Raw genomic sequence first — 57,671 nt, 5'->3', positions numbered from 1 at the left:
TAACCTTCTGCTAACTGGCTGCGGCAACTATTGCCGGTGCAAAGCACCAGTATGTTCTTTTTGGTCATTATATTTTTTTAATATCATTATTTAGCAGCAGCCCGAACCCGGCGCTGCTACAGCCAAATTTTGTAGTTGTATTACCGGTTTAACTTCTGTAGCTGGTGTGCAGCATTCTTCACTATTGTTATTAACTCCGCAACTGCCGCCTCTTTCAATTGCTTTGCATTGTACAGCATCATCACGTAAATCTACTACCAGGTTTTCACCGTTTACCTTCAGTGTTTTAGGCAGCATTTGCCTGGTGTAAAACTGCGAATCGCCAAATTCGATCTTTACAATTCCATCAGGATGCAAAGGCAATACGTTTTCAACCAGGTTTATAATAGATAAAGCTTTGTCAACTTGCATAGCCCTGTCTTGCTGCTCGTTTTCAGGAACCCAAAGCTGAACAATGATCTCTGTCCAGGCGTTTACAACCCCACCGCAATCAACCGATGTAATTGTTGCCTGTTTAATTTCGGTAATGTGGTAAGCCGCATTCACCAACTGGTTTTCGGCATACCTAAAGTGCAGGAACAAGCCGGGATATGCCTGCAATTGTTGTTTAAATAACCCCCATTTTAAGTTTTCCATAACTAAATTGTTTAAACGTATTATTGCAATATTACGATTTATTACCTCAAAAAATTAGCAGCACTTTGCTTTCAAATTAAACGTCTTAAAAAAAACGTTCAGTTGTTCCTGTAATTCATTCCATATTACGGGGTTAATACAATAGCACACACTCACTCCTTCAATAGTGCCTTGAATTAGTCCGGCGTTTTTTAATTCTTTTAAATGTTGCGATATGGTTGGCTGCGCTAAACCAAGTTCCTCTACCAGGTCGCCACAAATGCAAGCATTAGCTTTAATAATTTGCTGAAGAATTGCAATACGTGCGGGGTGAGCAATAGCTTTCAGCATAACAGCTAACTTATTTTGCTCTTCGGTGAATATCTCTGTTTTTGTTAAGCCCATAATACTATATTGCAATATTACGATAATAATTTATATATAAATGATTTTTTATTGTTGACTATTAATTGCCTGCATGCGTAACTCCAATCAATCGGCAATTATAACCGGAAGCGGTAAAAAGATACTAAATGTACTGCCTTTCCCAATTTCACTTTCAACAATAATACTGCCGTTTGCGGCATCTATTATTTTTTTGGCCAGGTATAAACCAATGCCTTGTCCTTCCAGTTGTTTATTTAACCTGCCATACATACCAAAAATAACGTCTACCTGGTTTTGGGCTATCCCAATACCATTGTCGTTTACAGAAATAACAATATGTTCAGCATTGCTGACAACAGCTATATGGATGAGCGGATTGTTTCCGTTGGTAAATTTAATAGCGTTGGCTACCAGGTTATACAGAATGCTCCTGAGGTTTTTCTTAGAAAACAGTACTTTTTTAATTTCCAGGTTTTTGGTGATTACTGCGCCGGTTTGGTTAATCCTTGTTTCAAGGCTCCATTCAATGTTGGCAATAATCTCTTCCACATCCACCATTTCCATGCTCAGCATATCACCTTCAATTTTGGCGATCACGGAAATATTGTTGATGAGTGCCCTGAATTTTTTAACCGATGAGTTAATGATAATGATAAACTTAGATAAGTTAGGATCGGTTACTTTAATAAGGTTCATGATGTCAATGCTGGCTTCAATATTGCCCAAAGGTGCCAGCAGGTCATGCGAGGCCGTATGAACAAAGTTATCCAGGTCACCATTAATACGTTCCAGGCTTTTATTTTTCCGGTTAAGTTCTACCTGGGTGGCTTTCAATTCCGTAATATCATTAAAGGTCACAATAGCACCGTTTCTTTTTTGGTCTATCAATTGCACATAAGGCATCGTCATAATATGGTACCATTTACCGTTATTGGTTTGTATCTCCTTGGTTATAACAATGCCTTTTGCCAATACTTGTTTAATATCCTCAATTATGGTCTCAAATTTTATATTAGTAGATATATTACTGAGCGGGCGCCCAATGTCGGTTTCCAGCAGGTTAATTTGATTTACAGTTCCCGGCGAAAATTTCATGAGCAGCAAATCATTGTTGATAAATAACTGCCCGTTTACATTGCTTCGGAAATAATTGTTCAGGTCATCATTAATCTCCAGTAATTCTTTGTTTTTTAACTGGTAGTCGGTATTAATAGTATGCAACTCTTCGTTTACCGATTGCATTTCTTCGTTCGTGCTTTGCATTTCCTCGTTAGCGGAAATCAGTTCCTCGTTGAACGACTGTATATTTTCATTGGAGGCATCCAGCCTTGCATAAGCGGAATGTAGTTTCACCTGTAACTCTTTGAGTTCTTCCTCCAGGTTCTGTGTGTATTGGTCGTGATATATTTTTTCATTAAAAACGTCAGCGTTAACTATAGGCCCATCCTGCTTCGCGTCCTTACAAATGGTTACCATTAATAATTTCTGCTCGTTTTTACCAATCTTCAGCGGACTAATAACCAGGGTAAGTTGTACTACTTCGCCATCGTGCTTAATATTTATACCGCTTAATGTGCCCGGCTCTCCTGTTTTATCCACCTTCTTTTTTAAAGCACTAAAAGATACCGCGAGCGGTTTGGGCAATAGTTCCGAAAGGTTTAAATTAAAATGCTGGTTGAGAAGATATTTGGTGTTACCATAGGATTTAACTACCGAATTATTTTCATCGATGCATACAGCCAGGTAATTTTGCTGTGCGGCGAGTTGCATATTCATCGCTTCCGAAACCGAATTGCTTGTACTTAAAATATTTACCTCCCTTTGAATAGCCGGTGTACGTTTGATGTCCAACAGTTCGGGAAGTGTGAACGCTTCAAAGCTTACTTCCCGTCTTGCTTTTAAGTTTTTATAGATCTTCCATTTTTTATTGACCGTTTCCAGGTTCTTTATAATGGGCATTGGATTTTCACTGGAACCCAAAAACAGGTAGCCATCCATTTTTAGCCCGAAGAGCATCATGGAAAAGATCTTTTTCTGTAGGACGGGGGCCATATAAATAAGCAGGTTACGGCAACTAATAAAATTCATATTACAATAAGGTGGATTTTTTACCAGATCGTGCTGGGCAAAAATAACCATATTACGTATTACGGGTTTTACGCGGAAGCAATCGCCTTCCTTTAAAAAATATTTTTCCAGCCGCTCTTCAGATACATGCTTTGCAATATCTTTATTGTAAACCCCTTTAAAGGCATGCTCCATGGCAACACTGTCAATATCAGTAGCAAAAATCTTCACTACCATATCCTTATATTTCCCTTTTAGCTGTTCTGCAACTAAAATAGCCATAGAATACGCTTCCTCGCCTGTGGCACAGCCGGCCACCCACATTTTCAATTCTTGGCCCGTTTCAACCTTTTCAAGTATAACCGGTAGTATTTTTTTCTGGATAAATGAAAAAGCTTCCTTATCTCTGAAAAACGAAGTTACACTAATCAGAAAATCACTGGCCAACGCTGCTACCTCTTCGGTGTTCGACCTTAAAAAATCCAGATATTTTTCCAGCGATAAAAAGTTTCCCTGGCTGGCCCGTCTTTTGGTTCTTCTGAGTATGGTTGGTAATTTATAATCCGAAAAATCGTGTGGTGAAAGATCTTTGATCAATTCAACTATAGCCTTAATGTATTTTTCATCGTCAGGCTGGTTGTTGAGTACCTCCAGTCCATGCTTTACATAATCCTCTATCGCATCGGGCATGTCGGAGGGTTCTAATACAAAATCAATCAACCCTGTTGCTATAGCGTGTGAAGGCATGCTGCTATAATCTGTCGTTTCCGGGTTACGTGCCATTACCATACCTCCGGCCTTTTTTATATTTTTCATACCCTCGGTACCATCAGAGCCTAAACCCGACAGGATAACGCCAATGGCTTTATTGCCACAGTCGTTGGCCAGTGAATTGAAAAAAGTGTTGATAGTTAAGTGTGGGCCTTTCACCTTTTCTTTATTGCTCAGGCGTAAACAGCCATCAGAAATAATCATAAACTTATCATTAGGTATTAAATACACCTGATTGCTTTTTATCTGAACCCCGTCCTGTGCTTCCATAACAGCCAGTTTACTATGCTTATCCAAAAGTTCTACCATACGGCTTTTAAAACCGGATGACAGATGCTGGATAATTACATAGGCTACACCATCTAACGGGGTATGGTCAAAAAAGGAATTGATCTCTTCCATCCCTCCTGCCGAAGCTCCGATTGCAATAATGTAATGAGGGAAAATGTTATGCATATTAAGGATTTAACAAAGTTTAAAAAAAGCAATATCGATCCTGAAAAAGAGAAAAGGAGCATATCAAATGTACAAATATTAAACAGTAATATTTTTTTAATCAATAGTTTAACGGTGAATTAACACACCCGACCTTAATAAATTCAAAACATCGGGATTTTGCTGGCAACTGAAACTTCTGCAGCCATACTGCCTGGTAAAACCAGCTTTTGTGTACCGGCCGTTAGCTGCTATATTATGCAAAAGCTCAGATATGATATAACGCATTAAATAGCCTGATGCGGGTCACTAATATCATGCTTGAAATTAGCCAGCTTTACAGCATGAAAAAGTTCCTTGTTCCTACAGATTTTTCAGCCAATTCAACTCATGCCGCTAATTATGCGTACCAGTTAGCCCAACAATTACAGGCCGACCTGGTACTTTGCAACGCGGTAATTATACCGGCGCTAACACCCCAGGCGGGTTTAGTATTGTGGCCCATGCAAGAAACCGAATTACTGCTCAGCGATAGTCAGGAAGAATTAAAACGATTAAAAGCAAGCATACAGCAGCATGACCATACCGATAAATTTAGGCCGGATATTACTTTTATTGAGGAAGCCGGTGTGTTAACCGATACCATTGACCGAATTATTAGCACCCAATATATTGACCTGATAATTATGGGTACACATGGCAGCAGCAGCCTGAGTTCATTTCTATTAGGCAACCATTGCAGTAAAATGATTGACAACTCGTTAAATTCATTGCTTTTTATACCACCTGCTGCCGGTTTCAAAACTATTAAAAAAATAGCGTTCGCTATCGATCTGGAAAATGCCGATAATGATCTGCACGAACTATTTCAATTGGTACCGCTGGCCAAAGCATTAAATGCGGAGATCCTGATCGTTCATATTCAAGCCGATAAGAACACATCAACTCATTTTGAACAAAGGATAGATCAATTTCTCATGGAGGTTTCAAACAAGGCCAACTATCCCCACATCTATTACAGAAACATTAAAAGTAGCCAAACAGAAAAAGGGCTGCTATGGTTGTGTGAAAACGGGCAGGTGGATATGCTGGCCATGCTGCATCGTCAGCACAGTTTTTTCGATTCGCTGTTTAACGGAAGCCATACAAAACGCATGGTTAGCCGTATAGCAATCCCGCTACTGGTCATCTCGGCATAATTGGGTATCAGTATCATAACTCAAGCTGTTAGGCATTATCATTTTTGAATGTTATTTAATAGCATTACCTGTTAACTAAACGATAGTAAATGCAAAAGTTGAATCAATTAGTACCTACCTATAAAATATTGGCACGGGCAATTACCGTTATTGGTGCCATTTTTTGGGTATTGGCTTTAACGGTGAATGCAAAGGCCGGTATTATACACAGGGATACCTCGGTATCGGCAAGCCTGAGAACTCAGCTGGCAAGCCTTGGTCATTTGAACTATCCGCGGTCTGTTGAAAGGTTTTATCAGCAAACACAACACAAACTGGCCTGGATAGCTCCCGATACCGTAATAACCCATGCCTGGGATGCCATGCTTTTGCTGGATTGCGCTTTACAATATGGGTTAAGTCCTTTGGATTATCATTATAAAGAAATATTATATGAGCAATTAAATGCCATGATGGCCCCCCGCGAAAAGATCAGTAACCAGCAAAAAGCCTTATACGATGTTTTACTGACCGACGCAATGATCTCCATGGTAAACAACCTGCATTTTGGAAAGTTAAACCCGGTTTACACAGCACAACTGCTGGACGAGGGAAACGCCGGCAATTGCAAGGCAGTTGAGGTATTGATTGGTAGTTTGAAACAAAAAGATTTTATACACGCTATTGAAATTACCCAGCCGGCATCTAAAGCATATCGTAGCTTACAGGGCCATTTGCGCCTGGTGGTTGGTTTAAATGCCAATTGTTACGAAGTACCGCCCGGGGATATCAAGCTCATGTCTATTAACATGGAACGCTTACGGTGGATAGTTGGTAACGACAGTGTTTATATCAGTATCAACATACCAACCTATACTTTAAATTTTCACCAAACAGATACAGCTTACCAATTCAAAGTAATAGTTGGCAAACCGGCTACCCCTACGCCATTGGTTCAAAGCAAGATTACGGCAATTGATAAAAGCAGAAGCAGCATCCGTTTTAAACTATCCGATAACGCTATAAGTATGGCCGGTACCTCCGATAAATCATCTATGATGAAAAAAACAAGAGCGTTTAGTGAAGGGGATATACAAGTTACCGAAAGCCCCCGTTTAGCGGCTTTAATGCTCAAGAACAACCTGGTTAACCTAACTGCTATTAACCAGGCCAAGCATCGCGGCAATAACGCAGGTAAATTATTTACACTAAAAAAACCTATGCCCGTTAGGGTTACTTACCTTACCTGCGAGGTGGGCCTGTGGTCACTGATTAGGTATAAGGATGTTTACCATCTCGATGAATTATTGGAAAAGGCCTTTTACGAAACACCGCAAATAATTGCCCGCAGATCAAAATAAATATTACGGCAAAATATTCCGCACAAAGTAAATATATAAAAATCATTCCTATCATCCACCATAGCAACCCATGAAAAGTACTTTCCATTATGCTACTGTTACAGATGCCATTAATATACTCAAACAGCAAGGCTTTACTACAGATTTTAATTTGGCTGAAAACCATATTAAATGCGATGCAGCGGCTTATTCGGCTGAAGAATTTGAAATACTGGATGTGTACCGGTATGAGGGCAATTCCGACCCTGCAGATGAAGCTACTGTTTATGCAATAGTTTCAACTGAGGGGGTAAAAGGAATACTGGTAACCGGTTATGGAGACAATTCGGATAGTATTTCGGCGCAACTTCTGGCAAAGCTGCACTATTAATCAACTGAAATGTACCCAGCGGCTTTTAGCTGCATTTTTCGGTTATAAAGTTGGTGAGCTGCTCTTCGAGCAGCGCGGTATTGTATAGTTCGTTCACGGCATTATCAGATACCGTAATTGCATCATCTGAAATGGTAACCGTTAAGGCTACGCCTTTTATCACTTCCGGGAACAATAAATTAATCACGTTGTAAACGTGCGCAAAATCTATGGCCAGGCTGGAATCCAACCTGGAATTAATGTAATCAGGAAATTCCTTTTTTAAAAGGTCGAATAATTTTTCAGCACTCACCGGCTGTACATTGGCAATTGTTTTCATGTTGGTTTTTTTAATTTTAATTTATAGGAAGCAAATCAGCAAACCGGTAAAAGCCGGTTATTATCATTTGCCCTGTCCAGGTCGTGTATAGTTTTTTCTGCTATTTCCTCCAGATCTGCAGGGTTGTTGCCTTTACGTCGGCTAATGATGTATTTAACACCCATAGCACATAACTTATTGATAACTGCTTTTAAAGGTGTAACTCCTTCGGGCATAATAATGGCTTCCTTTCCTTCCGCATAATGTACCGTGTTCATACCTAAGGGGTTAGCAATGAGTGTAATATCGTGCTTCCTTTTATTAGCTTTGGCAAAATATTCTTTCTCACCAGGTAGAACACTATAAGCAACCGCTTTCATTAAATATTGTGTTTATCAAAACAAATTTAGGCTGCGGCAACCAGGTTAAGCATGTTTTTGGTTGTATATAAATGTGATGTTGGTCAGTTTTTCATTTGAACTAAGGCCTCCAATTGTAATATCGTAATTATGCTCCCCTTTTTGCTAATTAAATTTTCATCCCTGAAATCAGACAGTGTACGGCTTACCGACTCGCTTGCCATGCCGGTTAGCGCGGCCAGGTCTTCACGGGATATTTTAAACCCCTGTTCGGGTTTTGGCTGCTGCTCGTATAGGCGAACCATTGCTTCGGCCATTTTTTTTCTTATAGAATGATAAGCCATTTGTAACAATTGCTCTTCTTTTCCCCTGTTGGCCTGGGCTAATAATTTAATAAATTCCCTGGCAACGTCGGGGTATTGATTTATAAGTTGCTCAAGCAGTTCTTTGGGTATAAGGCATACCATTGAATCCTCCATTGCTGTTGCGGTATCTGCATGTTTTTCATTTAACAGCATTGCGTTAATGCCCAAATATTCATCAGCACCATAAATGCCGGTCATTAATTCGCGCCCGTCCTTAGCCATTTTAATACATTTAACCTTTCCGCTGAGCAAAAGATAAAGGCCGCTCCCTTTATCGCCTTCATAATAAACAACCTGGTTTTTCTTAAACTCCTTTACGCGGCGCTCCCCAATAATTTTTTTAAGCTCAGCAAGGCCATTGTTTTTACTCAGGAGGTGGTTCAACTGGTCTAACGATGGGCTGTAAAAACTCTCCTGCATCTCTTTTTTTTTAAGACGGGAATCTATCGCGTTCAATAATTCCATATCATCAAAGGGTTTGGTGAGGTAGTCATCTGCTCCCATTTCCATTCCCTTGCGAAGGTCGAGCCGTTCTGCCCTGGCCGTAAGAAATATAAAAGGTATGTGTACTGTTTCAGGGTTTTTGCTCAACATATACAAAACGCCATATCCATCCAGTTCGGGCATCATAATATCGCAAAGAATGAGGGATGGCTTGTGCTGTAAAGCCAGTTCTACACCGGCTTTACCGTTAGAAGCCTGGTAAACATTGTAACCGGCCAGTTCCAGTATTTCAACAACATTTTCGCGGATGTCGTTATTGTCTTCAATGATCAGCAATGTTTTACTCATGGTTTGGAAATGAAATGGTAAATAATGTCCCCTGGTTAACTTCACTCTTAAAGCTTACAACACCATTCATGAGGCCTGCGTAGCGGGTTACGATGTTCAGCCCCAGGCCCGTACCCGGAATTGTGCCGGTATTATGCGCCCGGAAAAATGCTTCAAAAAGGTGTTTCTGATCGGCTTCGGGGATGCCGATGCCGTTATCCTTTACGGCTATAATGCAACGGTTTGCATTGATCTCGGTATTGAAATCGATAAAGCTGTTCTCCCCCGAGTATTTAATGGCATTGGTAATCAGGTTATTGATACAGTTCTTCAGCAGGTTTTGATCGAGCCTTACCATACTGTTTACGCCCGAATGCAGATAGATGATCGTTTGGTTATTTTTAGCCATTACCTGCATTTCTTCCGTAATCTCTTCAGCAAATTTAACCAGGTCAAAATCAGTATAATTCACCTCCTCTTTACCGGCTTCCAGCTTTTCAAGAGAAAGGAAGTCGTTCAATATAGTGGTAAGGTTACCCACCGCGTTTTTTATTTTTCCAACATGTTTGGCAATGTGCTCACTTTTAATTGATCCGGCATATTTCTCGATGAGGGAAGCGGATAACTTGACAGAGGTTAGCGGTGTACGAAACTCGTGAGAAGCCATAGATACGAACCTGCTTTTCAGTAAGCTCAGTTCCTTCTCTTTATCCAGCAAATCATTCAGTTCGTCCTGAGCGCTCTGTAATGCCTTTACAGTATCTTTTAAGGTTATGGTACGTTCTTCTACTAATTCTTCCAGGTGGGCGGCATAATCTTTGAGTTTACGCTCAGCTTCCTTTTCCTTACTCAGGTCATGTATGAAACCAGTAAAGATCCTGCGACCCGAAAATTGCACCTCGCTTAATCCTAAACGGAAAGGGAAAATGGTGCCGTCTTTCCTGAGTCCCAGCACCTCGCGGCCAACCCCCATAATGTTTGCCTTACCTGTGGCCCTGTAGCGCGAAATAAAATTATCATGCTGGCTCTTGTCAGGGTCGGGCATCAGCATCATAATGTTTTGCCCTATTACCTCATCGGGCTGGTAATCAAATAGTGTGCAGGCCGCCGGGTTAATGAGCTCGATAGTGCCCCTGTCATTAATGGTAATTATACCATCTATCGCATTTTGTATAATGGCAATCAGTAGCGTGGTGTTTTCCATAATTGGTGAGGACCCGACTAAATATGATCGCCGATACAAATATCAGCTAACTAAAGAGGCAATAGCTGACTAATGGCATAAAAATTAATGACGCTCATCATTATTAAGCGTTTGAAAGCGTTTTTGTTACACGTAATACGAATTAATGACAAGGGTCACTTTCCATGATGGCGAGCATCATTTATTGAAAATAGTAACTACCGTAGTTTTGTATTGATGGCCGGGCGATCATCTTAATGGTTATATAATAATTGAAAGTAAGATCATCGCTTTAAAGCATGTTTAAATACCTGAACAATACATAATATTCACTCCTGTTTAAATCATCCAGCAATAAATTATGGAAACCGAATTGATTAATGTGGAAACCGAGGCCTTATGCCCGGAACTTCTTAAAAATATTGACGCTTACTGGAGGGCCGCAAATTACATTTCGGTAGGCCAGTTGTATTTGCGCAATAATCCGCTATTGGCAGAACCCTTGAAACTTGACCATATTAAAAACATGCTTTTAGGGCATTGGGGAACCACACCCGGACAAAATTTTATTTATACCCACCTTAACAGGATCATTATTAAATACGATCTGAACATGCTTTACGTATCGGGGCCCGGGCATGGGGGGCCGGCTGTTGTAGCAGGTACCTATCTCGAAGGAACTTATACCGAAGTTTATCCGCATATTTCACAAAACGAGGCCGGACTCAAAAAGTTATTTACCCAGTTCTCTTATCCGGGTGGTATTTCCAGCCATGCTTCGCCGCAGGTTCCGGGCTCTATTCATGAAGGTGGAGAACTGGGTTACTCGTTAAGCCATTCATTTGGTGCCGTAATGGATAACCCCGATTTAATAGTAGCCTGTGTAGTTGGCGATGGCGAAGCCGAAACAGGGCCTTTGGCTACGGCCTGGCATTCTAATAAATTTTTAAACCCGCTTACCGATGGTACCGTGTTGCCCATTTTACACCTCAACGGTTACAAAATCTCCAACCCCACCGTATTAGCACGAATACCCCATGAAGAATTGTACCAATTATTTAGCGGTTACGGCTGGAACCCTGTATTTGTAGAAGGTGATGACCCGGAAACCATGCATAAAGACATGGCCAAAGCGCTTGACTATGCCATTGACCGGATTAAGCAGATAAAATACGAAGCCGGACATTCAAACACCGCGCCCGCCCGTTGGCCAATGATCATCCTGCGCTCGCCGAAAGGTTGGACGGGGCCTAAAGAAGTAGACGGTTACCAGATAGAAGGTAACTTCCGTTCGCACCAGATTCCGTTATCGGTTTCGGCCTCATCGCCGCCCCAGCATTTGCAACTGTTGGAAAACTGGATGAAAAGCTATAAACCGGAAGAACTTTTTGACGCTGATGGAAAATTAAGAGCTGAACTGGCCGAACTGGCTCCTAAAGGAAACCGGCGCATGGGGGCCAACCCGCATGCTAATGGCGGGCAATTACTCCGTGACCTGCGCATGCCCGATTTCAGGGATTATGCAGCCGCGGTAGCAAAGCCCGGAGTAAACGGCGAAGGGGATACTTATGTATGCGGGAGGTTCCTGCGTGATGTGATTAAAGCTAACCAGGAAAAAAGGAACTTTAGGATATTTGGCCCCGACGAAACCGTATCAAACAGGCTGGATGCCGTATTTGAAGCCACCGCCCGGCAATGGGATGCACCGGTATTAACCCATGATGAATTTTTGGCCCGGGATGGCAGTGTAATGGAAATGTTGAGTGAGCATCAATGCGAAGGCTGGTTAGAAGGTTATTTACTTACCGGCAGACATGGATTGTTCAACTGTTACGAGGCTTTTATCCACATTGTTGATTCCATGTTTAACCAACATGCCAAATGGCTTAAAACAAGTTTAGAAATACCCTGGCGCAGGAAGATTGCATCACTGAATATCTTGCTTACCTCCACCGTATGGCGACAGGATCACAACGGTTTTACCCACCAAGACCCTGGGTTTATAGACCATGTAGTGAATAAAAAAGCCGCCATAGTAAGAGTTTATTTACCTCCTGATGCCAACTGCCTGCTTTCGGTAATGGATCATTGCCTGCGTAGCTACCATTATGTAAATGTAATTGTGGCGGCTAAACATGCTGCGCCCCAATGGCTAAGCATGGCTGAAGCGGTTGAGCATTGCACAAGAGGTATTAGTATATGGAATTTTGCCAGTAACGATCAGGATTGCGAGCCGGATGTGATAATGGCCTGCTGTGGCGATGTGCCAACGCTGGAAACGCTGGCAGCAGTTTCCATTCTTCACCAACATTTGCCCGATTTAAAGATCAGGGTGATCAATGTGGTTGATCTTTTCAAACTGCAAAAAAGTTCGGAACATACTCACGGATTGCCCGATAAGGATTTCAACGAACTGTTTACCACCGATAAGCCGGTAATTTTTGCTTTTCACGGTTACCCTTACCTGGTACACCGCTTAACCTACAACCGCGCAAACAATGTAAACATGCATGTAAGGGGGTATAACGAAGAAGGAACGATCACCACCTCATTTGATATGACCGTACTTAACCAAATGGATAGGTTTCACCTGGTAATGGATGTAATAGACCGTTTACCAAAAACAGGCAGTAAGGGCGTTTATCTTAAACAACACCTGCAAAACCAGTTAATTAAACACAAAAACTATATCCGTACCCATGGTAAAGATATGCCGGAGATTTTAAATTGGAAATGGCAGAATTAAAAAGTCAGCACATATAATATAACAGCTTTGAAAAATTAAACAAGTTAAACTACAATAGCTATGTGGTACGTAACTGGAATATTGGCCCTTTGTCTACTTCTGGCTATCATCAAGTTTGTGGCCTCAACCAAAGAATTTGAGCAGAAGGTGACCGAATTATTTGCGTTACCTCATGCCTTGTCCAATCATGTTTTCAGTTATACGCTATTGATGGATTTGCCAAAACCCGTACAAGCTTATTTTAGGCATGTGCTAAATGAGGGTAAGCCATATATTAACTTTGTGAGACTTAAACATAACGGACAATTTAAAATAGGCCTTAACAAAAAATGGGTTGACATTCATGGTGAACAATATTTTACAGTAAATAAGCCGGGTTTTATATGGAAAGGAACTACCGCATTATTCACCGCTCGCGATATGTACTTATCCGGTAAGGGAAGGCTTGTGGTGTCACTTTTTTCGCTTTACAAAATCGTGAACGGAAAAGGTAAAAGTTTTAACCAGGGTGAACTTTTGCGGTGGCTGGCCGAAAGTGTTTGGTTTCCTACTAACTTACTACCCAGCGAAAACTTGCATTGGTTACCAATTGACGAGCAAACGGCCAAATTATTATTTACCTACAAAGGCATGTCGTTAACTTATATCGTGAGCTTTGAGGGTGGGGAAATTACCCAGGTGCAAACCACACGTTATATCAATGCTGAAAAGCTGGAAACCTGGATCGGTAAATTTTCGGCTTATCAAAAAATGAACGATATCATAGTACCCACCAAAATTGAAGCGGTTTGGCGGCTGGCCAAAGGCGACTTTAGTTATGCAAAATTCCATGTACTCCAAATTGATTATGATGTGCCGGAAAGATTTTAAGGTCAATCATTATTCCTGATATAATTAACCTCACCCTATTTATTTACCTGCACCACCTATTCAAAAGCCGTTACCCTACACCTTAGTTTTGCCATGAAATATCCAAATCAAATGAAAAACTATGCCCGGTCTATCCGCAAGGCAACATTATATTTTCAATTGGCCAGGTTAATATGGTTGATACTGGCCTTTAGTTTGGGCACATCGTTCCATAGCTTAGGCCAGGATACAAAAAAGGTGACCAGTACCGACAGTTTATCAAAAAAATGGAGCCAAACTATACCTGGTAATTTTAGCGGCCAATCCAAATCCCTGTTCGATAGTACACGGATTATTTTGTTTTTTAAGCGTTACCCTGCCTTAAAAAAATACGAACAAGAAATCCGTAATTTTTACCGGCAAAGAAATTATGCTTATGCCTGGTTTGACAACGGACGCTTGATTGAACAGGCCAACAACCTGGCTAACCGGGTAATGAATTTAAATAATGACGGCATTTACAAAACAGTGCCTTACCTGCAAGCGCTGGATTCATTGATACATACGCAAACAGGAAATAAAAAACTTCGGAGCCAGGATATAATTACGGAGCTGATGCTCAGTACACAGTATTTTGTATTTGCCGAACTGGCCTGGCAGGGCATGAATACAGCAACCAGCAGATCATCGGGTTGGTATATGCCACGAAAAAAAGTAGCCTATAACCAATACCTCGATAGCTTGCTGAATGAACCTGCAAACATCCAAGCGTATGCCGAACCGGTTTATCGCCAGTATGAATTATTGAAAAGCTTTTTAAGAAAATACCGGGAATTAGATCGTCAGGATAAATGGCTGCCTATAGCCCTGAAACAAACAACAATAAAACCAGGTGATTCATCACTAACTATACTACAGCTTAAATCCCGGTTATTTAAACTGGAAGATTATAACGGTGATACCTTGAGCCAGGTTTATACAGATGACCTGGTAACGGGATTGAAAAAATTTCAGGAAAGGCATGGTTTGCAGGTTAATGGCCAGCCATACCAAGCTACCCTTAATGCACTCAATGTGCCGTTAGCCTCCCGTATCAAACAAATAGTGGTGAACATGGAGCGCAGCCGCTGGCTGCCGGTAAAGCTCAATACAGATTATCTCGCCGTTAACATCCCCGAATATCAACTGCACGTTTACCATGCCGATAGCCTGCTTTGGAGTTGTAAGGTGGTGGTTGGTCAAACGGTACACCCCACTACAGTATTTTACGGCGAAATTAAACAGGTGGTATTTAGCCCCTACTGGAATTTGCCACCGGGGATTATCCGTAACGAAGTGCTTCCGGCGATCAGGAAAAATCCGAAATATATAGCTAATCACAGGATGGAAATTACCGGTACACATAATGGACTTCCGGTAATCAGGCAAAAACCCGGACCGGAAAACTCCCTTGGATTGGTCAAATTCCTGTTTCCCAATAATTATAACATTTACCTGCACGATACACCATCCAAATCACTATTCGGGGAAAACAGCAGGACCTTTAGTCACGGATGCATCCGGGTTAGCGAGCCTGCTAAACTGGCTGGCTTCCTGCTCAAAAACAGCAAACAATGGGATGCAAAAAATATTGAACAGGCTATGAATGCCGGTAAAGAACGCTATGTAAACCTATTAACAAAAGTACCTGTATTTATTGCTTACCTAACCGCGTTTACCGACCGGAATAACAAGCTGAATTTCAGGAAGGATATTTATCAACTCGATGAACACCTGGCGGCAATGATCTTAGCCGGAAACGGGGCTTATTAATAGTTCACAAATAAAAAAATTAGAAAATAAGTAATGCTTTTTTACTGTATTCTTTGATTCGATATTGTCCTTAAACATATTCCCAGGTGACGAACGTCATTCCCTCTACCCTCTATTGTTAGCAAATTTGACCTGTTAACGAGCCAACAAATTAAGCTCCTGATGCATTGAAAATGAGAACAAACGAAGAATTACAACAAGACGTTCAAAACGCTATTAAATGGGAGCCGTTATTGAATGCTGCTGAAATTGGCGTAACCGCTAAAAACGGCGTAATCACACTAACCGGAACAGTTGATAACTACCTTAAAAAAAGAGAGGCTGAAAATGCTGCTAAAAATGTGGCCGGTGTAAAAGCCGTGGCCGAAGACATCATTATTAAATTTCCAAGCAATTTTAATAAAACCGACACTGAAATTGCCAATGAGATTGTTACCGCTTTAAAAGCCACCTGGATTCCGAAGGATAAAGTAAAGGTGAAGGTTGAAAATGGCTGGGTTATATTAGAAGGTGTACTACATTGGAATTTTCAAAAAGACGCGGCTAAAAATGCTGTTAAAACCCTTATGGGTGTAATAGGCGTAACTAACGACATTAAAATACAGCCGGAAAGCCATGATGAAATTGAAACTAAAGAAATTGAAGAAGCACTTGCCCGTAACTGGTCTGTAAATAATCAGGATATAAAAGTTAAGGTTAATGGTACCCGCGTTACTTTAACAGGCACCGTGCAAGCACTATATCAAAAAGATGAAGCGGGCCGCATAGCCTGGAATGCTCCGGGAGTATCTATTGTGGATAATGATCTGCTCATAGGTTATCATGAAAACTAAAAGCAACAACAAAGCGCGGGGATAATTCCCCACGCTTTTTATGAGCAATTAATCACTCTCTAATAAAATATATCATGCCACTGCAAATACCGATAAGCCTCAATATTTTCGAGATAAAGGGGTGTCAATCAATTCCGGCACTATTAGTTGATTCTGAATTAGCACTTGCTGAGAAAAGATTAGAAAAATGGGAAAGTAAAAGTTATTATCAAAAAGTGGCCTCATTGGCTAAGGTGGCCGATATGTTACCAAATGATACAGATCAGCTTTCTGTATTGATCAAAGCCGAGATAGATTCCTTGTTAGCGCAAAGTTACCGCGATATAGCATTTTTATAGAATTCGATACAATTACATTATAATTAAACTTAAATCAACCAATATGTTTCATAGCATTATAGAGATAAAATTGGTTAAGCAAAGTTAAAAATATGGCATTTATGATAGATACCCGGTCGTTTTTCAATGAAACCGGCAGCATCACCAGATTCACCGGACGTTTTTTTTCACACGGGATGAAACCCAGTTATGAAATAAAAGAACTAATAGCACAGTGTTACATTATTGGCTACAAATCCTTACCCCTTGTGGGGCTTACCGGTTTTATAATGGGCTTGGTGCTTACTATGCAATTAAGACCATCACTGGTGAGTTACGGGGTACAATCGCAATTACCGGTTATGGTGGGTATCGCTATCGTACGCGAGATAGGGCCTGTTATCACAGCCCTCATTTTTGCCGGTAAAATAGGCAGCAGCATTGGTGCCGAGCTGGGCTCCATGAAAGTAACCGAGCAAATAGATGCGATGGAAGTAAGTGGCACTAATCCTACTAAATACCTCGTAGCCACCCGTGTAATTGCCGCTACGCTAATGTTACCTATACTAACTGTTTTTGGGGATGCAATATCATTATTTGGTGCTTATATAGGTGTAAATATAAAATCAGTAACCAGCATCAATTTCTTTTTTAACCAGGTTTTTCGGAGTATAGGCTATAGTGATATTGTACCGGCGATAATTAAAACAGTTTTCTTCGGCTTTGCAGTTGGGATTATTGGTTGTTACAAGGGTTTTAATTCTACTAAGGGTACCAGGGGCGTAGGAAATTCGGCAAATTCAGCAGTGGTACTGGCCTCTGTACTTATCTTCATTATAGATCTGTTAGCGGTGCAGTTCACCAATTTATTAGGCTTAAATTAAGAACTGATGAATGAAATTGAAAAGCAAACAGCGGTTAATACAAATGAAACTAAAACTCCTGTTATCACCATTTCGCACGTTTTCAAATCTTTCGGCAACAATGTAGTATTACAGGACTTTAATCTTGTCGTAAACAAGGAGGAAAACGTAGTAATCCTGGGAAAATCAGGTTCTGGTAAATCCGTACTTATCAAATGCATTATTGGTTTGCTTAAAACAGATAAAGGAAGCATAGATGTATTAGGAGATGATGTAACTCAACTGAGCGATGATGATCTGGATACGGTAAGAAAAAAAATGGGGTTCCTGTTTCAAGGGAATGCTTTATACGATTCGATGACGGTTAGGGAAAACCTGGAGTTTCCCATACGTAGGCATTGGGCACATCTTACTCAAAATAAAGTAGATGATATGATTAATGAAGCCTTGGAAAATGTTGGCTTGGCACATACCACCGAAATGATGCCGGAAGAGCTATCAGGAGGTATGCTTAAAAGAATAGCTTTAGCCCGTACCATGATACTCAAGCCCGAAATCATTTTATATGATGAGCCAACCACAGGGCTGGACCCGGTTACGGCCCGAGAGATCGATCAGCTAATATTAACTTTACAAAAAAAATACCACACCTCCTCTATCATCATTTCACATGATATGAACTGTGTAAAAAATATATCCGACAGGGTAGTATTGCTATTAGATGGCAAATGCTACGCCGATGGTACTTACCAGTTGTTTGAAAGTTCAGATGACCCAAAGATCAAACAATTTTTCGAATTATAAATTATGGCAAACACAGGCTCAAACAATATTAAACTGGGTGTATTTGTTACCGCTGGTTTGCTGATACTCATGGCAGCCTTTTATATGATCGGTAAGAATCGCAACATATTTGGCAGCGGCTTTGAACTCAAAGTTCGCTTCAATAACCTGAGCGGACTAATGGAAGGCAACAACGTGCTTTTTTCAGGCATTCAGGCAGGAACGGTCAAAAAAATAAGCATGATCAACGATACCCTTATTGAAGTAACATTATCAATTGATAATAAAACCAGTACTTTCATTCATAAAAATGCTTTGGCCGCAATTGGCACGGAAGGCTTAATGGGAAATAAGGTAATTAATATACAAGCTAAGCAAGGTAATAGCCCACTGGTAACTACCGGTGATATGCTCGCCACACAAGAAATGATAAGTACCGACGAGATGCTGCAAACCCTTTCCAGAACCAATACTAACATAGCTACAATTTCAGAGAGCTTAAAAAATGCCGTATTAGGTATTGAAAACAGTGCCGTAATTCAAATTCTGAATGATAAAACCATTGGGTTAAGTTTAAAATCGTCATTAAAATATATAAATAAAGCCAGTGCAAATGCCAACGAGATGACCAGCGGATTAAATTACCTGGTTAAACAAACCAAACAGGGAAAAGGCACAGCCGGGCTTTTACTGAGCGATACAGCCCTGGCAAGTAACCTAAAAATTTCAGCATTTAATATTAGGGCGGCAAGTGAAAATGCCAAACATGTTACTGGTGAGCTTAACGGTTTAATTAAAGCTGTGAGTATGGATCTGAACAATGGAAATGGTCTTGCACACGCCCTGCTACACGATTCTACAATGGTTGTAAAAATAAGTTCCAGTCTGAATAACGTGCAAAAAGGAACTGATGGGTTCAATCAAAACATGGAGGCCTTAAAGCAAAACTTCTTTTTCAGAGGCTATTTTAAAAAGCTGGCTAAGCAAAACAAAAAAGATAGCCTGACCCGCCTTGGCAAACCCTTATAAAACCTACACCTATCCTCTACAACATGCAACAGCTACTATTAATAAACAAAAACAACAACGAAATTAATGACCGTATTATTCAGTTAGAAGCTAAAAATGCAGTATTAAGCCGTATGTTACAAGAGGAAATAAATATTAACCAATTAAAGGCAGGATTTTTGGCCCAGGTGTCACATGAATTGCGGTCTCCACTAACCAATATTCAGCTTTCCGCGTCACCCATCGAGCACTATTATCATCGCCTGGATCGGGATAAGATATTCGGCCACTTAAACAAGATCAAAAACGAAGTGAACCATTTTGTAGTAGTATTAAATAATTACCTACTGATCGAAAATAGTGAAAAAGCTGATGATGGTAGTTTAATATAGGCTGTATTATTTCTATTGTTTGCTAAAAGCGAAAAAACTGAGCCCTATAAATGTGCAAAATCATTTTTTCTCCTGACGGGCATCATCTTAGCTATCGGCCTTTGTGCTGAAATTTGCATCATTCAATACACACAGAACCGACAAACAAGGCCGGTAATAATATGATATAATATGGAAAATGTAACCGAAATGTCCGACCGCGCAGAACAATACTATATCAGCACCAAACGCTGGGTATCTGATCTGGAATTCTTCAAAATTGAAACAGATTTTCTGCGTTACTTACAGCAAGATTACTTTATCCGGCTATTTGAACCAACTGACATTGAAAAACTGAAGGATGTTGGCAATAAATTACTAAAACTGCAATTAGATATGAAAGATGCCCAGTTGAAATGCGCTATGCAATTGAATAGATTAACACTGATTGCCGAAAATTTTTCTACAGAGGATATCTCGTATTTAGCCATAGAGAACGCTTCGTTGTATGATCTCATTACTACGCTTACACAGGAATATTACGACGTTAAGAAGGAGTTATTTAAACTGGCCGAAAGTGTGATGAGGGAAAACAAATTTTTAATGGATTAATATGTTAGGAGAATTGACAGAAAGCCAGATTAATAACCTGCTTGAAACGCAGTTGACCGGCCGATTAGGCTGCCACTCAGATGGTGTAACTTATATAGTACCACTAAACTATTATTACGATGGTACCAACATCGTTGCGCAATCGGGCAGGGGAATGAAAATAAGCATGATGCAAAAAAACCCAGAGGTGTGTTTTGAAGTTGACGAAATTAAAAGCATAATTAACTGGCAAAGTGTAATACTATGGGGCACATTTGAAGAGATTATTGAACTGGGTGAAAAAGAGAAAGCCTTACAGCAATTGATTGACCGGGTTGTGCCTTTTCTTAGCCAGGGCCAACACCCGTCTCATGGTATTACAGCTAATGACAGTGATATTGGCACTGAGGTAGAGCTGGTGATCTACAAGATTATCATCACCAAAAAAACCGGGCGTTTCGAGCAACATTAGTAATTTTTTGATTATTATTTAGTTAATACCTTTGCTGCAATTATTTTATCGCTGAAGTAAATGGTATGTACCACTGTTTACACTAACGGCGGGCAGCTGATCTGGAATATCTAACCGGGCCACACCAATACAGTTATCTGCCATTCCATAATAAATATCAAACCTGTCGGGCATACCAATATCGTCTCGCCGGTCTATCCCCGTCGGAAATATCACGCCGGGAACCGTTCCTACCCACTCTTCCAGCAATTCGGGTTTTAAGATAGGCGTTAACGACCGGTATAAGATCTTATCCGGCTGGTGTTCGTCAAGTATCATTATACCGGCAGAGTAAATGAGGTGATGCGGCTCTGTTAAGTTGGCTTCTACCTGATGTACGCCATGATAAATGAGTAGCCAGCCGTGCTTGGTTAGTACCGGAGGTGTTCCTGCGCCGATCTTTATCTTTTCCCAGTCGGCTTCAGGCAAGGCCAATGGGCTGTTGGCCTCAAACTCCTGCAGATGTTCGGCTTTATTACCTTTCAGCATTAGATCGCTGTAGGATATCCATATACACTCGTGGTGGTCCCTTATGCGCCTGTCTACCGGGTCGCACATGATATCCTCCGGTGCAGTTCCCGGAAATAAGGGCCTGTGCAGCATAACCAGGGCAATATCTCCGTCCGGGCTTATCATAGACCGGGGGAAAATACAGGCATCCTTATTATAAATATCATTAAAGGTGATTTGCTTGTAATTGGCGAAATCGGCCAAACCTATCCGTTTCCATTGCAGCAGATTTTTGGAAGTAGCTAAGGCGATGCGTGGCCCCTTTGATGAGAAAGCAGTGTAAGTCATGATGTATTCCTGCAATGGCTCAAAAAAAGTAATCCTCGGATCTTCGCAGCCACCACCCTCGGGTCTCCTCTCATAATCGGCGGCAGGTTCAAGTACAACTCCCATCCGTTCTACCCCAGTGGGATCGCCGTTTTCGTTGAATATTACCTTAGCTATACCGATTCTGGAATAATTACCTTCCGAAACTATCCTTGGAAACAGGTATAAGCCGCCATCGGGGCCGCGAACAGCAGCAGGATTTAAAACGCCTTCTTTTTCCAGTTCGTTACCAGGTTCGGGCTTCATAATAATTCCTAAACGGCTTATTTTAAATCCATCCATATCAACATGTATTAGAAATTAAATGTCAGTAGAATAGAAATTTTTATGTCCCTTTATTTCAAATTCCTTTTGATACATAAACGATTCTCCATCACGGTCCCACTCCAGTACAGCTTTCCATTTACCATCTCCGCAATCATCTACAGATATTTCAACCAAATTGGTATCATTACTATTAATTACAAAATGTAGTACTTGTGGATCGTTCCCAAAAAGCTGTATCAAATTGGCATGTCCATTAATAGGATGGCAAAAGTTGAAACGGAGATATTTCATCGTATTTTGTGGATTGATCGACAGACAATATCGTCATGTTACAAAGATGGAGCTTATGTTGCCCTATAAAAGTGATGCCGATCACAATGTACCTATTAATTTATCCGAAATGGCCTTTAACATAATTGCTCGTCAGGTCTTTTGCCGGGTTATTAAAAACGTTATCCGTATCCCCGGCTTCTATGATTTCTCCCAGGTACATAAAAACCGTCTGATCTGCAATGCGCTGGGCCTGCTGCATATTGTGGGTTACTATTACTATGGTGTAATCTTTTTTTAAGGTCAATATCAACTCTTCTATCTTGGAAGTACTCAAAGGGTCTAATGCCGAACAGGGTTCATCCATCAAAATAACTTCGGGCCTTAAAGCCACTGTACGGGCAATGCATAAACGCTGTTGCTGCCCTCCCGATAAGCGGGTTGCCGGTTTCTGCAGGTCGTCTTTTACCTCATCCCAAAGGTAGCTTTCTTTGAGGGCAGTTTCAATGATCTGCCTACGTTCGCCCTTAGGTATATTATTGATTTTTAAGCCGTAATTAACGTTCTCTTCAATACTTTTCGGGAACGGATTGGCTTGTTGAAAAACCATACCTATACGCCTGCGGACTTCCGTGGCCGAAAAACCACCTTTGTAAAGATCCCGATCATCTAATAAATATTTACCTTCTATCCTGGCATCGGCCAAAAGGTCGTGCATGCGGTTAAAGCACCTGAGCAGTGTGCTTTTGCCACAGCCGGAAGGGCCTATTAACGCAGTTATTTGATTTTGAGGGAATGCCACATTTACGTTTTTTAAAACCTGCTTGCTACCAAACCACAGGTTAGCATCCGTTGCAGATAGTTTAATATGTTCTTTATTCATGCTTGCTGTGCTGATAACGGATATAGAAAGCGGAGAGATTAAACAAGAAAACAACCAGGATTAATACCAAAGCCGTACCATAAGCCAACGGCCTAACTTGTTCTATAGCCTGATGCTGGGTGGAGAGCATGTATAAGTGATAGGGCAAAGCCATGAACTCCTGGTTGAGATAGCCAGCCGGTTTATTGATGTAAAAGGCCACACCGGTAAACAGGATAGGTGCCGTTTCGCCGGCCGCCCTTGACAGGGTTAGCACAAGGCCGGTTAATATACCGGGCAATGCCAATGGCAACACCACATCCTTAACAGACTCGAACTGGGTAGCGCCAACAGCAAGCGCAGCTTCCCGCATGCGGTTAGGGATGCGGCGTAAGGCCTCTTCTGTTGTAATAATTATATAAGGTAACGATAAAAGCCCCAGAGTTAGCCCGGCCGCAAGTAAGGACGTGCCCATTTGTAAACCCTGCACAAACAAAGCCAGCCCAAATAAGCCATAAATAATAGACGGAACTCCGGCCAAATTACGGATAGAGGCCCTAATTATACGGGTAAGCCAGTTATCGGCAGCATACTCGTTTAAGTAAATGGCACAACAAATGCCAAATGGGGCCGATGCTATGGCAGTTATTAAGGTTAGCAAAACCGTACCTGTAATAGCCGGCAGTACACCGCCTTTTGTCATACCATTTGTGGGCGATGTGCTTATAAATTGCCATGATAAAGATGGTGCCCCTTTTGTAAACAAGTCCCATAAAATAACTGCCAAAAAAAAGCAAACCAAACCAGTGCTTAGCAGCAGAATTACCCATCCTATAACAGGCGAAATTTTTTTCATCATACGGCCTGAAATTTTCTAAATTTATTTACAAAGTGCTCACCAACTAAGTTTACCAGCAGTGTCATCAAAAAGAGTACGGTTGCAATGGCAAATAGCGCGTAATAATGTGTAGTTTGATAAGGCACCTCCCCCATCTCTATAGCTATGGTAGCCGTAATGGTACGCACGGAATAGAAAAAACCTTTTGGAAATGCCGATGCATTGCCGGTAGCCATTAGCACCGTCATTGTTTCTCCAATGGCACGGCCAACCCCAAGCATTACGGCAGCCAATATACCGGGCGCGGCGGCGGGTATGGTTACCTGTATTAAAGTTTGCCATTTGCCCGCACCAACACTATAACTCGCTTCTTTATACGAATTAGGAACACCCTGCAAGGCATCTTGTGTAATAGTTATAATAGTTGGTAATGACATAACCGAGAGTAAAATAGCGCCGTTCAGGGCGTTCAACCCATTAGCCTGGCCGGTAATGTTGGCTATTCCAGGCCCTAACACCACAATTCCTAAAAACCCAATAGCTACAGAGGGTACGGCGGCCAGCATTTCGATGGCTGGTTTTAAAATGCTTTTTAAAGTTTTACCGGCATAATCAGAAAGGAACGAGGCCGTTCCTATGCCCAGCGGTATTGCAATGGTCATAGCTCCCAGCGTAACCAGGCTTGTACTCACCAGTAAAGGAAGTATGCCATAAGTAGCCGGGTTTCCCGATGGGCTCCACTGGGTGCCGGTTATAAAGTCCCAGGGCTGTACTTTCAAAAAAAAAGCCATCGTATTCCATAACAACATCAAAAATATACCCGCAAGTATAGCGATCACCATAAAGCCCGTCATCCTGAAAACCAATTTTGCAAACCGGTCTGTTTTTTCTCTTTTTATCAATTTCATAGGCTTATTGTGATATGATATAGTAACCCAACGAAGTAATTATTCTTTGACCCGCTATCCCTTTTTCAAAATCGATGAATGATGCTACCTTACTCCACGATGTTAAAGGTATAAACTGGTACAAAGGCCTTTGAAAATAGTATCGGTGCGCTGCAATTGCTTTTTTATCTAAAGGTGATACTGCAGGCAGACCTAATTTTTCGCTGATCTTTAATACTTTAACAGGCCCATTGGTTCCATTATGAAGTATATACCCTGCTCCTACATATCCAATACCCGATCCGTCCCGTTTAATACCCTCCACAATCTGGGCGTTGCCGTTCATTTCTTTGGCGTCACGGCTGAATTCAATTTTTAATTTTTTGCTGATGAATGAATGTGTACCTGAATTACTTTGCCTTCCATAAATATTAATCAGCACGTTTTGCCCAGTTACCGGTTTCCATGACCTGTATTTGCCGTTTAGAACCTTGGTTAAGGTGGTTATATCAATAGAATCTAACGGGAAATTTTTTTGTACAATAAAGGCTGTTGCATCTTCGGCAAAAATAACCGTACGGATAGGTATGCGCTTGGCTTTCAGCAGGGCAATTTCCTCATCATTTAACGGGCGGGAAGAATTTGCAATATCTGTTTGACCGTTTAACAAAGAGGCTATACCCAAACCAGAACCGCCACCGGAGATAGCAAGGCTAAAATCTGTATTTACATTATAAAAGTTTTCGGCCAGGCTCACCGCTAAATTAACTTCGGTATCCGATCCTTTTACTTTAATTGACCTGTTGGCATTAGTACAAGATGATATGATGATAATGAATAAGCACACTAAATACCTCATTATGAACTTATTTATATTTGCAATTTATAAAATTAATATATTTCCCAGGTTAATTTAGCAACACCAATTCTGCTTTATTTCAACTACGGATCAGCCAATCAACAGGCCTTCTTAATGAAACAGCACCAGGGTAGTTTTTTAGGTAACCCGTTCTCAAAATAAATTGCACTGGTTCATTAATGCCGATAGCAGAATTCAGACCTTGATGAATTGAAGGTTCTTCCAGAATCTGAGTCATTGGATGTATGGCAATACCTTTTTTTCTTACCTTTAAAAACAGGCGCTGCATCCTTTGTCCGGTTTCTAACAGGCTGGTTACAGACTGGTTTTTACTGGTGATAACGAACCATCCGCCCGAGGTAGCTACCTGCTTTTCTACCTGTTCTATATTCTGGTCTCTGAAACCGTTTTTCATCACATTTGGTTTGCCATAAAAATTACGTACCACCCAACCGGTAAAACCCTCAATTTCCATGCTACCCGGGGTTAACCCGTCGCGATATTTTTCAGCGTCCTTACTGGAAAACCTGATCCAGTTTGCAAGTTCTTTTTGGGCGGCATCACGGTAAGACTGAACCTTGTTGGCTTCGAGAGTTTGTTCGTTGAGATGACGGTAAGCAGCCGTTTTTGGGGGGATAAAATGTACAAAATCAATATCCTTATTGATAAGATCATTAACATCCTCCTGTTTTAGCTCAACAGGTAATATACCTGATCTCATTGTCCTTCGCTGTTTTATATGGTCAGTATCGTATTTTGCCTGTAAATCAGCATTTACCAACCTAACCTCCATTACCTCTTCATCCCTGTTGGTTTTTGCTTTTAGCTCAAATTGGCAGGCATAGCCCAGGTTATTAGCAGCATACTCCAGGTTCTGCAAAAATGCACCTATTGATAACATGGTTTCCCGCTGTGTAGGGTCTACCGCAGTAAGCCATTTAGTTTGATCGTTGCACACTATCCAGTGGTACGGCTGCAAACGTTTAATAAACCAGGGTTGTGTATTATGGCCGCTCGGCGCTAAGGAGGCTAAATATAAGATCGTACGTTCATCTTTCTTTAACAACAAACGCGGGATCGGATCAGGTCTTAAATCGTTGCGTACCAAATTCCTACGGTCGCTGAGTGCATAGCTGGTAACTCCTGCAATAACTATGCATCCACCGCCTATTCCTAAAAACCGTCTCCTGTTCATCATAAAATATCTTCTGAATTTTTAACTGTGCTAACCGGGTACTTGATGCGTTTTCTCCATTTAGCCAGTTCAAACCACAGCACAGATGTAAAACCTATACTAATGCTTATAAATAATTCCAGCGTATTAAGAGCTTTAAAACCAAAAAACATACTCAAAGGTTTAATATAGAGCAACCCGGCAGTAATAACCAGGGTTATGCCAATAATGAGCGGAACCAGATTGTTTTTATATTTAAGTGTAGTGTAAAGCGAATAATAAAAAGATCTGTTGACCAAAGTAAGCGATATGTTGGCCGCTATAAGGCAGGTAAATACCATAGTACGGGTAAGCTGTTCATCGGCACCCTTTGCTACTGCGTATTGGTACATGAGCAGTGTACCGGCAGTAATCATTAATCCCTGGGTAAGGCTGGTGATTAGCTCCTTTATGTTAAAAAAAGTACTACTTAATGGGCGGGGGGGTTGCTGCATAGTGTTATTTTCCATAGGCTCATTTTCATAAATAATAGAACAGGTTGGGCCCATAATTAGTTCAAGGAAAATAATATGTACCGGCGAAAATATATTAGGGTAAACCCAACTTAATGCCAGCGGAATGAACACAGTTAATACAATAGGAATATGGATTGAAATAATGTATTGTATCGCTTTTTTTAAGTTAGTGTATATCCGCCTGCCCATTGCTACAGCATCCACCAGTTTCGAGAGGTCGTCATTCAACAAAATAAGAGATGCTGCCTGTTTGGCAATTTCGGTCCCTTTTTTTCCCATAGCAATGCCAATGTGCGCCGCTTTTAAAGCGGGGCCGTCATTAACGCCATCACCAATCATAGCCACAATATGCTTTTTAGCTTTCAAGGCGTTAATGATCTTGAGCTTGGCATCTGGGAACATACGGCTGAATATGCTGGTCGTTTCAACCTTATCCGCGAGTTCGCTAACACTCAATTTCATTAGTTCATCTCCGCACATCCCTATATCATAACCATGAAGACCAATTTTTTTGGCGATTGCATGAGTGGTTTCCGCGTTATCGCCGGTAATGATCTTAACAGCGATACCTGCCTGGTAAAACCCTTGGAGTACAGCACTTATATTTTGTTTAGGCGGATCATCAAATGCCACCAGCCCCTTAAAGGTAAATACCAACTGCTGCTGCGTAGCCGGGAAGTTATTACCTTCAAAATTAGCTTCGCCAACAGCTAATACACGGTAACCTTCGGCAGCAAGTACCTCTATTGCACCGGCTATCTTCGTTTTCTCACTACTGTTTAAATTACTGATGCCGATCAGTGCTTCCGGTGCCCCTTTAGCCGCAATAATACGTTTGCATGCTCCGTTTTCAAACAGATGGGTCATCATGGGCGGTTGGCCGCTCAGGGGATATTCATGAATCATCTTGTAAGCATGCCTTTCATCGGCTGTGCCTGTTTGCGCATAGGCAGCATGAAGCGCGATCTCCATCGGGTCAAAAGGAATTGGCTCGCTGGCCCACATTGCCGTTCTGATCAATTCCCTTTCAGGTTGTCCTGCCAGTTCATTAGCATTGGTAATTTGATTAGAACCGAGCACGAAAAGCTTAGCCAGCAGCATTTTATTCTGGGTGATGGTTCCCGTTTTATCCGTGCAGATGACCGATGCGCTACCCAACGTTTCAACGGTTTTCATTTGTTTTACTACAATTCCCATCTTCATTAAGCGAAAGGCACCCAAAGCCATAAAGGTGGTAAAGGCTACCGGAATCTCTTCGGGAAGGATGCTCATGGCCAGCGTAAGTGCTTTGATAAGGCTATCTAAAATAGCACCCGAGTGAACGTAGTTAATAGCCCATACCACGAGGAAAACAACAGCCCCGGCAATGACCATCTTTTTTACAAAATTGTTGATCTGTAACTCCAGCGGGGTTTTTTCTTCTTCAATAGATTCCAGGCTCTTGCCAATTTTACCAAGCCTGGTTTGATTGCCAATTGCGGTTATGGCAACAACAGCCAGCCCGCTTGCTACGGTAGTGCCATGAAAAACTAAGTTGTCTTTAGCTGATGCATCTTTGTAAACAGATAAAGACTCACCGGTCAAAATACTTTCGTTTACCGAAAAATCGTTGGAGTGTAGTATAGTACCGTCTGCCGCAATTGCTGAGCCTTCGCTTACCATGAGGCTATCTCCGATTACGATAGCTTCACTTTTAATATCCTTTACGATGCCGTTTCTGATTACCTTACAAGTTGGCTGACTAAAATCCTTTAGTTTTTTGAGCGCATTACGACTACGCGAATCCTGAAATAATGAAATTCCGGCTACTAATACAATAGCCGAAGCCAGAAAAATACCATCGCCTGTTTTCCCGCTGATGAAATAAATGCCCGAGGTAACCAAAAGCAAGATAAGCATTGGCTCTTTTACCAGCCCTTTTAGCGAATCAATCAGTTCATTTTCTTTTTTAAAATACAGGATATTTGAGCCATATTTTAACCTGGCCGCTATAACCTCATGGTCATTAAGTCCCTCATTTTTAAACTTTTCTACCGGCATTGGTTTAATTAAATTTGATGTGAACTGGAAAGTATTTTAAATGGCCTAAACAATTATTAACAGTACAAACCGAACTTTTTCATGATGATAAAGCTCGTTTTTAAATAAGACATCTTAAATGATCCATATCACTCCCCTACCTGATAACAATCATTTAAAAACTGCTTTTAGAGCACGTTAAAAGCCTACATTAGTTCATAATTGCCAACGGTAGCCGAAGGCGTAAACAAACCATATAATTATGATAAAGGAAATACCAATGACCGTAAAACGCTCTGTTGAACTAATTGGACTGTTTGTTTTAGGAACCATCATTATGGCCGGAAATACGATCATAATGCCGTTGTTAATGGCATTCTTTTTTAGTTTGATGTTATTACCTTTATTCCGCTTTTTCAAAAAGTTAAAAATCCCGGAAGCTCTTGCCGTTATATTGCCGATTTTATTACTTACTATCGTTTTGGCATTAATCATCTGGCTATTCTCTAACCAAGTGGGTGCCCTCGTAAAAGATTTCCCACAGATACAACGTACCGTAACTAAACACCTGGACAACCTCAGTAAATGGGTCAGCCATTCGTTTGGCTATTCGCCCGCCGAACAGCTAAATTTTATTAATACGCAAAGCAAAAAAATGTTCAGCTCTTTAGGTGGCGTGTTGAGTGGCGCGGCGGGGTCATTATCCGGCATTGTTATATTTATAGGGTTATTGCCCATTTATATTTATTTGATATTGCTGTACAGGAACCTTTTTTTAAAGTTTGTGCTGATGTGGTTTAAAAAAGACGAATATGAAAGTGTTAATGAGGCTGTAAGGCAGACCGAAAAAATGGTAAAAAGTTATCTTATTGGTTTGCTGATACAAATCACTTATATTATCGTACTCTTAGGCGGGGCGTTATGGGTCTTTGGAATTCAGAACGCATTGCTCATTGGGATCATATTTGCGTTTCTGAACCTCATCCCCTACCTGGGCGCATTAATCGGCAATATCCTGGGCGTATTACTCACCCTTGCCTCATCAAATAGTATTGCCGATGTCCTGATCGTATTGGCAGCCATTACGTTTGTGCAATTACTCGATAATAATATCCTGATGCCTCGCATTGTGGGATCACAGATCAAGATCAACCCATTGGTTTCTATTGTAGGGATCATCATTGCCGGCACTTTAGCAGGCATTTCTGGTATGTTCCTGGCCATGCCCGTTCTTTCCATTCTGAAAATAATTTTCGACCATACCGAGCATTATAAGCAATGGGGCGTACTATTAGGTGACGATTTGCCCCAAAAAAGCCGACTGAAATTTTAATTGGTGTTATCGATCTTCTTTTTTTGTATTGCCTTATAATATTGAATAATTATTAACGGTAGCATACTTATCATAATGGCCATTAACCACAGCTTACCTGAAATAACCGATAAGCCTAAAACCACACGCATAGCTGGTATAGCAAATACCATTGCGGTAAGGCCGCCGCATACTAATAGCGCTATCCAAACAAATTTGTTGCTGGTAATTTCATTTTTAAAAATGCCTGAACCATTCGATGACATATTGAAAACATGAAACAATTGTGCGAACGTGAGTGTAATAAAAGCCACATTATTACATACCCGGTCATCTGTATGCAGCACTTCTTTACAATAAATTACGGCGAGGATAACAGCGGTGGTCATGGCGGTGGAGTATAAGGCTATTACCATCCATTTCTTATTGGTGATGATATTCTTTGCCGGATCTCTGGGCGGTCGCTTCATCACGGTATCATCACCGGAACCTAAACCTAAGGCCAGTGCCGGGAATATGTCGGTAACCATATTCAGGAAGAGAATTTGTAAAGGCAATAAAGTTGCTGCCGGTGTAACAACGCCTAATATGGTCACAATAAAAATTTCACTCAAGTTACAGGATACCAGGTAAACCACAAATTTCTGAATGTTCTGGAATATTTCTCTGCCGTGTGCCACTGCCTCGGCAATTGAAGTGAAGGAATCATCTTTTAAGATAATACTCGCCGTTTCCTTGGCCACCTGCGTACCCCTAATACCCATGGCTATACCCACATCTGCCTTTTTTAATGCAGGTGCATCATTAACCCCATCGCCGGTCATAGCTACAATTGAACCGTTTTCCTGAAACACATCCGCTATTTCCAGCTTTTGTTTAGGCGAAGCACGGGCAAAAACAGCGGTATCCAGTATTCGCTGCCGCCATTCTTTGGTTAAGGTATCAACTTCAGGCAATTCTTTGCCCGTGATCACATTTTTGTTGTCCTCTTCTATCAGCCCAACTTTTCGTGCAATGTTCAACGCGGTTTGCGGATGGTCGCCTGTGATCATTACTACTTTAATCCCGGCGTTCCTGCAATTTAATATAGCTGCTTTAATATCTGTGCGGGGCGGGTCAAGAAATCCGGCCATTCCCACATAGGTCAAACCCGACATGAAATTTTTAGGATCTATGCTTTTACCCCACTGGTAAGCAAATGCCAATACACGCAGCCCAGAAGCAGCCATTTCTTCCGACTTTAAAAGTATTTCCTTTTTTGAAACATCATCCATATCCACCACCAGCGCTCCCAATTGCTTGCTGCTGCATTTTTCCAGCAATCGCTCTACCGAACCTTTAGCCGCTGCAAAATACCCATCGGGTGTTTGGTGCAAAGTACCCATCATCATCATCTCTGAGTTGAACGGCATTTCTGCTACCCTTACGTATTTTTTAGTAAGTGCCGCTGTATCAATACCCGCAGCCATAGCTATTTGAATTAAGGCCACTTCAACAGGGTCGCCCGCAAACCCAGGTTTGTCTTTATTTTTTTCATTTGCGTTAACCACAGCGTTATTACATAGTACACCCGTCAACAAAAGTTTATCAAAGTTTTCTGTGCTTTGTTCAATCTTACCTTCAGTGAATTTCAGAACGCCGTCTTCAATCTCAACCTTTACGCTTTCAGTCGGAAAAGCGAAAGTATCTGCAAATATTTTATTCTCGGTGAGCGTTCCTGTTTTATCCGTCAAAATCACGCCCGTGCTTCCCAGCGTTTCCACTGCCGACAGTTTTTTAACAATAGCATTGCGTTTGGCCATTAACAGCATTCCGTATGATAATGCCACAGTTGCCACAATGGGTAAACCCTCGGGTATAGCAGCCACTGCCAGCGCTATGGAGGTTTCTATGATCATCAATAACGATTTTCCTTGTAAAAAACCAGTTATCGCAAAAATGGCGGTCATTCCCAATGTAATCCATATCAACTTACGGCTCAGCTTATTCAGCTTCTTATCCAAAGGCGTAACGGTATCGGCCGAACTTTCTACCAGGGAAGTTATGGTGCCCAATTGCGTTTGAGCCGCAGTGCCTGTTATTATCATCTTTCCGTTGCCATTAATTACGGATGTGCCTTTAAATACCATATTCTTTTGGTCGCCTACCACGGTATCATCAGCTACCGGATCAATATTTTTATCAGCGGGGAGCGATTCGCCCGTTAGCGATGACTCATCACATTGTAAACGGTTTACGGTTACCAAACGGCCATCGGCAGGTATCATATTGCCAGCTTCCAGCGGAACCAGATCGCCTGGTACTAACTCTTGAGATGGGACTGACCTGGTTTTACCATCCCGGATTACGTTGGCCATCATCACATCCATTTCTTTAAGCGCGTTCATGGAACTTCGGGCCTGAACTTCCATAAAAAAACCGATTAAAGCGTTAATTACTATGACCACCATAATGGCTATAGTTTCCAGAATATCCTTAAAATACAGCGATACACCTGCACCAAATATTAGCAGGTAAACAATGGGGCTTTTAAACTGCATGAGCATGACCCACCAAAGGTTTTTTTGTTTTTGGGCCTTATAAATGTTAAGACCATAAGTTTTTACACGCTTATTAGCCTCATTTTGGGTTATACCGTTATTAATATGGGTTTGAAGTTGCAGTACAACATCCTCGGCGGCTAATGAATAGGGATGGTGTACAGGATATTTCATTAGCATACAGAATTTGTTTTTATTTAGCGAAGAGTAATAAATGTGTTTTACTGTATTAAATACGCTCATTTTTTTTGTAGGTAAGCAGCGGCACTTTTCCATAAAAAGAATAATCTTCCGCATTTGACGGGTAAAATAATTTTTCAAACATTGAACGGGATTGATGCGTAAACAAAACTAAAAGTGAGGGTTTGCTAAACTTTATGGCATCATCAATATCTTGCAGCAAAGCATTTGTAATATCTCTTTTCCGGTTGAGGAGGGTTACCTCGTAATTTGCCTTTTTCTTCAGCGTGGCCTCCGTCAGTTCGTTATCAAAAGTAAACTCATAGGGATAGGAAATATGCATCATTTCCACACTTGCATTTAACGGCCGGGCAAAAGCAACTACTTGTGCCAGTTCTCTTTCATAATCGGTCATGTCAGATGCATAAAGAATATGCTTTAATTCCTTTACATGATAATTGCTGGGTATGCAAAGCACCGGCACTGGAGAACTGGTAATTAATTTCGCAGTATGTGTACCAAATATTTTGGTTAATACACCCGCGCCGCGCGTACTAATGCAGATATATGAACAACTATGCTTGCGGGCGTAAGCTATAACCCCATCTATCACATCTATATTAGATACCTGGATCAATTCATAAGTGATCTGCGTTTCATTGATGGATTTATAAATTCCGGCAATAAACGCGGAAAGTTCAACAGTATTTTTCTCCAGAAATGTTATTGTATGCCTGGCAAAGGTTTCTTCTGTCCATTTTAAGGGTTTAAGCAAATGGTAAACATGCAGAATCATCAGTTCTGCCTTGCGCTGTTTAGCCAGTTTAATAGCAAAACGGATACCGGCTTTAGAATTTTCGGACTGATCTGTAGTTACAAGTATTTTTTCCATAATGTGATGGGCAATGAATGTTATGAATGAGTGCTCCCGCGCTACACATGTAATTGGTGAAGTAATAAGTAAACTGTAGTATCTGCAGATCTGTAATCGGGAAATACCGAACTGAACCTGGTTGTAATTAGTTTTTTGTGCTTTGGGTTTATACCATGGCCACCAATTACAACTACTTGTTTACCATTACAAATATTTCTTAAATACCTTACCCAAAAAGTGATGTGGAACAGGGTAAGTAGTGATGTTAATCACTTTTCAAAATATGATAATTCCTATGTAGAACTATAAATACTTTCAGCAGCTACTCAAAATTAATTTATTACTGGAAGATCTTTAGCTAAATATAATACGACTAAAATGACATATTACAAATGATACATTGGAGACATTGGGCAGGATGCGCCCTAAATTATTTATAATCATTCTTAATTAATACAGTATCATACCAAATGATAATTTATAATACAATAATGTATTAATTTGCTTTTAGAAGGATTAAATCTATCTCATCCTTTTAAATTGATGTCAAAAACTATTGTTACAGTTGATAATCTGCCTGCTACCAAACAGCTTTCTGCGGCCACCACCGGATCAGGACTTGCGGGTATGAGTGCCGAAGCTTACCTCGCTAAGAGCGGTTATAAATTACATGTTGAAAAAAATAAATTAGAGATAGGCGGTAGTGTGCAGCAGTTTATTGACAAAGCTTATACATTCGACATACCGTTTACAGTCATCTTAGAGAAGGGCTGTTTTTTAAATATTCCATGTTTTTATGGATAAGCGACCCTGTACCTCATTCAAACCACCATCAAGTGGCTGATTTTAAGCATATAAACACTAATCAACTTTTCTTGAAACTGACCCAATCAAGCAATACAAGGCATAGTTTAAGCTATATATGGGTCATATCATCGAAAGTTGATTACGAATTCATTTAAACTCGATTACATCATGAATAAAAATAACGAAATAAACGATCCGATCCTTGAGCAAGTGGTGACCGATTTGGAGCATGAATACTATAATTCTGCCTTTGATACACCGCTGCGCCCCGACGCATTTGAAATGGATGACGACACCAAAATGGAACAGATAGCCCAACATTTTACCGCCATTATGCAAGTATTAGGTATGGACTTGCAAGATGACAGTTTGAAAGACACGCCAAAGCGTGTAGCCAAAATGTATGTTAAAGAAATATTCAGCGGCTTAAACCCTGCGAATAAGCCCAAACCCACATTATTTAAAAATCCCTTCAAATACAAGCAAATGCTGGTAGAAAGGAACATTGCGGTGTTCAGCAATTGCGAGCATCATTTCGTACCCATTGTGGGTAAGGCTCATGTTGCTTACATCAGCAACGAGCAGGTAATAGGCCTTTCCAAACTTAACAGGATTGTGCAATATTGCGCACAAAGGCCACAGGTACAGGAAAGATTGACCATGCAGATTGCCAATATGCTAAAAGAGGCTTTGGGCACGGAAGATGTTGCGGTGATCATAGATGCGCACCATCATTGTGTATCCAGCCGTGGCATAAGAGATGCCAACAGCACAACGCTCACCGCTGAATACAGCGGCCAGTTTTTAAGTGAAGAAACAAAGTATGAACTTTTAAAATACATAGGATTATGAGTTTTGAAGCCAAAAATATATTAATTGTTGGTGGTAGCTCTGGTATAGGTCTATCACTTGTTAAATTGCTTCACCAGCAAAATGCTAATATTTATGTTATTTCAAGATCGGCATCCGAATTATGGCCGGATGATGTTCAATACCTGGAAGCTGATGTTACCGGCAATATAGATGCTGTTGAAATGTTTCTGCCCCAGCAATTACATGGACTGGTGTACTCCGTTGGCAGCATTACTCTCAAGCCATTCAACAGGTTAACAGCTGAAGACTTTTTGAACGATTTTCAGCTCAATGTTTTAGGAGCCGCCCGTATAATTCAACAGGCTATAAAGCCGATAAAGAATGCTGCAGGGGCTTCTATTGTTTTGATCAGTTCTGTAGCTGCCACCACAGGAATGCCTTTTCATGCCAGTATAGCCGCAGCAAAAGCCGCGGTAGAAGGTATGGCAATTTCGCTGGCTGCTGAATTGGCTTCTCAGCGTATTAGGGTTAATGTAGTAGCGCCTTCGTTAACAAACACACCATTAGCCCAAAACTTGCTGAGCACACCTGAAAAGCAAGAAGCATCTGCCAAACGACACCCTTTAGGAAAGATCGGCCAACCAGAAGACATTAGCCGGGCTATTAGATTTTTATTGTCTGACGAAAGCAACTGGATGACCGGGCAAGTAATAGGTGTTGATGGCGGCATGGGTAAATTAAAAACAAGTTAATATGATAAACCTTTTAAGTGAAGATATCCGTGAACTGGAAAAAAACTACAGGACAAACCTGATCAATAGTTTAACAGGATACCGGGCTTTAAATCTTTTAGGCACTACCGGTAATAACGGCATCACTAACTTGTGTATTATCAGTTCCGTATTTCATTTAGGTGCAAACCCGCCGCTTGTTGGAATGGTTATACGACCGGAGCGTGAGCATAACGATACCCTGAACAATATCAGAGCAACAGGACAATATTCACTCAATAACGTATTACCGGAATGGTACATGCAGGCGCATCAAACTAGCGCCAGCTATCCTTCCGGTGTTTCTGAGTTTGATACCTGCCATTAAAAAGCAGTATGTGAATGGGTTTAAAGCGCCTTTTGTTGCAGAGTCCACTGTTCAAATCGGTCTTCAACTGCGTGAAACTATTGATATGGAGATCAACGGCACAACAATAGTAATTGGGGAGATCGTTCAAATTTTAACCCAAGACGAATTGATTGCAGCAGATGGAACACTTGATCATTACAAAGCACAAACCATGACGGTGGCTGGGCTCGATACCTATTTTCTCCCGCAACCTGTCGGGCAATTGTTTTACGCCAAACCGGGAATCGAACCGCGTTTGATAAAAGATGCGCAAAATTCAATACACAAGCTATAAAAAAAGAGGCTAAATTTATACCTGGTAAAAACTTGGCGAATTGCTTGGTGATCAACGAAAATATTGGTCAATTTCCTCAGATGCAGGAAATTGACCAATTCATTTGCTTTCATATAGCGGATCAATTTTATTTACTTATTTATTGTTTCGCCTATCCTCATCAGCAAATAAAACCAACAATTAGTAATGTTCCGCAACTCCAAATGCGTCAATAATTCGGTCAAAAGAGCGTTCACCCAACCGTAAACTATCATTAACTGAAAAATTAAATCCCGGCGAACTCCATAATCTTATTTAATAACCTCACCTTCTTTCAATTCGTCACCTGCATGCAGCACAATACGGTCGCCTGCTTTCAGGTTGCCAAAAACTTCCGTTGATTCGTCGCCAGCTATGCCTTCCTTAATATCGGCATACACTGCTTTACCATTGACCACCTTGATCACATATTGGCGTTCGGTAGAGCGCACAATGGCATTGTTAGGCACAAGTAACGATTTTGAACCTAACACCAGCGGTATTTTCACCTCGCCGTACATTCCGGGTTTTAAGCGCTGGTCTTTATTGTTCACATCCACTTCAATAGCTTCAGACCGTTGTGTGCCCAAAGCGTTTGCCGAACGGCTGATATAAGCTTTATTATCTTGACCAGGCAAGGCATTGAACACGAAGGTAACCTGCTGTTTCAGGTCTACTTTTTCTACATAGGTTTCAGGTATCATTACTTCCAGACGCAGTTTGCGGGTATCCTGTAAAACGAGCATCGGCTGATCTGTTGATTTGCCCGGCCCTACTAATGCCCCGGCCGATACGTTACGTTGCACGATCATACCGTCAAATGGTGCCCGGATATTTAAATAAGCCTGGATATCCGTTACTGAAGCAGCATTTGATCTTTCTGACATTACAACGGCTTCATCGGCTTTCATTTTTGACATCGCATTATCCAAATCAAGTGGTGAAACCGCACCTTCCTCTTTTGCGGCTTCTTTCAGCCTGCGGTATTTTTCACGGCTGGCATTGGCCGATTCCTGTGCCTGCAAATAACGCGCCTTGGCAGATTGTACCTGCGATACCATTTCAGGGGCTTCCAGTACGGCTAATAACTGCCCTTTATGCACCATTGAACCCCGGTCAACGTTGATCGTTTTCACAAAGCTATTGATCTTGGCAAAGATGTTCACTTCATTGAACGGTTTCAGTTGGCCGGGCAGCCGTACGTAACTGGACATGGCTTTTTCAGATACGGTCCCGGTCTCGAACTTGTTTTCTGTTTTTCCCTTTTCGCCAGCCATATCAACCGGTTTTTCCGGTCCCGAGCAACTATATAAAATAGCAGCCAGCGCTGCAATAATGACGATAATTTTGTGTTTCATTTTTATTTATGATTTAAGATAAGATCTTCGGTTGAGTTTTCGGGCATTAATGACGATGAATCATAAGTGGTTTTATTTTGTACCCAGGCAAATACCAGTGGTAGAATGAACAGAGCCGCAATTGTGGAGGCAAATAAGCCGCCAATTACAGCACGGCCTAAGGGAGCTGATTGCTCACCCGCTTCACCCATACCCGAGGCCATGGGAATCATACCGGCTATCATAGCCAAACTGGTCATTAAAATAGGCCGTAAACGGATAGATGCACTGGTTACCGAAGCCTTGGTGGCATCCTGATAATCCAGTCTCAGTTTTTCGGCATTGGTCACGATCAGGATAGCATTAGCAACCGATACCCCTACCGACATGATCATCCCCATATAACTTTGTAAATTTAGGGTTGAACCGGTTAACAGCAACGCGCCGATAGAGCCTAACACAACTGCGGGCACGGTTGACAGTACCGTTAATGAAAGTTTCACTGATTGGTAGTTGGCGGCCAGTAGTAAAAAGATAACCAGGATAGCAAAAAGCAATCCGTTTTGCAGGCTGGATAAAGTATCGGTTAATAAGCTCGACATACCCTGCACTTGGGTAACAATACCTTTTGGTGGGGTACCCAACGACTTCACCGCTGCCTGCACAGCATCAGTAGCAGAGCCCAAATCTTTCTGATGAATATTGGCACTTACGGTCAAATAGCGCCGCGGCCCTGTGCGGTCATACTCGCCGGGAACATACACGGTTTTAAACTCGGCCACATCACCTAACACCGGGCTATTTTGCCCTTTCACCAAGGGTATCTCCCTAATCTCATCCATGTTGTTCATCACATACTCCGGTATTTGCACCTGTACCTGGTATGTATTGGAGGCCTTTTCATCCAGCCACTGGTTCTTTTCCGAAAAACGGCTGGATGAGGTACTGGCTGTTACCGAGCGGGAAATTTCGCTAACATTTAAACCCATTTGAGCCAGCTTCAACCTGTCCAAAGTAATTTTAACAACCGGGAATTTGAGTGGTTGGTTAATCTGCACATCGCGCAGGTAATCTACTTGTTTAAGTTTGTTAACCAGTTTATTGCTATAAGCTTCTATCTGCGCCATATCCTTACCTGCTACCGTTACTTCAATAGGTGTAGCGGCACCCTGGCTCATGATCTTTTCGGTCATGTCTATCGGCTCAAAGGTTACCCGCAGTTCAGGAATGGCATAGGCAATGTTCTTACGCAATGCCTCTTTGAAGTCATCCATGTTCACATGGTAGTCGGCATCCAGGTTTACCTGTAAAATAGCCTCATGGGTTCCTGTGTTAAATACATATAGGTTACTCACCCCGTAGCTGCTTGGTATCAAGCCAACATACCCCGAGCTAATCGCCACATGATGATTGGATGTGCTGTCTACAATCTGCAAAACCTGTTTGAGCTTGGTTTCCGTACGTTCCAGTCTCGTACCATCGGGTTCTTTAATCCTTATCTGAAACTGTCCGTTATTTAGTTTAGGCATCATGTCCTTACCAATGAGCAGGAAGCCACCCAAGGCTAAAGCCAAAACTAATACCAGATATACCGGTACGATCATTTTTTTATTAGGCATCCATTTTTGGATGATGGTCATATATCGTAGTTTAACCCGTTCGAAAAAGTCATTCTGTTCAGGATGATCTTGTTCCGCTTTCAAATGGCTGCTTACCTGTTGCTCTTCCTGCCTGTCTAATGCCTCACCGGCATGAGCATGTGTCTGTCCATGATGTCCGTGCTGATATTGTTCGGCATTGATCATCCAGTTACTCAAAATAGGGACCAACGTTTGAGCGATGATATAGGAAACGATCATTGTTAAGCCGATGGACAATGATAGCGGCAAGAACATAGCTTTGGGAACACCGGTCATGAGGAAAGACGGTGCAAATACGGCCAAAATACAAAGCAAGATGAGCAGTAAGGGGAACGATATTTCCTCGCAGGCATCATAGATGGCGAGCTTTTTAGATTTGCCCATTTCCAGGTGCTGGTGAATATTTTCGATTGTCACCGTAGCCTGATCGACAAGGATGCCAATAGCCAACGCAAGCCCGCTCAGCGTCATAATATTAATCGTCTGTCCAAAAAAGCCCAGTAGCATAACACCAATTACGATCGAAACGGGAATAGTAATTACCACAATTAAACTGCTACGCCAGTCGCGTAGAAAGAGCAGTACCATTAAGCCCGTAAGTATGGCGCCTAAGCCGCCTTCGGTCAATAAACTCTCCACGGCATTAATCACGAATACCGACTGGTCAAATTCGTAAGAGACTTTTACATCATCGGGTAATAAACTTTGAATATCGGGGATCTTACTTTTTAATGCTTGTACCACGGCCCAGGTAGAGGCGTCGGCTGTTTTTACAGCGGGGATATATACCGAGCGCTTGCCGTTAATCAAGGCGTAACTTACAGTCACATCGGCCCCGTCAGATACCCGTGCAATGTCTTTCACAAACACAGGACTACCGTTTTTGCTAATCACTGGGATGTTTCCAAAATCTTCTACCTTACCAATCAGTGAATTCATAGTGGTAACGTACATGGTGTTATCCATACGCAGGTTACCCGAGGGCGACATCACGTTGTATTTGGACAACGCACCAACCACTTCATCGGGTGTTAGGTTGTAACTTCTCATCTTGTTAGGATCAACGTTGATAATAACGGACCTTGAATTGGCACCAAATGGTGGCGGAGCCGACAAGCCGGCTACGGATGAGAACATTGGCCTTACGCGTGTGGTGGCCAGGTCATAAATATCCTTTAAGCTTCGTGTTTTAGAAGATAGTACCAATTGCCCTACTGGCAGTGAGGAGGCATCGAAACGAAGTACCTGCGGCGGCAATGCCCCGGGTGGAAAAAACTTCATGGCCCGGTTTACCTGTAAGGCTACCTGCGCGGAGGCTTCGCCCATATCGGTACCTTCGTAAAAGCTCAGTTTGAGCAAGGTTAGCCCTTGTATATTTTTACTGGTGATAGATTTGATCCCATTCACATACAGAAACTGATCTTGCAAACGGGTAGAAAAAAAGCCTTCCATTTGCTGGGGCGACATCCCTCCGTATGATTCGATCACATACATGGTGGGCATATTCAATTGCGGGAAGATGTCTATCGGAATTTTGATAGCGCTAAGCACCGAGAATAACAAAAGGCTGATGGTCACAATAACTGTTGTGACCGGCCTTTTCAGTGCAGAAGTAACCATTGACATAATAGGTTTAGTTTAATAGGTTAATAACTGTGTTCACCTGGTTTTCGGTCACTGCTTTTTGGAACAGTGCCTGGGTATAGCTGTACTTGGCCGATATATAGTCGATCTCTGCACGATATAAAAGACTCAGCGCCGCATTAAGCTCGATAATATCGGTTAGCCCACTTTTATAAAGTGAGAACTTTTGCCGGTAAGCTGCAGTGGCCGCCTTGAGTTGTTTCGGTATTTCCAAAAGCCGCTCCATGGCTGTTGCCACGTTGGCATCGGCCTGCGTTGCGCTCGCCGCCAAGAGCACCTTTTGCTCATTCAATTTGGTGAGCATATATTGCGAGTTGATTTTTTGCGTGGTAAGCTTAAGATTCTTCCGTTTCAGATCAAACAGGTTATAAGTGATTCCTACACCTACCAGGTAATTGCCACGCTGAAAACCCCAGCCGTTGTTTAGGCTGGTGTAACCATTGTTGGCATCTAAACTGGCGGCACGGCCCCAGGCTGCCGCCTGAAAAGACACTTTGGGATTATAGCTTTTTTTGACCAGATCTTCACGCTGAAGGCTGTTATCGTATAAAGTCTCGTAGTATTTGATAACCGGGTGGTTAAGTGTGTCGGCATAGAACAAACGGCTTTCGGCCGACTGGGCAAACAGCTTGGTTTCGGCCGTGGTATCCGGTACAATCGCCTGGTAAGGCACACCGCTGATAACCGATAATTTTAGCTGAACCTGTTTAGCCTGGTTCTTCAGCTCAATATAGTTCAGCCTTGATTTGGATAGCTCGGCCTCGGCTATGCTGGTATCAACACCTGCACGTATCCCGCTTTTGGCCAAAGCTTGTATCGAGCGTCTGATCTCCTGATTGCGCTGAATATTACGGGATTGGATCTCAATGAATTCCTGTAAACGGAGCAGTTGCAGGTAATTGTCAATGGTATAGGCTTGCAGGTTATATTTGGAGGTATTAAACTGGCTTTGTTGCACCGCTACATCAGCACTGGCTACTTTATTTTGAGCTTTATAAGCACCAAAATTATAGATCTCCATATCGAAAGCTGCGATGCCCAGGTTGGATAGTACAGCGGTAGAGTTGCTTTCATCGCGCACCCCCCTGTTATTGGTAGGTACCATTCCAAACCCAAAGTAACCGCCACCCACGTTATTGTTGGTGCCAAGGTCGGCCTGGTAGTTCAGTTTGAGGTTGGGAAGCCAGTTATAACCTGTTTCGCGGGCCTGCGCCTCTTTAATTAATATGGCCGATGAATCGGTGAGCAGGGTAGGCGAATTTTGGGCTACCTGGTTCAGCAATTGTTTAAGGGATATGCTTTTATCGGGAACCTGTGCGTATAACGAACCGGATGCCAGTAGCAACAACGCCAGGCACCAGCTATGTTTAAAACGTAGCATTGTGATAAATACTTAAATGATGTGAATAAAAAAGGGCACAACGGATAGCTGCACTTAAAAAATCTTGATCCGAGGGGAACGGACGATTTTATTACCTCAAATGGTAAGCCTGCAGGTAAGCAGATAGATAGGATCGGTAGACGTTAAATCTTGTTTTTTCCGGCCATTATACTGGCCGAAGGTATTGTTATTGTATATGCAAAGTAAGGGAAACAGTTTTAAAAGTAATGCACCGATAGTTAAAATAAACTTATCGGCATTTTCTTTCAACATAGCCCGAAAAACTATAGATTTTGTGATTGCTTCCTCCATAAATTCCGGTTTGCGCTTGGCAAACACTTTGACAAGCAGGGTATTTTCTGGTGCTTTTTCCTGCAGTTGTTCATACACACTAAAACCCAGGAATGGCTTGGCAAGAAACAACATTGCCGCTATTGAAAGGATAAGTTTATATGTTTTTAACTGATGCACGATGTGTTTTTAACTCATTTAATGCCTAAAGGTGAGAAGTTTTTACGTGTTTTCTATTTGGTAACAAGAATGTTGCGAATGATATATTTCCAAGATATATTTTTATCCTTGAATTACTTTCTCCTAAAACCGTTAAATTTGCCATGGTTGCAAATTATTAATGATGCACATACGCTAAACTAACTGTTTTTGGTAAAGCTCACATTATAGCAAATGCCCCGATAGCAATAATTATTTGTACCCTTACGGAACTTTAAGATCGAGACATTGTTTAAAAGCGATATGATAAAAAGCTTTACCGCACTTTCCTAAAATAAGCAACTCAATATCAGTATTTGCTATTACGAGTTCCTGCTGCCCAGCCTGGCAATTAATAAATTAGAACAGTATATAATTGACTCGGGCACCAAATGCCCGATAAATACAAACCGGCAACCAGCTTTCAGAAAAAAGCTCAGTAAAATCAGTTACCATATACTTTGTTTATAGCTTGCAAAATGTCCAGGTAATGTTGAGTTCCTTACATCCTCCTTGTTACCGGATGCCCTACTGACCTGAGCTTTCCATGAGGATGTAGCCCATAACCACTTTACTGATACATCCCGCAATTTTTCCGTTCAAAATAATTTTCAATTTGATGTTAATCAAACGTATCCTTATATATTTTGATTATGTCCCAACATAAAAAAGCCTCTAAATCTTTAATTTAGAGGCTTTTTGCAAATATTGAAAAGAGTATCAGCGGTGAGGGAGGGATTCGAACCCTCGGTACAGTTTCCCGTACGTCAGTTTAGCAAACTGATCCTTTCGGCCTCTCAGGCACCTCACCAATATTTATTAACATACGTCCCCGTTTGGGATTGCAAATATAGCAATTCAAGTAAGCCGTCAAAAAATAAATTCAAGTAATTTAATAATCTATCCTTACGTGGTAAATGCTCATCAGCATGCGCTTAAATATCTGTTTAATAGTTTCCAAATCTTTCAATGTAATATCACTGTCTTTCAATTGGTTCTGGCTGAGTTTGTAATTTACAATACGGTCTACCAGGTCGCTGATGGACTGCGCATCGGGTTCTTTAATGGAGCGAGAAGCAGCTTCAACCGAGTCGGCCAGCATTAAAACACCCGTTTCTTTACTGAAAGGGATAGGTCCTGGGTAGCGGAAAATGTTTTCGTCGATGAATTTTTCGGGGAAATTTTTCAAAAACGACTGGTAAAAATAATCGACCCGTGTATTGCCGTGGTGGGTACGGATAAAGTTGATGACCTCATTGGGCAGGTTGGCTTTCTCGGCAAGTTCCACCCCCTTACGTACATGCCGAATGATGATCTGCGCGCTTTCTTCATAAGGCAGCTTATCGTGCGGGTTAAAGCCTGCCGTTTGGTTCTCTATAAAATACAGCGGGTTCTCCATTTTACCAATATCGTGGTAAAGTGCCCCTGCCCTAACCAATAAAGCGTTACCGCCTATACTAAATATGGCGTTCTCGGCCAGGTTAGCTACCTGCAACGAGTGCTGAAATGTGCCTGGTGCTTTGAAGGCCATTTCGCGCAGCAGGGTAGCATTGGTGTTAGTAAGCTCTATGAGGGTAAGATCGGAGGTGATGAGGAACACCTTCTCAAAGGCGTAGATCATAGGATAAGCCAGCAGAGTAAGCATCACACTTACTACAAACGGAAAAAATTCGGCCCATTCTATATTATATATATCCCCTTCGCGTATAAACGAAATCCCTAAAAAAGTAACCAGGTAAGTAATTGTAATTAATAATGCCGATGTTAAGAATTGCCCCCGCCTTAGTAAATTTTTGATGCTGTAGATAGACACCATACCCGCCGTAATTTCATAAAAAGCAAACTCGAAGCTGTTGGGTACATAAAATCCGGCAATTAATATCACCAGCAAATGAATATTAAGCGCCAGCCGGGTATCGAATAAAATACGGATGATGATAGGTACTATACAGTAAGGTATGTAATAAAGGTTAGGCAACTGAATGTGTATTGCCCAGCTCAGCGTGGCAAGCATAGCGGTTATTACGAGCAATATGAGTCCTACCAAACGATTATCCTGGTAAATATCTTTCCTGAACATCTGTAAAAACACAATCAACAGTGTTACGGTGAGGCCAACCAGCAAAAACTGACCGAAAAATACCAGCCTGCGGTTACCGTTCACCCGGGCGCTGTCTTCAAAATACTTTTTGTACGAAAGTAGCTTTTGGTAAACCTCATCGTTAATAACGGCTCCTTTAGTAATAATCACCTCGTCTTTTTGCACCATACCTTCTGTAGCCGATATGTTTTCGAGGGCACTGCTTTTTAAACGATTGGTTAATTTATCATCATAAAGCAGATTGTTTTGCAGCCTATTTTGCAAAAGATCCAACAGGTAGGCTTTATTGAGGTTTTGCAGCGTGAGTTCCTGCTCAAAGTAGGCCAGGGCTTTTTCTTTAGTGTACAGGCCCGATGTGTTTTTGGTGGTCGCCGTATTTTTGTTAGCTACTGTAATATTGTAATTATCGGTATCGGGTTGATTTTTTATACCCAAGGTAATAAGGCCGGTGCCATAAACCCGGTTGAGTAGTACCCTTCCAACATCTAAATAATGCAGGCGCTGCTTTTCGGGAAGGCCTGAATTGGGCCATTTCAGGTTAAAATCGTTTATATACCCTTCTATTTGCTGCGGTTGTACGTTTTCGTTAAGCTGGTATATGGGCGCAACATTTTGCAATACCGCTTCTTGGTCTCGTTCAAGTTCGGCGCTGGTTTTTAAAATGGCAAAGTTATAGGGTGCAACCAGGTCTTTTTGATTCCATATACGACCTTTTTCAAATTCGTACCTGAATTTAGTTTGCTTGGGTAGCGCTAAAATAATGAGAAATACGCTGAGCAGTATCATTAAAAACTTTACTGCAACCGCATATTTGCGTAATACTGCCCGCTGACGTGAAATACTAAATTTTGCCATTAATAGTGTTATATCAAATATAGTGCGATTTTTGCACGATAGCTAATTGTTGCAATTATACTGTAAATTGCAACAATAAACCCGATGAACGTTTTCCCTGAATAATTTAAATTGTTTAAACTATTTAAGTGGAGATCCGTGTTATGGTCAAGGTTTGAGTTTATTAAATACTTAAAAAGCTTACAAGTTTTCAACAAGCTCTGGCTGATAAATAATTTGCTACGCTTAAACTTAATTAAACAAAGAGAGTATATGTTATATACGTTCAATAGCTGCATGAAAATAACACTCCTACTCATTATACTTTTTGTTACCTGCCCTTTCGGGATAGCTAATGCCCAAGGTTTTAACACACCCGATCAGCTAAATAAGTTACGCCCCATGCAGGATAGTTTGATAAAGCTGGGTAAACAAATTGTCAACAATGAAAACGACCTGGAACGCAAAAACGCCAACTATACCTTCATTCGCACTTTAGTTAAAGCCTTGCAAGTACCTAATTCTTATGCCTATAATTTCGATTCGTTAAAGACCATTAGCATTATGCGGTCGCCCGATAATAAATTCCGTGTGTTTACCTGGTTTGTAATGAACGAGGACGGAAGTTACCGCTTTTACGGCACCCTACAAATGAACACCGGTGGCAAATTGCAGCTTTTCCCGCTCGAAGATTATTCGCCCCTGTTAAAAAACCCCGAAGATTCGGTTAACACTAACCGTAAATGGTATGGTGCTCAATATTACAAAATCATTCCTGTTGTAAGCGGCCCTTCCCCCTATTATGTTTTATTAGGCTGGAAAGGCCACACCGTTAAATCTACCAAAAAAGTTATTGAAGTATTGTCCTTTAAAAATGGACAGCCCGTATTTGGTATGCCGGTATTGAGCGGCAATAAAAAAATACGTAACCGGGTCATATTTGAATATAACCGCCAGGCCTCCATGTTGTTAAGATATGTGCCCGAACAAAGCTTAATTGTATTCGATCACTTGTCGCCACCCGATGATAAAATGAAACTGCAACAGGAAACCTACGGTCCCGATCTTACCTACGACGGATACAAACTCTTGAAAGGTAAATGGCAGTACAAAGACAATCTGGACATGCGCAACGTACCCTCCCCCGAAGATGTGGATATAGTTGACCCCAGGAAACAAGCCATTACAGACCGGAATTCCTTGCCTCGGCGAAGAAATTAGGCGGAGCAACCGGTTGAAACTGTATTTTTTGGATGATTACATTAATATGGAATGCATTGCAGGTAGCCGGTATATGATATAACAAAATAAGCAATTGAAGCAAAGCATTAAAAGGGTTTTAAAACAGAATCGGTAATATAAATTAAAGAACATTTATTACCCGTTAAGTAAACCTGCATTATCCTTTAAATTTACGCCCGAAAGCCTTCGTTTAAAAGCTTCCTGCACCAGGTAAAAAATCTTTTGCGCAGCTATATCAAAACTTAATCCGGCCGGCCGGATGTTAGATACACAATTGCGCGATTCGTCTGTTAAGCCCGGCTTAGGGTTATAGGTAAGATAAGCCCCCACACTATCTGCCGAACTTAAACCTGGCCTCTCGCCAATAAGTATGATGGATAGTTTAGCTTGTAAAGCATAGGCAACCGGATCGGCCAGGGCCACTCGTGATTGGCTGGCCAGTATAAGAGGCGACAAGCTATATTTCAGCCCTTTAAACAAAATCATTAAAGCATTAATGAGCGGTATAGCATTGGTGTTAACAGCATGGGCCGACAATCCGTCAGCTACTATAATGCAAATATCACAAGGCGCGGCATGTACGTACAGCGTTTGCGCCGATGCCTCATGTAGTTGCCTCCCCATATCGGGCCTTTGCAGGTATTGCTCGCGGCTTTCGGCATTGCTATGTACTCTAAAGATGGGGAGATCGTGGTGTTGCAACCCTTCAATCAAGCCATCAACGTTAAATTCCGAATAGATAGCATCCCGTGCATGCGCATGGGCCAGTTTTAATTGCAGCGATTGATTTAAAGGAATACTGTTACCCACTCTGCCCAGTGCTATACGGGCGGCGGTAAATGCTTTCAAACTTGCTAACAAATCATGATTATTAATTGCTGGTTTATTCATGTTTTAAAATAAGTGATCTACCAACCAATTTGTCATACGGGTTTGGGTTAGCTTGCCCATTTCATCGGTAATACCTTGTTTAATAAGCCATTGTTCAAACTCGGGTGCGGGTTTTAAGCCCAGTACTTTACGCACATATAAAGCATCATGAAAAGATGTAGACTGGTAGTTGAGCATAATATCATCAGACCCTGGCACACCCATTATAAAGTTACACCCGGCTACGCCCAGCAGGGTTAACAGGTTATCCATATCATCCTGGTCGGCCTCGGCATGGTTGGTGTAGCAAACATCTACCCCCATGGGTAACCCTAATAATTTGCCGCAAAAATGATCTTCGAGCGCTGCGCGGATAATTTGCTTACCGTCGTATAAATATTCGGGGCCAATGAACCCTACTACAGTATTTACTAAAAGGGGCGTATATTTGCGCGCAACCGCATAGGCACGTACCTCACATGTTTGCTGGTCCACCCCGTGATGTGCATTTGCCGATAAACAACTACCCTGCCCGGTTTCAAAATACATTACATTTTGCCCTATGGTTCCCCGGTTTAATGATAAGGTAGCCTCGTACGCTTCATCTAATAACGACAGATTAATACCAAAGCTGGCATTAGCTTTTTGTGTACCAGCAATAGATTGAAAGCAAAGATCGACCGGAGCGCCGCGGTTAATGAGGTGCAATGTAGTGGTAATATGGCTCAGCACACAAGATTGGGTTGGAATTTCAAACTGCTGCCTAACGCTGTCAATAAGGTTCAGCAAATTCATTACCGCGGCCGGGCTATCGGTAGCCGGATTAATACCTATTACGGCATCACCACTGGCATACAGCAAACCGTCTATCATACTGGCAGCTATACCTTTAGGATCGTCGGTTGGATGGTTGGGCTGCAAACGGGTAGAAAACCGCCCTTTTAAGCCAATGGTATTACGAAATTTAGTAACCACCTCACACTTTTGCGTAACGGTTATCAAATCCTGGTTTCGCATTAGTTTGGATACGGCGGCAACCATTTCGGGCGTAAGGCCCGGTTGTAAAAGTTGTAATTGATAGTTATCCACCTCCTCGGTGAGCAGCCAATCGCGCAGTTCGCCAACAGTTAAATGGCTAATAGTTTGAAAAGCATTCACATCATGACTGTCTATGATCAACCGCGTAACATCATCATCCTCATACGGAATTACGGCTTCTTCCAGAAAATTTTTCAGCGGAACATTGGCCAGGGTGATCTGCGCAGCTACGCGTTCTTCATAACTTTCGGCAGCAATACCAGCCAATGCATCTCCAGTACGAAAAGGAGAAGCTTTGGCCAACAGATCTTTCAGATCGTTGAACCGGTAAACTTTATGCCCTATAGTGTACTGATAGGCCATAGTTATTCTGTTAAAATTACGCCAGACTTTTCGAGCATGGTGTCACCCATAATTGGAGTGCGATGCCGGCCAGTAATTACAAATAGTGCTGTAGCAACAGCTAATCCTAAAATGAAAATACCGCTTACCCACAGGTTATACCAAACAATGGCTATTAAACATATAAGCGACATTATTAAGGCTATAGCCGGAAAAACAGGGTAAAATGGTGCTCGGAAAGGCCGGATCAGTTGAGGTTCTTTTAGTCTTAATATAAACAAACTTACCATGCTCATTATATACATTAACACTGCTCCTAATACCGATAGCACAATAACCTGGCTGGTAGTACCGGTATATAATGCCATAAAGCTTACCAAACCACCTGCCATAACCGACCAATGAGGCGTTTTAAACCGATGATTAATTCGGGCTAAACCACGTGGTAAATACCCACTCCTGGCCATAGCAAATACCTGCCTCGACGAGGCCAGTATTGTACCATGAAACGAAGCCACCAACCCGAATAAACCAATGCTTGCAAATAGCTTAGTGAAACTATTATGCCTACCTAAAACTACTGAAATAGCTTCAGGAAGAGGATAATCGAGGTTGCTGAGCTTGCGCCAGTCGGTTATACCGCCAGTTAATATCATAACCCCAAGGGCCAAAAATGCTAATGTAGCCAAGCCCGATATATAGCCTACAGGGATATTTTTAGATGGCTCTTTCACCTCCTCTGCCACCATGGCCACACCCTCAATTGCCAGGTAAAACCAAATGGCATAAGGTAGTGCGGCAAAGATGCCCGGCCACCCGAAAGGCATGGGGTTAGCCATAAAGTTATCTGCCTTAAAATGAGTACCGACGATCCCCATAAACAGTAGTAATTCGGCGACGGCCAGTATGGTAATAAATACAGAAAATGCAGCCGACTCCCTGATACCCAGTATATTAATAAATATAAACACTACGTTAAAAAATAATGCCGACTGTAATACCGGAATAGCCGGATATAAAAAATGAAGATAACTTCCTAATGCAAAGGCAATTGCCGGGGTAGCTAATAAAAAATCTATCAGTGTGGCATAACCAGCCACCAGGCCGCCGAAAGGGCCCATAGCACGGTAGGCATAAGCAAAGGCCCCACCTGCATGCGGTATAGAGGTAGTTAGCTCTGTATAGCTGAAAATGAAGGTAATATACATTAACGTGACCAGGAGCGTGGCTATTAAAAAGCCAACCGTGCCTGCAACACCCCAGCCGTAGTTCCAGCCAAAATACTCACCGGATATGACGAGGCCTACGGCTATGGCCCAAAGGTGTATGGGCTTTAATGTGCGCTTTAATGTTTCGGTTGCTGGTTTTGCCATAAAGCTTATTATTGCGCATTAAGATAGTAAAAACGGGTTATAAAAGTTCTGTATTATTTTATTAAGTAGATAAAACTTTAAATTTCTTTAAAAAACTACAATAACTCACCAGCTAATTATCAATATTCACGATGATCGTTTCAAAACGCACTAACCATTCGTTAAATAACTCAAGTTTAACGCAACCGTCATTTTTTTATAAATTCTAACCTCATCCCATTAAAGCTGCCCTGTTAAGCTCACATTTTTTAAATAATACGGTTGAATTGCATGTGTGAGAGAATAGGGTGTTATTACAGTACGGCAACCGCTTAAAATATTGGTTTTGTAAGTCAAAAATTTACAACTAATCCAGCTTTTTTAGGCTAAGTAGCTGGTTCATAGCTTATATTTACATCACCAATTATACATACCCATACACATGATGAAAAAAATTTACCGGGCATGCTCATGCTATTGGTAAGCAGTGCCTGTTTTTATAAAACTCATTTGGTGCATACCGAAACCAATTTACAATAGCTGCAAAACAGGTAAAACCAGGTCACAACTGGCCGGTAAGGTGGGGCAACGTGGGCGAAGAAAAAGAGATTATAGTCTACTCAAAATGCAAGCAGGCCGAACTATTAGTGAACGGCAAAAGCTACGGCATAAAAAAGCGTAATAGCCAGGATTTTCCAGCCGCGGGTTTACGCTGGAAAGTTGTTTTAAACGAGAGTAACAACACGATTAAGGTCGTCGCTAAAAAAGAGAAGTCATTTATTACCACTGAAATTACCCAGGCTTACCAAACACAAAAATGGGGCAAAACGGCCGAGGTTATCTTAGAACAAACAGAGGAAAAAAACTGGTTTGATTACCGCACAAGTCAAACTGGTAGATAGCAACAATATACCATGTTTGGATCCTGCCAACTGGATTAACTTCGGTTTACAAGGTGATGGACTGATGCTGAACGATTTGGGTACCTCCAACGGATGGCGAAAAATGCAGGCTTACAATGGCCGGGCTATTATTAAGATTGACACTCAAAAAGTAAAAAGTATTTTAAGCGTAAAATCGCCCGGATTATCAACTGTATTCTTAAATTTAGCGGGTAAATAATTTACTAACCTATATACAAAATAATGAGTTTAGAACAAACATGGCGCTGGTACGGTCCTAACGATCCGGTTTCGTTAGCTGATGTTAGGCAGGCCGGTGCTACAGGCGTGGTTTCGGCCCTGCATCATATTGCTAACGGGCAAGTTTGGCCGATGGAAGAGATCAAAAAAAGACAGGCTATTATTGCAGAAGCCGGCTTAACCTGGTCTGTTGTGGAAAGCGTACCCGTGCATGAAGATATAAAGAAACGCACAGGAAATTATGCCGGGTATATTGAAAACTATAAGCAAACACTTTTAAATTTAGGCGAATGCGGAATAGATATTGTGTGCTACAACTTTATGCCCATATTGGATTGGACCCGCACCGACCTGGATTACCAACTGCCCGATGGCTCAACGGCTCTGCGTTTTGATGTAACCGCCTTTGCCGCGTTCGAGCTGTACTTACTAAACCGTCCGGGTGCTGAGGAAACCTATACCGCTCAACAAAAAGAGGTTGCCAAAGCCTACTTGGCAGGGATGACGGACGAGGACAAGAAACTGCTGATTAAAAACATTATAGCCGGTTTACCAGGTTCGGAAGAAGGTTATACGGTTGAGCAATTTTTAGAGATCCTGGCTTCTTATAATCATGTGAACGATGATGCATTAAAAGCTAACCTTTATTACTTCTTAGAGCAGGTGATCCCTTCGGCAGAGCAAGCCGGCGTATTGATGTGCATTCACCCTGATGACCCGCCGTACCCTATTTTAGGTTTGCCGCGCGTGGTAAGTACCGAAGCCGATATTCATGATCTGTACAAAGCGGTAGATAGTTACCATAATGGCCTAACCTATTGCACGGGTTCGTTCGGCGTACGTGCCGATAATGATCTGGCTGGCATGGTTGAACGTTTAGGCCACCGCATTCACTTTATTCACCTTCGCGCTACCAAGCGCGATGAATTAGGCAACTTTCACGAAGCTGACCATTTAGATGGTGATGTAGATATGTTTGCGGTAATGAAAGCTTTAGTAGCCGAACAGGAACGCCGCAAAGCTGCAGGTGAAAAACACCTGCGCATGCCTTTCCGCCCCGATCACGGCCACAAAATGCTCGACGATCTGCATAAAAAAACTAACCCGGGCTACTCGGCTATTGGCCGTTTAAGAGGTTTAGCCGAATTAAGGGGATTAGAATTAGGAATAAGAGGCTTTATGAAAGCTTAAATATTATCACACAACTGCGGATCATTACATATACCGCTTAATGATCCGCAGTTGATGTGTATGCTTTTTAAACTCTTCCGAATAAATACCCTGGCCATCAATATGGTCTATTTTTACTTTGCCCGATGCATGTATAATCTGCTCATTATTGAGCATAATACCTACATGAATAATGCGGCCTTCGGCATTATCGAAAAACGCCAGATCGCCCGGTTTTGCCGCGGGTAAAAAATCTACCACCTCACCTTGCTCTGCCTGCTGGCTTGCATCTCTGTTTATTGTGATGCCATGCTGCTTAAACACCGTTTGTGCAAAACCCGAACAGTCGATACCGAAATGCGTGCGGCCACCCCATAAATAAGGCGTGTTTAAATAAGTTTTAGCTGTTGCAATAAGATCGCTTGCAGGTTCACCGGCATCATTCAAACCAAACACATCATTGTTGATCCAGCTGCTGCCATTTTCATAAAAAGGCAAAGTACTGCCAGCCGGTAAATAGAGCAGGCTATTATCGGCTTGCTTATTAACCAATGTCACAGGCTGGGTAGTTAAGGTCCGTTTATCTTCCTGTATAGTCAAATAATCTTCTTCATTTAAAGCAGAAACCTGTACATTACTAATCCACCCTTCGTATTTATCATAGGTAGTTTTAACCTTTATCCACTTTTCCTGCCACTCCGTAATTTCATAAGTTTCACCAAAAAGCAACTGCGAAACCATTTCACCACTTTCACGCGGTTCGGCCCTAAGGGGTATAATTGCTAATGTGCTAATGCCGTATTCCATGCTACTAAGTTATAATTACTTAAGTAAAACAAAAAAGGGACGCTCACGCATCCCTTTATAAATTTTTTATACCAATAGAAAGGATTACCCTTCCATGTGCAGCCATTCTTTCTTGGCTATCAACTCTTCTTTGGTTTCGCGTACGTTCTCATCGTCTACACAGCAATCTACCGGGCAAACGGCAGCGCACTGCGGCTCATCATGAAAGCCTACACACTCGGTACATTTATCGGGAACGATGTAATAAATATCATCGGAAATTGCGGCTTGTGACTCGTCGGCATTTAAAGTATTGCCATCACCAAAATCAATAATTCCCTTTAATTCAGTACCATCCGAAAAACGCCAGGCAGCGCCGGCATCGTAAATAGCGTTATTGGGGCATTCGGGCTCACATGCTCCGCAATTAATACATTCGTCTGTAATTATAATTGCCATATATCTGTATCTCTATTGTATTATATTCTGATTAACTTTGCGCCTTTGTAAGAAGCTTGCAAATATAACAAAAAAAACCTTTATAGGTTTCCACTTCCCTACTGTATATATGTCAGTTTTAAGTAAATCATATTTAATCCAAATAATAGCTGAGTTAGGCCACCGTTTACTCAATCCAAGCCCAACACTGCAACAACTTATACAAGGCGAAAGCAATTATAATGCCTGGTTTACACCCGAAAGTGTGCAACAGGCGGTAACGGCAACCGGCCTTTCGCTTACAGAAGAGAACTTAACGAAGTGGCTGGATAAGTATGACCTACCCAATCACGCCCCTAAAAGGGTGGGTTTAATACTGGCAGGCAATATCCCGATGGTTGGTTTTCATGATGTGCTTAGCGTTTTAGTAAGCGGAAACATTGCCCTCATTAAAGCATCAACACAAGACGCCCGCTTAATTAAGCATGTGCTGCAATTACTGATTGATATAGAACCCGAAATTGCAAACCGCTACCAATTTATAGAACGGTTAGAAGGTTTTGATGCGGTAATAGCCACCGGCAGCAATAACAGTTCCCGTTATTTCGACTATTATTTTAGCAAGGTGCCCAACATCATCCGTAAAAACCGTAACAGCGTGGCCGTACTAACCGGCGAGGAAACGACGGAACAATTGCACTTGTTAGGTAAAGATATATTTGATTATTATGGCCTGGGATGCCGCAATGTATCGAAACTGTTGGTTCCTGAAGGTTATGACTTTATACCGTTTTTTGAAGCTATAGAAATTTACCACCCTATTGGCAACCACCATAAATTCCATAACAACTACGATTATAACAAGGCTATATACCTGGTAAACGGCGATAAGCACCTCGATAACGGCTTTTTGCTGGTGAAAGTAGATGAGCGTATGGTATCGCCCCTGGCGGTTTTGTTTTACGAAGAATATCAGGATTTGGCTGCAGCGCAGGATTGGCTTGCCAAACAAAGCGAACAAATTCAGTGTATTGTAAGCACGGCAAATTTACAGGTGAATAACCAGGTAGTTGGTTTTGGCCAAAGTCAGCAACCGGCGCTTTGGGATTATGCCGATGGAATTGATACGATGCAATTCTTGACTAATCTTTAATTTTACGTATTTTTGAAGGGCATGTATATTATCAAAGTAAAAGGCGTTGCCAAAATACCCGACTATGTACAACTGCGCGACGAGCAGTTTACCCTGCTGGCTTATTTTAGGGTAGACAGGCCCGATAAATCGCTGGATAAGGTTGGCCTGGCCGACAAAACCGAGTATATTATGGGGTTGATTAAAGACCTGCCCTTCGGACAAATTTTAAAACTTGAACTGTAACAACAAATGATAGGTAACTCCATTATAAAACTGCAAGGCGTTGACATTTTTCAACAAAAACACCTGGTATTATCAGACGTGAACCTGCATATTGATAAAGGTGATTTTGTTTGGTTAATTGGCCAAACCGGCTCGGGTAAAAGCAGTTTGCTGAAAGTGATATACGGAGACCTAAACATTAATACCGGCCAGGCACATGCCGGAGGTTATGATCTGAACAAGTTACCAAGTCGTGATGTACCTTATTTACGTCGTAAATTGGGCATCGTTTTTCAGGATTTTCAATTGTTGACCGACCGTACCGTTGAGCAAAACTTGCTTTTTGTGATGAAGGCCACCGGTTGGAAAGATAAAACCTTGATTGCCGAACGCATTCGCGATGTGCTGGAAAAAGTGGGTTTGCGTTCCAAGATCAAGAAAATGCCTCATGAGCTTTCGGGTGGTGAGCAGCAGCGTGTGGTTATTGCCCGTGCCTTATTAAATGATCCTGAAATTATTTTGGCCGATGAGCCTACCGGTAACCTGGATCAGGACACTTCCGAAGAAATTGTGATGCTGCTGAAACAGATCAGCCTTGCGGGTACTGCCGTTGTGGTAGCCACGCACGATTACCATATTATCCGCACATTTCCGTCGCGCATTATTAAATGCGAATCGGGAAAGGTGCTGGAAGATGTACAGATAGCGTAAAACTACAGAATCAAGAAGTTAGAGTCAAGAATCAAGATGCAATTGGCTCATGGTTCATAGTAGAAGGTTGTTTTTGTTATGAACCATCATCTACGAACCATGAAGTATCTGACAACTGAATACTGCCAACTGACAACTCTCTAAAGCCAACTCTACCTGTTTATTTACCCTCATACTGACAGCCTGACCGCTTTAAGGTCGTGGCAAGGTACTTGATTTGCAACATAATCATGAACTTTAAAGACATGTTTAACAAGAATAAAAAGCAAGACACACCCACAACAGAAGATATAAACGAAGTGAATACGGAGAATACTACCCCCGAAGAGCAGGCAGAAAACCCTTTGGCAGACGAATTGAATGTTAGTGCCGAAGTTGAAGAAACACCGGTAAACGAGGTATCGGCTGAAGTAAAGCTGAAAGAAGATCTGGCATTGGCTAACGATAAATACTTACGCCTTTATGCC

56 protein-coding genes and 1 tRNA gene (2 of these 57 only partly in view) are annotated in these 57,671 nt (G+C 41.7%); 28 read left to right on the top strand and 29 right to left on the bottom strand.

All coding sequences use genetic code 11. From position 1 onward, the window contains the following. The 4 genes from ACFQ3S_RS07565 to ACFQ3S_RS07550 all read right to left on the bottom strand — a co-directional run. Positions 1–68 carry the 5' end (the start) of an arsenate reductase ArsC gene (locus ACFQ3S_RS07565; RefSeq protein ID WP_377162919.1) on the bottom strand. Its footprint begins 355 nt before the window's first position, so the window shows 68 of its 423 coding nt (coding positions 1–68); it begins with the start codon at positions 66–68; its stop codon lies beyond the left edge, outside the window. A 22-nt stretch (positions 69–90) separates the two neighbouring features. After that, complete coding sequence (locus ACFQ3S_RS07560; protein WP_377162917.1) at positions 91–636, bottom strand: DUF6428 family protein; 546 nt, start codon at positions 634–636, stop codon at positions 91–93. A 54-nt stretch (positions 637–690) separates the two neighbouring features. Next, the gene (locus tag ACFQ3S_RS07555; RefSeq protein WP_377162915.1) at positions 691–1,020 is read right to left on the bottom strand and encodes an ArsR/SmtB family transcription factor; all 330 of its coding nucleotides are present in this window, start codon (positions 1,018–1,020) and stop codon (positions 691–693) included. A gap of 87 nt (positions 1,021–1,107) precedes the next feature. Then, on the bottom strand, positions 1,108–4,296 hold the full coding sequence (locus ACFQ3S_RS07550; RefSeq protein ID WP_377162913.1) for a chemotaxis protein CheB: 3,189 nt from the start codon (positions 4,294–4,296) through the stop codon (positions 1,108–1,110). A 323-nt stretch (positions 4,297–4,619) separates the two neighbouring features. Here ACFQ3S_RS07550 and ACFQ3S_RS07545 point away from each other — a divergent pair, with 323 nt between their 5' ends. The 3 genes from ACFQ3S_RS07545 (at position 4,620) to ACFQ3S_RS07535 (ending at position 7,184) form a co-directional block, all read left to right on the top strand. Continuing rightward, positions 4,620–5,474: a universal stress protein gene (locus tag ACFQ3S_RS07545; protein ID WP_377162911.1), complete on the top strand. Its 855-nt coding sequence runs from the start codon at positions 4,620–4,622 to the stop codon at positions 5,472–5,474. Between the two features lie 89 nt (positions 5,475–5,563). Next, positions 5,564–6,814 carry a hypothetical protein gene (locus tag ACFQ3S_RS07540; protein WP_377162909.1) on the top strand — a complete coding sequence of 417 codons (1,251 nt, stop codon included), beginning with the start codon at positions 5,564–5,566 and terminating at the stop codon, positions 6,812–6,814. A 70-nt stretch (positions 6,815–6,884) separates the two neighbouring features. Continuing rightward, entirely contained in the window at positions 6,885–7,184 is a 300-nt protein-coding gene (locus ACFQ3S_RS07535; RefSeq protein WP_377162907.1) for a phosphoribosylpyrophosphate synthetase, read from the top strand. Positions 7,185–7,209: 25 nt separating this feature from the next. Here ACFQ3S_RS07535 and ACFQ3S_RS07530 read toward each other — a convergent pair whose 3' ends face one another. From ACFQ3S_RS07530 to ACFQ3S_RS07515, 4 genes are all read right to left on the bottom strand, one after another. Continuing rightward, positions 7,210–7,503 (bottom strand): hypothetical protein, encoded by a 294-nt coding sequence (locus tag ACFQ3S_RS07530; RefSeq protein WP_377162905.1) that lies wholly within the window; start codon positions 7,501–7,503, stop codon positions 7,210–7,212. A gap of 35 nt (positions 7,504–7,538) precedes the next feature. Next, positions 7,539–7,862 carry a hypothetical protein gene (locus ACFQ3S_RS07525; RefSeq protein WP_377162903.1) on the bottom strand — a complete coding sequence of 108 codons (324 nt, stop codon included), beginning with the start codon at positions 7,860–7,862 and terminating at the stop codon, positions 7,539–7,541. 83 nt (positions 7,863–7,945) lie between these two features. Then, the gene (locus ACFQ3S_RS07520; RefSeq protein ID WP_377162901.1) at positions 7,946–8,998 is read right to left on the bottom strand and encodes a response regulator; all 1,053 of its coding nucleotides are present in this window, start codon (positions 8,996–8,998) and stop codon (positions 7,946–7,948) included. After that, a complete protein-coding gene (locus tag ACFQ3S_RS07515) occupies positions 8,991–10,181 on the bottom strand; it encodes a PAS domain-containing sensor histidine kinase (RefSeq protein WP_377162899.1) in 1,191 nt (396 codons plus the stop codon). Before ACFQ3S_RS07515 ends, ACFQ3S_RS07520 begins: the two co-directional genes overlap by 8 nt. Positions 10,182–10,521: 340 nt before the next feature. Here ACFQ3S_RS07515 and ACFQ3S_RS07510 point away from each other — a divergent pair, with 340 nt between their 5' ends. The 11 genes from ACFQ3S_RS07510 to ACFQ3S_RS07460 all read left to right on the top strand — a co-directional run bounded on the left by ACFQ3S_RS07510 (position 10,522) and on the right by ACFQ3S_RS07460 (position 20,805). After that, the gene (locus tag ACFQ3S_RS07510; RefSeq protein WP_377162897.1) at positions 10,522–12,906 is read left to right on the top strand and encodes a phosphoketolase family protein; all 2,385 of its coding nucleotides are present in this window, start codon (positions 10,522–10,524) and stop codon (positions 12,904–12,906) included. Positions 12,907–12,966: 60 nt separating this feature from the next. Beyond that, positions 12,967–13,776 (top strand): DUF6544 family protein, encoded by an 810-nt coding sequence (locus ACFQ3S_RS07505; protein ID WP_377162895.1) that lies wholly within the window; start codon positions 12,967–12,969, stop codon positions 13,774–13,776. A gap of 93 nt (positions 13,777–13,869) precedes the next feature. After that, the gene (locus ACFQ3S_RS07500; protein ID WP_377162893.1) at positions 13,870–15,567 is read left to right on the top strand and encodes a L,D-transpeptidase family protein; all 1,698 of its coding nucleotides are present in this window, start codon (positions 13,870–13,872) and stop codon (positions 15,565–15,567) included. A 173-nt stretch (positions 15,568–15,740) separates the two neighbouring features. After that, a complete protein-coding gene (locus tag ACFQ3S_RS07495; protein ID WP_377162891.1) occupies positions 15,741–16,400 on the top strand; it encodes a BON domain-containing protein in 660 nt (219 codons plus the stop codon). 74 nt (positions 16,401–16,474) lie between these two features. Further along, positions 16,475–16,738, top strand: a complete 264-nt coding sequence (locus ACFQ3S_RS07490) for a hypothetical protein (RefSeq protein WP_377162889.1) — start codon at positions 16,475–16,477, stop codon at positions 16,736–16,738. Positions 16,739–16,830: 92 nt separating this feature from the next. Further along, positions 16,831–17,601, top strand: coding sequence for an MlaE family ABC transporter permease (locus ACFQ3S_RS07485; protein WP_377162887.1), 771 nt, complete (start codon positions 16,831–16,833; stop codon positions 17,599–17,601). Between the two features lie 6 nt (positions 17,602–17,607). Next, positions 17,608–18,384, top strand: coding sequence for an ABC transporter ATP-binding protein (locus tag ACFQ3S_RS07480; RefSeq protein ID WP_377162885.1), 777 nt, complete (start codon positions 17,608–17,610; stop codon positions 18,382–18,384). A gap of 3 nt (positions 18,385–18,387) precedes the next feature. Continuing rightward, the gene (locus ACFQ3S_RS07475; protein WP_377162883.1) at positions 18,388–19,392 is read left to right on the top strand and encodes an MlaD family protein; all 1,005 of its coding nucleotides are present in this window, start codon (positions 18,388–18,390) and stop codon (positions 19,390–19,392) included. 23 nt (positions 19,393–19,415) lie between these two features. Continuing rightward, the gene (locus ACFQ3S_RS07470) at positions 19,416–19,763 is read left to right on the top strand and encodes a histidine kinase dimerization/phospho-acceptor domain-containing protein (RefSeq protein WP_377162881.1); all 348 of its coding nucleotides are present in this window, start codon (positions 19,416–19,418) and stop codon (positions 19,761–19,763) included. Positions 19,764–19,934: 171 nt separating this feature from the next. After that, on the top strand, positions 19,935–20,354 hold the full coding sequence (locus tag ACFQ3S_RS07465; RefSeq protein ID WP_377162879.1) for a hypothetical protein: 420 nt from the start codon (positions 19,935–19,937) through the stop codon (positions 20,352–20,354). 1 nt (position 20,355) lies between these two features. Beyond that, a complete protein-coding gene (locus tag ACFQ3S_RS07460) occupies positions 20,356–20,805 on the top strand; it encodes a pyridoxamine 5'-phosphate oxidase family protein (RefSeq protein ID WP_377162877.1) in 450 nt (149 codons plus the stop codon). A gap of 45 nt (positions 20,806–20,850) precedes the next feature. Here the strand turns inward: ACFQ3S_RS07460 and ACFQ3S_RS07455 are convergent, their stop codons facing one another. From ACFQ3S_RS07455 to ACFQ3S_RS07420, 8 genes are all read right to left on the bottom strand, one after another. Next, entirely contained in the window at positions 20,851–21,963 is a 1,113-nt protein-coding gene (locus ACFQ3S_RS07455; RefSeq protein WP_377162875.1) for a glycoside hydrolase family 130 protein, read from the bottom strand. 18 nt (positions 21,964–21,981) lie between these two features. Beyond that, positions 21,982–22,239, bottom strand: coding sequence for a hypothetical protein (locus tag ACFQ3S_RS07450; protein ID WP_377162873.1), 258 nt, complete (start codon positions 22,237–22,239; stop codon positions 21,982–21,984). Positions 22,240–22,339: 100 nt separating this feature from the next. After that, positions 22,340–23,101 carry a phosphate ABC transporter ATP-binding protein PstB gene (pstB, locus tag ACFQ3S_RS07445; protein ID WP_377162870.1) on the bottom strand — a complete coding sequence of 254 codons (762 nt, stop codon included), beginning with the start codon at positions 23,099–23,101 and terminating at the stop codon, positions 22,340–22,342. Then, positions 23,094–23,939, bottom strand: a complete 846-nt coding sequence (gene pstA / locus ACFQ3S_RS07440) for a phosphate ABC transporter permease PstA (RefSeq protein WP_377162868.1) — start codon at positions 23,937–23,939, stop codon at positions 23,094–23,096. The genes pstB and pstA overlap by 8 nt, the downstream gene beginning before the upstream one ends. Continuing rightward, entirely contained in the window at positions 23,936–24,826 is an 891-nt protein-coding gene (gene pstC / locus ACFQ3S_RS07435) for a phosphate ABC transporter permease subunit PstC (RefSeq protein ID WP_377162866.1), read from the bottom strand. The genes pstA and pstC overlap by 4 nt, the downstream gene beginning before the upstream one ends. Before the next feature lie 4 nt (positions 24,827–24,830). After that, a complete protein-coding gene (locus tag ACFQ3S_RS07430; RefSeq protein ID WP_377162864.1) occupies positions 24,831–25,664 on the bottom strand; it encodes a substrate-binding domain-containing protein in 834 nt (277 codons plus the stop codon). Between the two features lie 79 nt (positions 25,665–25,743). After that, entirely contained in the window at positions 25,744–26,862 is a 1,119-nt protein-coding gene (locus ACFQ3S_RS07425; RefSeq protein ID WP_377162862.1) for an Acg family FMN-binding oxidoreductase, read from the bottom strand. Next, entirely contained in the window at positions 26,859–29,393 is a 2,535-nt protein-coding gene (locus tag ACFQ3S_RS07420; RefSeq protein ID WP_377162860.1) for a cation-translocating P-type ATPase, read from the bottom strand. The genes ACFQ3S_RS07425 and ACFQ3S_RS07420 overlap by 4 nt, the downstream gene beginning before the upstream one ends. Positions 29,394–29,634: 241 nt before the next feature. Here ACFQ3S_RS07420 and ACFQ3S_RS07415 point away from each other — a divergent pair, with 241 nt between their 5' ends. Beyond that, complete coding sequence (locus tag ACFQ3S_RS07415) at positions 29,635–30,705, top strand: AI-2E family transporter (protein WP_377162858.1); 1,071 nt, start codon at positions 29,635–29,637, stop codon at positions 30,703–30,705. On the opposite strand, the gene ACFQ3S_RS07410 is transcribed toward ACFQ3S_RS07415, so the two are convergent. Both ACFQ3S_RS07410 and ACFQ3S_RS07405 read right to left on the bottom strand, forming a co-directional pair. After that, a complete protein-coding gene (locus tag ACFQ3S_RS07410; protein WP_377162856.1) occupies positions 30,702–33,398 on the bottom strand; it encodes a cation-translocating P-type ATPase in 2,697 nt (898 codons plus the stop codon). The genes ACFQ3S_RS07415 and ACFQ3S_RS07410 overlap by 4 nt on opposite strands. A gap of 55 nt (positions 33,399–33,453) precedes the next feature. Then, a complete protein-coding gene (locus ACFQ3S_RS07405) occupies positions 33,454–34,296 on the bottom strand; it encodes a universal stress protein (RefSeq protein WP_377162854.1) in 843 nt (280 codons plus the stop codon). A 525-nt stretch (positions 34,297–34,821) separates the two neighbouring features. On the opposite strand from ACFQ3S_RS07405, the gene ACFQ3S_RS07400 reads away from it, so the two are divergent. From ACFQ3S_RS07400 to ACFQ3S_RS07380, 5 genes are all read left to right on the top strand, one after another. Beyond that, complete coding sequence (locus tag ACFQ3S_RS07400; protein WP_377162852.1) at positions 34,822–35,082, top strand: NAD(P)-binding protein; 261 nt, start codon at positions 34,822–34,824, stop codon at positions 35,080–35,082. 171 nt (positions 35,083–35,253) lie between these two features. Next, positions 35,254–35,937 (top strand): GTP cyclohydrolase I FolE, encoded by a 684-nt coding sequence (gene folE, locus ACFQ3S_RS07395; protein ID WP_377162850.1) that lies wholly within the window; start codon positions 35,254–35,256, stop codon positions 35,935–35,937. Next, positions 35,934–36,650, top strand: a complete 717-nt coding sequence (locus tag ACFQ3S_RS07390; protein ID WP_377162848.1) for an SDR family NAD(P)-dependent oxidoreductase — start codon at positions 35,934–35,936, stop codon at positions 36,648–36,650. Before folE ends, ACFQ3S_RS07390 begins: the two co-directional genes overlap by 4 nt. A gap of 1 nt (position 36,651) precedes the next feature. Further along, the gene (locus ACFQ3S_RS07385) at positions 36,652–36,996 is read left to right on the top strand and encodes a flavin reductase family protein (RefSeq protein WP_377162846.1); all 345 of its coding nucleotides are present in this window, start codon (positions 36,652–36,654) and stop codon (positions 36,994–36,996) included. Positions 36,997–37,006: 10 nt separating this feature from the next. Beyond that, positions 37,007–37,312, top strand: a complete 306-nt coding sequence (locus tag ACFQ3S_RS07380) for a hypothetical protein (protein ID WP_377162844.1) — start codon at positions 37,007–37,009, stop codon at positions 37,310–37,312. Between the two features lie 290 nt (positions 37,313–37,602). Here the strand turns inward: ACFQ3S_RS07380 and ACFQ3S_RS07375 are convergent, their stop codons facing one another. The 6 genes from ACFQ3S_RS07375 to ACFQ3S_RS07350 all read right to left on the bottom strand — a co-directional run bounded on the left by ACFQ3S_RS07375 (position 37,603) and on the right by ACFQ3S_RS07350 (position 46,777). Continuing rightward, on the bottom strand, positions 37,603–38,688 hold the full coding sequence (locus tag ACFQ3S_RS07375; RefSeq protein ID WP_377162842.1) for an efflux RND transporter periplasmic adaptor subunit: 1,086 nt from the start codon (positions 38,686–38,688) through the stop codon (positions 37,603–37,605). 2 nt (positions 38,689–38,690) lie between these two features. Beyond that, positions 38,691–41,927 (bottom strand): efflux RND transporter permease subunit, encoded by a 3,237-nt coding sequence (locus ACFQ3S_RS07370; RefSeq protein WP_377162840.1) that lies wholly within the window; start codon positions 41,925–41,927, stop codon positions 38,691–38,693. 13 nt (positions 41,928–41,940) lie between these two features. Then, entirely contained in the window at positions 41,941–43,332 is a 1,392-nt protein-coding gene (locus ACFQ3S_RS07365) for a TolC family protein (RefSeq protein ID WP_377162838.1), read from the bottom strand. A gap of 96 nt (positions 43,333–43,428) precedes the next feature. After that, positions 43,429–43,758, bottom strand: a complete 330-nt coding sequence (locus ACFQ3S_RS07360; RefSeq protein ID WP_377162836.1) for a hypothetical protein — start codon at positions 43,756–43,758, stop codon at positions 43,429–43,431. Positions 43,759–44,545: 787 nt separating this feature from the next. Next, positions 44,546–44,632: transfer RNA gene (locus tag ACFQ3S_RS07355), tRNA-Ser, on the bottom strand. Between the two features lie 81 nt (positions 44,633–44,713). Beyond that, positions 44,714–46,777, bottom strand: a complete 2,064-nt coding sequence (locus ACFQ3S_RS07350; protein ID WP_377162834.1) for an HD family phosphohydrolase — start codon at positions 46,775–46,777, stop codon at positions 44,714–44,716. Between the two features lie 276 nt (positions 46,778–47,053). Here ACFQ3S_RS07350 and ACFQ3S_RS07345 point away from each other — a divergent pair, with 276 nt between their 5' ends. Continuing rightward, positions 47,054–47,977: a hypothetical protein gene (locus tag ACFQ3S_RS07345; protein WP_377162832.1), complete on the top strand. Its 924-nt coding sequence runs from the start codon at positions 47,054–47,056 to the stop codon at positions 47,975–47,977. 156 nt (positions 47,978–48,133) lie between these two features. Here ACFQ3S_RS07345 and eutC read toward each other — a convergent pair whose 3' ends face one another. Genes eutC through eat form a run of 3 tightly spaced genes read right to left on the bottom strand, consistent with a single transcriptional unit; the run spans position 48,134 to position 51,621 of the window. Further along, entirely contained in the window at positions 48,134–48,889 is a 756-nt protein-coding gene (eutC, locus tag ACFQ3S_RS07340; RefSeq protein WP_377162830.1) for an ethanolamine ammonia-lyase subunit EutC, read from the bottom strand. Between the two features lie 3 nt (positions 48,890–48,892). Next, positions 48,893–50,269 carry an ethanolamine ammonia-lyase subunit EutB gene (locus ACFQ3S_RS07335; protein WP_377162828.1) on the bottom strand — a complete coding sequence of 459 codons (1,377 nt, stop codon included), beginning with the start codon at positions 50,267–50,269 and terminating at the stop codon, positions 48,893–48,895. A gap of 2 nt (positions 50,270–50,271) precedes the next feature. Continuing rightward, on the bottom strand, positions 50,272–51,621 hold the full coding sequence (eat, locus tag ACFQ3S_RS07330) for an ethanolamine permease (RefSeq protein ID WP_377162826.1): 1,350 nt from the start codon (positions 51,619–51,621) through the stop codon (positions 50,272–50,274). Positions 51,622–52,190: 569 nt separating this feature from the next. Between eat and ACFQ3S_RS07325 the strand changes: the two genes are divergently transcribed. From ACFQ3S_RS07325 to uxuA, 3 genes are read left to right on the top strand one after another with little or no spacing between them, the layout of a single operon-like run. Further along, positions 52,191–52,502: a DUF4982 domain-containing protein gene (locus ACFQ3S_RS07325; RefSeq protein WP_377162824.1), complete on the top strand. Its 312-nt coding sequence runs from the start codon at positions 52,191–52,193 to the stop codon at positions 52,500–52,502. Further along, positions 52,471–52,722, top strand: coding sequence for a hypothetical protein (locus ACFQ3S_RS07320; RefSeq protein ID WP_377162822.1), 252 nt, complete (start codon positions 52,471–52,473; stop codon positions 52,720–52,722). The genes ACFQ3S_RS07325 and ACFQ3S_RS07320 overlap by 32 nt, the downstream gene beginning before the upstream one ends. Positions 52,723–52,745: 23 nt before the next feature. After that, positions 52,746–53,933, top strand: coding sequence for a mannonate dehydratase (gene uxuA / locus ACFQ3S_RS07315; protein ID WP_377162820.1), 1,188 nt, complete (start codon positions 52,746–52,748; stop codon positions 53,931–53,933). A 24-nt stretch (positions 53,934–53,957) separates the two neighbouring features. Here uxuA and ACFQ3S_RS07310 read toward each other — a convergent pair whose 3' ends face one another. Together ACFQ3S_RS07310 and ACFQ3S_RS07305 are read right to left on the bottom strand one after the other, a co-directional pair. Continuing rightward, on the bottom strand, positions 53,958–54,719 hold the full coding sequence (locus tag ACFQ3S_RS07310) for a C40 family peptidase (RefSeq protein ID WP_377162818.1): 762 nt from the start codon (positions 54,717–54,719) through the stop codon (positions 53,958–53,960). An 84-nt stretch (positions 54,720–54,803) separates the two neighbouring features. Further along, positions 54,804–55,157, bottom strand: a complete 354-nt coding sequence (locus ACFQ3S_RS07305; RefSeq protein ID WP_377162816.1) for a 4Fe-4S dicluster domain-containing protein — start codon at positions 55,155–55,157, stop codon at positions 54,804–54,806. Positions 55,158–55,266: 109 nt separating this feature from the next. On the opposite strand from ACFQ3S_RS07305, the gene ACFQ3S_RS07300 reads away from it, so the two are divergent. From ACFQ3S_RS07300 to ACFQ3S_RS07285, 4 genes are all read left to right on the top strand, one after another. Further along, complete coding sequence (locus ACFQ3S_RS07300) at positions 55,267–56,289, top strand: acyl-CoA reductase (protein ID WP_377162814.1); 1,023 nt, start codon at positions 55,267–55,269, stop codon at positions 56,287–56,289. Positions 56,290–56,310: 21 nt separating this feature from the next. After that, complete coding sequence (locus tag ACFQ3S_RS07295) at positions 56,311–56,514, top strand: fructose-6-phosphate aldolase (protein ID WP_377162812.1); 204 nt, start codon at positions 56,311–56,313, stop codon at positions 56,512–56,514. A 6-nt stretch (positions 56,515–56,520) separates the two neighbouring features. After that, positions 56,521–57,204 carry a cell division ATP-binding protein FtsE gene (locus ACFQ3S_RS07290; RefSeq protein ID WP_377162810.1) on the top strand — a complete coding sequence of 228 codons (684 nt, stop codon included), beginning with the start codon at positions 56,521–56,523 and terminating at the stop codon, positions 57,202–57,204. A gap of 230 nt (positions 57,205–57,434) precedes the next feature. Continuing rightward, a protein-coding gene (locus ACFQ3S_RS07285; protein ID WP_377162808.1) for a nucleotide exchange factor GrpE crosses the window boundary here: on the top strand, positions 57,435–57,671 show its beginning. It continues 384 nt past the right edge of the window; only the first 237 of its 621 coding nucleotides appear in the window; it begins with the start codon at positions 57,435–57,437; its stop codon lies beyond the right edge, outside the window.

The sequence above is a fragment of the Mucilaginibacter terrae genome (genome assembly GCF_042679325.1).
In the GTDB taxonomy this organism is placed as follows: Bacteria; Bacteroidota; Bacteroidia; order Sphingobacteriales; family Sphingobacteriaceae; genus Mucilaginibacter; species Mucilaginibacter terrae.
The sequence above is the reverse complement of the archived record's forward strand: the minus strand, read 5'-3'. Positions and strand labels throughout refer to the sequence as shown.

Bases quoted from the DNA above. Each gene is read 5' to 3' on its own strand.
- ACFQ3S_RS07560 (WP_377162917.1), bottom strand. From the start codon at position 636: ATGGAAAACTTAAAATGGGGGTTATTTAAACAACAATTGCAGGCATAT.
- ACFQ3S_RS07555 (WP_377162915.1), bottom strand. From the start codon at position 1,020: ATGGGCTTAACAAAAACAGAGATATTCACCGAAGAGCAAAATAAGTTA.
- ACFQ3S_RS07550 (WP_377162913.1), bottom strand. From the start codon at position 4,296: ATGCATAACATTTTCCCTCATTACATTATTGCAATCGGAGCTTCGGCA.
- ACFQ3S_RS07545 (WP_377162911.1), top strand. From the start codon at position 4,620: ATGAAAAAGTTCCTTGTTCCTACAGATTTTTCAGCCAATTCAACTCAT.
- ACFQ3S_RS07540 (WP_377162909.1), top strand. From the start codon at position 5,564: ATGCAAAAGTTGAATCAATTAGTACCTACCTATAAAATATTGGCACGG.
- ACFQ3S_RS07535 (WP_377162907.1), top strand. From the start codon at position 6,885: ATGAAAAGTACTTTCCATTATGCTACTGTTACAGATGCCATTAATATA.
- ACFQ3S_RS07530 (WP_377162905.1), bottom strand. From the start codon at position 7,503: ATGAAAACAATTGCCAATGTACAGCCGGTGAGTGCTGAAAAATTATTC.
- ACFQ3S_RS07525 (WP_377162903.1), bottom strand. From the start codon at position 7,862: ATGAAAGCGGTTGCTTATAGTGTTCTACCTGGTGAGAAAGAATATTTT.
- ACFQ3S_RS07520 (WP_377162901.1), bottom strand. From the start codon at position 8,998: ATGAGTAAAACATTGCTGATCATTGAAGACAATAACGACATCCGCGAA.
- ACFQ3S_RS07515 (WP_377162899.1), bottom strand. From the start codon at position 10,181: ATGGAAAACACCACGCTACTGATTGCCATTATACAAAATGCGATAGAT.
- ACFQ3S_RS07510 (WP_377162897.1), top strand. From the start codon at position 10,522: ATGGAAACCGAATTGATTAATGTGGAAACCGAGGCCTTATGCCCGGAA.
- ACFQ3S_RS07505 (WP_377162895.1), top strand. From the start codon at position 12,967: ATGTGGTACGTAACTGGAATATTGGCCCTTTGTCTACTTCTGGCTATC.
- ACFQ3S_RS07500 (WP_377162893.1), top strand. From the start codon at position 13,870: ATGAAATATCCAAATCAAATGAAAAACTATGCCCGGTCTATCCGCAAG.
- ACFQ3S_RS07495 (WP_377162891.1), top strand. From the start codon at position 15,741: ATGAGAACAAACGAAGAATTACAACAAGACGTTCAAAACGCTATTAAA.
- ACFQ3S_RS07490 (WP_377162889.1), top strand. From the start codon at position 16,475: ATGCCACTGCAAATACCGATAAGCCTCAATATTTTCGAGATAAAGGGG.
- ACFQ3S_RS07485 (WP_377162887.1), top strand. From the start codon at position 16,831: ATGGCATTTATGATAGATACCCGGTCGTTTTTCAATGAAACCGGCAGC.
- ACFQ3S_RS07480 (WP_377162885.1), top strand. From the start codon at position 17,608: ATGAATGAAATTGAAAAGCAAACAGCGGTTAATACAAATGAAACTAAA.
- ACFQ3S_RS07475 (WP_377162883.1), top strand. From the start codon at position 18,388: ATGGCAAACACAGGCTCAAACAATATTAAACTGGGTGTATTTGTTACC.
- ACFQ3S_RS07470 (WP_377162881.1), top strand. From the start codon at position 19,416: ATGCAACAGCTACTATTAATAAACAAAAACAACAACGAAATTAATGAC.
- ACFQ3S_RS07465 (WP_377162879.1), top strand. From the start codon at position 19,935: ATGGAAAATGTAACCGAAATGTCCGACCGCGCAGAACAATACTATATC.
- ACFQ3S_RS07460 (WP_377162877.1), top strand. From the start codon at position 20,356: ATGTTAGGAGAATTGACAGAAAGCCAGATTAATAACCTGCTTGAAACG.
- ACFQ3S_RS07455 (WP_377162875.1), bottom strand. From the start codon at position 21,963: ATGGATGGATTTAAAATAAGCCGTTTAGGAATTATTATGAAGCCCGAA.
- ACFQ3S_RS07450 (WP_377162873.1), bottom strand. From the start codon at position 22,239: ATGAAATATCTCCGTTTCAACTTTTGCCATCCTATTAATGGACATGCC.
- pstB (WP_377162870.1), bottom strand. From the start codon at position 23,101: ATGAATAAAGAACATATTAAACTATCTGCAACGGATGCTAACCTGTGG.
- pstA (WP_377162868.1), bottom strand. From the start codon at position 23,939: ATGATGAAAAAAATTTCGCCTGTTATAGGATGGGTAATTCTGCTGCTA.
- pstC (WP_377162866.1), bottom strand. From the start codon at position 24,826: ATGAAATTGATAAAAAGAGAAAAAACAGACCGGTTTGCAAAATTGGTT.
- ACFQ3S_RS07430 (WP_377162864.1), bottom strand. From the start codon at position 25,664: ATGAGGTATTTAGTGTGCTTATTCATTATCATCATATCATCTTGTACT.
- ACFQ3S_RS07425 (WP_377162862.1), bottom strand. From the start codon at position 26,862: ATGATGAACAGGAGACGGTTTTTAGGAATAGGCGGTGGATGCATAGTT.
- ACFQ3S_RS07420 (WP_377162860.1), bottom strand. From the start codon at position 29,393: ATGCCGGTAGAAAAGTTTAAAAATGAGGGACTTAATGACCATGAGGTT.
- ACFQ3S_RS07415 (WP_377162858.1), top strand. From the start codon at position 29,635: ATGATAAAGGAAATACCAATGACCGTAAAACGCTCTGTTGAACTAATT.
- ACFQ3S_RS07410 (WP_377162856.1), bottom strand. From the start codon at position 33,398: ATGAAATATCCTGTACACCATCCCTATTCATTAGCCGCCGAGGATGTT.
- ACFQ3S_RS07405 (WP_377162854.1), bottom strand. From the start codon at position 34,296: ATGGAAAAAATACTTGTAACTACAGATCAGTCCGAAAATTCTAAAGCC.
- ACFQ3S_RS07400 (WP_377162852.1), top strand. From the start codon at position 34,822: ATGTCAAAAACTATTGTTACAGTTGATAATCTGCCTGCTACCAAACAG.
- folE (WP_377162850.1), top strand. From the start codon at position 35,254: ATGAATAAAAATAACGAAATAAACGATCCGATCCTTGAGCAAGTGGTG.
- ACFQ3S_RS07390 (WP_377162848.1), top strand. From the start codon at position 35,934: ATGAGTTTTGAAGCCAAAAATATATTAATTGTTGGTGGTAGCTCTGGT.
- ACFQ3S_RS07385 (WP_377162846.1), top strand. From the start codon at position 36,652: ATGATAAACCTTTTAAGTGAAGATATCCGTGAACTGGAAAAAAACTAC.
- ACFQ3S_RS07375 (WP_377162842.1), bottom strand. From the start codon at position 38,688: ATGAAACACAAAATTATCGTCATTATTGCAGCGCTGGCTGCTATTTTA.
- ACFQ3S_RS07370 (WP_377162840.1), bottom strand. From the start codon at position 41,927: ATGGTTACTTCTGCACTGAAAAGGCCGGTCACAACAGTTATTGTGACC.
- ACFQ3S_RS07365 (WP_377162838.1), bottom strand. From the start codon at position 43,332: ATGCTACGTTTTAAACATAGCTGGTGCCTGGCGTTGTTGCTACTGGCA.
- ACFQ3S_RS07360 (WP_377162836.1), bottom strand. From the start codon at position 43,758: ATGTTGTTTCTTGCCAAGCCATTCCTGGGTTTTAGTGTGTATGAACAA.
- ACFQ3S_RS07350 (WP_377162834.1), bottom strand. From the start codon at position 46,777: ATGGCAAAATTTAGTATTTCACGTCAGCGGGCAGTATTACGCAAATAT.
- ACFQ3S_RS07345 (WP_377162832.1), top strand. From the start codon at position 47,054: ATGAAAATAACACTCCTACTCATTATACTTTTTGTTACCTGCCCTTTC.
- eutC (WP_377162830.1), bottom strand. From the start codon at position 48,889: ATGAATAAACCAGCAATTAATAATCATGATTTGTTAGCAAGTTTGAAA.
- ACFQ3S_RS07335 (WP_377162828.1), bottom strand. From the start codon at position 50,269: ATGGCCTATCAGTACACTATAGGGCATAAAGTTTACCGGTTCAACGAT.
- eat (WP_377162826.1), bottom strand. From the start codon at position 51,621: ATGGCAAAACCAGCAACCGAAACATTAAAGCGCACATTAAAGCCCATA.
- uxuA (WP_377162820.1), top strand. From the start codon at position 52,746: ATGAGTTTAGAACAAACATGGCGCTGGTACGGTCCTAACGATCCGGTT.
- ACFQ3S_RS07310 (WP_377162818.1), bottom strand. From the start codon at position 54,719: ATGGAATACGGCATTAGCACATTAGCAATTATACCCCTTAGGGCCGAA.
- ACFQ3S_RS07305 (WP_377162816.1), bottom strand. From the start codon at position 55,157: ATGGCAATTATAATTACAGACGAATGTATTAATTGCGGAGCATGTGAG.
- ACFQ3S_RS07300 (WP_377162814.1), top strand. From the start codon at position 55,267: ATGTCAGTTTTAAGTAAATCATATTTAATCCAAATAATAGCTGAGTTA.
- ACFQ3S_RS07295 (WP_377162812.1), top strand. From the start codon at position 56,311: ATGTATATTATCAAAGTAAAAGGCGTTGCCAAAATACCCGACTATGTA.
- ACFQ3S_RS07290 (WP_377162810.1), top strand. From the start codon at position 56,521: ATGATAGGTAACTCCATTATAAAACTGCAAGGCGTTGACATTTTTCAA.